The following is a 42,896-nucleotide window of genomic DNA, read 5'->3' as shown; positions in this document are numbered from 1 at the left end:
GCGCGTCCCGGCCTGAGGACAAACGATCGCGCGGGGCGTCTATGCTTCGTCGAAACGGTACTTAGAACTCACACATCCGGGCGAAGCCCGGACGCCCCGCGCCCTCTCCATCCACTCAGCGGCAAGCCGCGTGAGAGCGCGAGCCCGTACCCAAAGATCCTCCCCCCGAAGGGGGAGGTGGCCCGGAGGGCCGGAGGGGGAAGTCCCTGATGAGGTCAGTGCGCCATCAAAGGCAGCAGCTCCTTCCCCCTCAGTCGCTCCGCGACAGCTCCCCCTTCAGGGGGAGCATCACCCACCCAAACACCCCTACGACTTCGGCTTCTTGGCCTTCACGCCGGGCCAGGCGGCCGCATACTCTTCGGGGGTCAGCCGACGCATCGTCGAGACGCGATAGCTGCGCGAAGAGCCGGTGACCTCGGGCACGATCACCATGGCGTCGAGCGGCGAGCAGACCCAGGAGCCGGTGCGCGACTTGATGCCGATGCGGGTGGAGACATCGAGGTCGAAGGGCGTGTTCAGCAGGGTCAGCTGGAAAGCTTCCTTGCGGCCGAGATCGACATTGAGCGTGCGGTCGTCGACGACCTGGTAGCCACGCACCTGGTCGGCGAAGAAGCAGCCGTCGCGGGCGCCGCCCGGCTTGGCCTTCTCGGCCGGCGCGGCGGTCGCGGCCAGGACGGGGGCGGCCAGGGCGGTGGAGACGCCCGCGGCGAGGCCGAGGGCGCAGATGAGTGGGACGGAGCGGCGCATGTGGAAGGCCTCCTGATCGGACAGCCTCCACTATAGCGCGACGGAGTCTCGGCGATATTTCGATCTGCAGGCCGATAGCGGCGAAATCAGGCGGCCTGGCGCGACAGGTCCTCGATCCAGGCGTCGAGATCGGTCACGGCCCGGCGGACGGCCTGGCGCAGGTCGGCGAGGGGAGCGGCCAGGGAGCGCTCTTCTATGCAGGCGGTCTCCAGCGCGGCGGCCTCGCGCGAGAGGCGCATGAAGCCGAGTATGCCGGCCGAACCGGCCAGGCGGTGGGCGTCCTCGCGCAGGGCCTCGGGGCTTTCGTCCTGGAAGCGCTCGGCCAGCTGCTGGCGCAGCATGCCGGCCAGGCGTGCGACCCGGGCCGCGCCCATGGCGGCGGCCAGGGCCTCGCGGGCGGCGGCTTCGTCGTCGTCGCCTTCGGCCGGCGGGACCATGGCCGAGGCGTTGGCCAGATGCAGGGCCAGCGCCTGGTCCAGGTCGCGTTCGCCAAGCGGCTTGAGCAGGTGGCCGACCATGCCGGCGTCGAGACAGGCGGCGATCTGCTGGGGCGCACCGCTGGCGGTCAGGGCCACGATCGGGGCGGCGGTCAGGCCGCGCCGGCGGATCTCGCGCGTGGCGGTCAGGCCGTCGATCACCGGCATGTGGACGTCCATCAGCACCAGGTCGAAGGCCGCGCGCTCCAGCGCCTTCACCGCCTGGGCTCCGTCGTCGGCGGTCTCGACCACGCAGCCGCGCCGGCCCAGAAGCTCGCTGAACAGCTCGCGGTTCAGCTCGACGTCGTCGACCAGCAGGATCCGGCGGCCGGGGAAGGCGGCGCGGCCGACGGTCTCGGCGGGCGCCGTGGCGGTCGGGGCCCTGGCCAGCGGCAGCGCGATCTCGAAGGCGAAGGTCGAGCCTTCGCCAAGGTCGCTCTCGACCCAGATGCGGCCCTCCATCAGCTCGACCAGCTCGCGGGAGATGGCCAGGCCCAGGCCCGTGCCGCCGAAGGTGCGGGTGATCGAGCTGTCGGTCTGGGAGAAGCGCTTGAACAGGCGATCGAGCTTGTCGGGCGCTATGCCCACGCCCTGGTCGACGACGCTGATCCGCAAGGCCGCACGGCCCTCGGCCTGGCCCAGCACCTCGACCTGGGTGGTCACCGAGCCATGGCGAGTGAACTTCACGGCGTTGGACAGCAGGTTCAGCAGGATCTGCCGCAGGCGGTGGCGGTCGCCGACGTACCAGCCGTCCAGGTCGCCGACCATGCGCAGGTCGACCTGGTGCTCGTCGGCCTGCGGCTCGACCATGGCCGTGGTCTCGACCAGCATCTCCTTCAGGGCGAAGGGGGCGCTTTCGAGGGTGACGGCGCGGGCCTCGAGCTTCGAGAAGTCGAGGATGTCGTTGATCAGGGCGTTCAGGGCCTCGCCGGCGCCACGCACGCGCTCGGCCCGCCTGCGGTCCTCGGCGGCCAGGTTGGGGCTTTCGGCCAGCAGGCGCGAGAAGCCGATCACCCCGTTCAGGGGCGTGCGCAGCTCGTGGCTCATATTGGCCAGGAACTCGGCCTTGGCGCGATTGGCGTCCTCGGCGGCGTCGCGGGCGGAGGCCAGCTGTGTGGCCATCGCCGCCAGCTCCAGGGTCTGGCGCTCCAGGGCTTCCTGGGCCTCGACGCGGGCCGTCTGGTCCTGGACCTGGGCGATGAAGTGCTTGGGCGAGCCGTCGGGCGCGCGGACCAGCGACACCGAAAGGTGCACCCAGACGATGCGGCCTTCCTTGTGGATGTAGCGCTTGTCCATGCCGTAGCTTGCGATCTCGCCGTCGAGCAGCTGGCCGAGCAGGGCCAGGTCCTTGTCGAGGTCGGCGGGGAAGGTGATCGTCTGGAAATCGGTCGCCAGCATCTGGACCTCGTCATAGCCGACGATGTCGCAGAAGGCGGCGTTGACCTTGTTGAAGGCGCCGTCGAGCGTGACCAGGGCCATGCCTACCGAGGCGTGGTGGAAGGCGGTCTCGAACTCCTCCATCTGCGCCTTGCGGGCGCTGATGTCGTGCATCAGGGCGGTGAAGCGCCAGCCCTCGCCGCTGCGCGTGCCGCTGATCGCCAGTTCGACGGGAAAGATCTCGCCGTCGCGCCGCCGGGCCGAGATCTCGATCCGCTGGTCGAGCACCGCCGCCTCGCCGGTGGCCAGGAAGCGGGTCAGGCCCTGGTCGTGCGCCTGGCGCAGCTCGTTCGGGATGATCAGGTCGGAGAGGGGGCGGCCCATGGCCTCCGCCGCGGTCCAGCCGAAGGTGCGCTCGGCGAAGCGGTTCCAGTCGGTGACGACGCCGGCCTCGTCCATGGTGACGATGGCCTGGTAGGCGTCGGCGATCACCCGGCGGGCGCGGGCCTCGCTGGCCTCCAGCTTGCGCCGCAGGGCGCGTTCCTCGGTGATGTCGCGCAGCACGCCGAAGACGGCGATCACGCGGCCCTCGTCGCTGAGCTCGCAGGTGGCGCGCGAATGGGCCTGGCGCACGGCGCCGTCGGCCCGCACCACGCGCAGTTCGTGCTCCAGCACCGTGCGCTCGGCGATCACCTGGCGCATGCGGATCTCGGCCAGGGTCCGATCGTCGGGGTGGTACAGCTCCAGCCAGTTCTCGAAGGTGGGCGTGAAGGCGCCCGGGTGCAGGCCGTAGATGCGGTAGACCTCGTCCGACCAGGCGATGGTGCGGTTGACCAGGTCGCAGCGCCAGTGGCCGACGCCGGATATGGCCTCGGTCATGGCCAGGACGCGTCGCTGTTCGGCGGCCTGGCGCTCGGCGCGGCTGCGCTCCATCCGGGCGACCACGGCGTCGGCCAGCATGCGCAGCCGGTCCAGGTCCTCCTCGGCCGGGCGGGGGCGAGGCGCGGTGTCTATGACGCAGAGGGTGCCCAGGTTGTGGCCGTCGCGGTCGCTGAGCACCGCGCCGGCGTAGAAGCGGATGTCCGGCGCGCCGGTGACCAGCGGATTGGCGGAAAAGCGCGGATCGGCCGTGGCGTCCTCGACCACCATCACCGAATGGGCTTCCTGGCGCAGGGCATGGGCGCAGAAGGCCATTTCGCGCGGCGTGGACTCCGCCTCCAGCCCGTAGCGCGACTTGAACCACTGGCGATGCTCGTCGACCAGCGAGATCAGGGCGATGGGCGCGCCGAACAGCCCGGCGGCGAAGTCGGTCAGCCGATCGAACGCCGGCTCGGGGGCCGTGTCGAGGATGCGGTAGGAGGCCAGGGCCGCCAGTCGATCGTTTTCGAGCATGTTCAGGACGCCGCTATCTCAGGTCGAGAGCGTGACCCGAAGCGGCTTCACATCTGCTGAACGCCGGTATCGCTGCGCTGCGGCCTATTGAAGCAGAGGCCCGAGGCGCAAACGAAAACGCGCCTCTCCCGGGGGATGAGGCGCGTGATCGGAAGATCGAAGAAGAGAAGGAAAGGCGGTCTCAGGCCGGCTCGTCGTCGACCATCGCCTTGACGAGGTCGACCACCCGGCGGCGCAGGCGACGGTCGTTGAGGCGCGGGAACAGGTCGGCCAGCTCCAGCCCCTCCGGGGTGGCTACGAACTGGGTCATGCGCTGGGCGACGCCGTCGTCCTCGCCGTTGTCGGTCTCTTCCAGTCCGTCGAAGAAGTAGGACACCGGCGACTGCAGCAGGCGGGCGGCGTCGTAGAGCTTGCTGGCGCTGATGCGGTTTGCGCCGCGCTCGTACTTCTGGATCTGCTGGAAGGTGATGCCCAGGGCGTCGGCGAGCTGTGTCTGGCTCAAGCCGAGGACCTTGCGCCGAATCCGCATGCGGGCGCCGACATAGATGTCGACGGGGTGGGCGACTTCGGCGGTGGGCTTCTGGGTCATGGTGTTCTCGTCCTCGGCTCCGGTCGGACCGTAGCGGTGCACGTGGCGCGGTTGTTTAAGGTGAAGAATAGACCGCTGATCGTATTCCGTCACGTCGCCTCGACGTCGCATGTCGCTAACACGACACAAATGCCGCACCCTTGCGTCGGTTCACCGACAGAAAAGCATTCGGACTTGACCTTTGCGCCGCCGGGCGGTGTCTGCCGCCCATGATTTTGCAGTCAGGCGCGCGCGTCGCGATTGCCGGAGCCGGCGCTTTCGGCTCGGCGACGGCGCTGATTCTCTCGCGACTCGGGTTCGAGGTGACGGTGTTCGACCCCGCGCCGCCGGGCGAAAACGCATCCGGCGTGGCGGCGGGCATGCTGGCGCCGGCGGCCGAGGCGGTGTTCGACAAGATATCGCGTGGCCATCTGCCGGTTTTGCGCCGCGCTCGCGAACGCTGGACGCCCTTCGCCCAAGATCTGGGGATCGCGCTCGATCGCAGCGGCCTCGCCGTCGAAGGCGATGCGGATTTCCTGGCCGAGGTCGAGGCGGCCCTGGTCGAGGCCGGGGCGCGGTTCGAGCGCACCGCCAAGGGCCTCTTCAGCGACGAAGACTGGCGGCTGGACGCCCGCCAGGCGCTGGCCATCCTGCGCGAGGCGGCGATCGCGGCCGGCGCCCGTTTCGACGCGCGCGGCGTGGCTGCCTTCGATCAGGGCCGCGCGCGCCTCGACGACGGCGAGGTCCTGGCCTTTGACGCCCTGGTGGTCGCGACGGGCGGCGGCGGACGGGAGCTGGCGCCGGAACTTGGGGGCCTGACGCCGATCAAGGGCCAGATCCTGCGGCTGGACACCGCCATGGCCGACGGCCCGGTGCTGCGCGGCAAGGGCGTCTACATCGCACCCGGGCCTCGGCCGGCTATCGGGGCGACGATGGAGGCCGGACGCGAAGATCGCCAGGCCGATCCGGCCGTGGCCGAACCCTTGCGCCTCGCCGCCGAGCGTCTGCGGCCCGAACTGGCCAGGGCCGGGGCGGTGATCGAGGTCGGGGTGCGAGCCTCCACGTCCGACGGCCTGCCGCTGGTGGGCCCCAGCCGCGTTCCCGGCGTGATCCTGGCGGCCGGCGCACGCCGCAACGGCTGGCTGCTCGCTCCGCTTGTGGCCGACATGGTCGCGGCGTATCTGACGGACGCCGATCCCGGAGAGGATGCGGCCGCCTTCGATCCACGGCGTTTCGAGGGCTAGATAAAGAACGACCAGACGCAGGGAAGGGACGACATGGCCGGTTTCTGGCTGACCGACGAGCAGGAAGCGATCCGCGAAGGCGTGGCCAAGGTATGCGCCGCCTTCGACGACGAATACTGGCGGCGGACCGACGAGACCGGAAACTTCCCCGAGGAATTCGTGGCCGCCATCGCGCAGGGCGGCTGGCTGGGCGTGGCCATGCCGGAAAGCGTCGGCGGGGCGGGTCTTGGCCTGACCGAGGCGGCGGTGATGATGCAGACCGTGGCCCAGTCGGGCGCGGGCTTCTCGGGCGCCAGCGCCATCCACCTCAACATCTTCGGCCCCATGCCGCTGGTGAAGTTCGGCACGGACGAGCAGCGCGAGCGCCTGCTGCCGCGGATCATCTCAGGCGAGGACAAGATGTGCTTCGCCGTGACCGAGCCCAATTCGGGCCTCGACACTTCCAGCCTGGAGACGAAGGCCGAGAAGGTCGACGGCGGCTATCGCCTGAACGGCCGCAAGATCTGGACGACCGGCGCCCAGCGCGCCAACAAGATCCTGATCATCGCCCGCACCACGTCCAAGGACCAGTGCGCCAAGCCGACGGGCGGGCTGTCGCTGTTCTATACCGACCGCGAGCAGATCGAGGCCAAGCCGATCCCGAAGATGGGTCGCAAGGCCGTCGAGTGTAACATGCTCTTCATCGAAGACCTGTTCGTGCCCCAGGAGGACTTGGTGGGCGAGGAGGGCAAGGGCTTCCAGTACCTGCTGCACGGCCTCAATCCCGAGCGGGTGCTGTTCGCGGTGGAGGCCATCGGTCTTGGCCGCGCGGCCCTGGCCAAGGCCTCGACCTACGCCAAGGAGCGCGTGGTGTTCGGCCGTCCCATCGGTCAGAACCAGGGCGTGGCCCATCCGCTGGCCAGGTCGTGGGCGGAACTGGAGGCGGCCAACCTGATGGCCTTCAAGGCCGCCGCCCTCTACGACGCCGGCAAGGACTGCGGGGCCGAGGCCAACGCCGCCAAGTACCTGGGCGCGGAAGCCGGCTTCACCGCCTGTGAGGCCTCGGTGCTGGCGCACGGCGGCATGGGCTACGCCAAGGAATACGACGTCGAGCGCTATTTCCGCGAGGCGATGATCGCCCGCATCGCGCCGGTCAGCCGCGAGATGATCCTCAACTTCATCGCCGAGCGCGTGCTGGGTCTGCCCAAGAGCTATTGAACCCCGGCGCCCGCTCCGAAAATACGCACGGAGCGGGCGCCGGCGACCAGGCTATTCAGCGGCGTTGAAGCGGATGGGGATCCTCACCTGCGCGCCGTCGACCGCCTGGCCGTTCTCAAGTTGCGGCTTCATCTTGAAGAACCGCGACAATTTCAGAGCCGCATCGCCGAAGCCTTCGCTAGCCGGGCTTTCGGCGACCACCATGCAGTTCTGCACCGTGCCCTTGGCCGTGACGGCGCAGTTCAGCGTCGCCCCGCCCGAGACCCCGCGCCGCTGGGCGCTTTCGGGATAGTAGCGCGACATGTCGTCGGCGCTGGGCATCCTCAGCCAGGTCGCCCGGGTGATGATCCGGGGCGCGATCGTCGGCGGCGCGGGCGGGGCCGGCGGGCCCTCGTCCAGCGTCACCGGCTCGCTAGGCTTGAACGGGCCGGGATCCTTGGGGATCGGGGTGATCAGCGGTTCGGTCTGCGTCTGGACCGTGGGGATCGGCTGGCGGACAGGCAGCGGATTGCTGGCCTTGGGTGGAACCCGTTCGGCCTTTTCCGGCGGGGGAGGAGGCGGGGGCTTGGGCGGCGTGTACGGCGGGCTGATGATGATGTTGCCCGGCTCGATCCGTTCGGGCAGGCCGCCGTACTTCTGGACAGCGACATAGGCCAGGACCGCCACGTGCGCCGCGCCCGACAGCGCCAGTGCAAACACCAGGCCCTTGGAGAACTTGCGCTTCTCGTCGCGGTCCAGGCCGGCGATGCGAGGGTTGAAGTCGGCGGGGTGGGCGATCATGGCGATCTCCGTGAAGCGGCGTCGATCGGTGTCGACGTCTTCACGCTGTCACGAAAAATTACGACAGTAAACAAATAAAATGACGTACGTAAAATCTATGTCGCCGGCCGTGCCTCCGACAGCAGGTCGCCTAGGTCGCTCCAGGCCAGCACAGGGTGGCGGCGGACCGTTCGCATCAGGCCGGCCAGCCACTTCCAGGCGGCTTCGTCGTGGTCGAGGTGATGGGTCAGAAGGCCGATCGGCGCGTCCCAGGCGCCGGCCTTGCGACGGCGCGCCAGCTGGCGGCGTAGTTGTGAGGCTAAGCGTGCCTTGCCCCGGAAGCGCGGCGCCGGGTTCCAGCGAAGCAGGTCGAGGTGGGTGTCGATGCGCGGCGGCGTCGCCTTGGGCGAGACCTCGGCCCAGGCGCTCCAGCCGACATAGCCCTCGTTAGCCAGGGCGCCGATCAGGTCCGGATGGATAGCGTTCCAGGGCGGGGTGAACAGCTTCAGCGCCCCGGGCAGGGGGGCCAGCCGCGTCCAGCCGTCACGCAGGGCTGCGGCGATCTCGCCGGCCTTGCGCTCGGGCGGGAACTCGAAGGCGCCGCCGCCAGGGCTGCGGTTGATGTGATCCGCGCCGTGCTGCACCACCCTGACGCCGCGTACGCTCGACAGGCGCTCGGCCAGTTGGGCGCGGTCGCCGTCGGGAATGACCGCCAGGGTCAGGGGCGCGTCGAAGGCCAGGGCATGGGCCAGCAGGCGCTCCAGCGCGGGGGTGGGCAGGCGCGCGTCGTCGTCGCGCCACCACAGGCGGGCGCGACGGCCGGCGGCGCGCCAGCGCGCCAGCTCCCGGGACAGCAGCAGGGCCTGCAGCATCAGGCCAGCGGCGAGGTCGAGGCCACGGCTTCGGCGCAGGCCGCGGTCGGATCCTGCGCCATCGAGGCCGTGCCCCGCACCTCCAGCTGCATGCGCAGCACCGACAGCAGCGGATAGATCGCCGCCATCAGGGCGATCAGGAAGCCCCAGCCGCCTTCGCGCCAGCCCTGCCGGGAGACATAGCACTTGTAGAACCGGCGCACGCCCCGGAAGGCGTTGCGGCCAAGGCCCGGCCATTCGCCGGTCTCGGCGAGGTCCTTTGCCCGCAGCTCGGTGTAGCGGTCGAGACGGCGCAGCATGTCGGAGATGTTGTCGTCGACCTCGTGACGGATCGGCGTGCACAGCGACGGGCCGGCCTCGCCAACGAACTTCACCGACGGGTGGACGCGCTGGTTGCCCCAGCTCTTGACGCCGCGACGGAAGAGGCGGGCGACCGACGTGGTGCCGAACGAGCCGCCCCAGCCGTACTTCACCAGCCGGGCGCCGATGTAGTTGTCGACCGGGATCTGCCGCCAGTCGCCCTGTCCCGTCGCGACGGCTTCCATGACCTCGCGGGCCAGCTCGGGGCTGACATACTCGTCGGCGTCGATCTCCAGGATCCAGTCGCCGCTGGCGGCGGCTGCGCCAGCGGCGCGTCGCGGGCCTTCCAGCGGAAAGGCGCCTTCGACCAGCACCGCGCCATATTGCCTGGCGATCATCGCCGAGCCGTCGGTGCAGCGGTCGAGCACGACCACCAGTTCGTCGGCAAAGGACAGCCGCGCCAGGCATTCGGCCAGTCGGGCTTCCTCGTTGTGTACGCAGATCAAGGCCGAGAGTCTGGCCATCGTTTCCCCCGAAAGTTGGCGCGCGGTAACATTGTTGCGTTCTGGAAACAATGTTTCTCGCACAAAAGGAGAAAGCTTCAGCGTGGCAGTTTGTCGCGGGGAGGGGAAAGGGCGGGGCGACTTGTCGCGGCCCGGTCTGGCGAACGTGGAAACGTGGTTAAGACGGCGTTAACCACGCTGGTTCAGACATTGAGACCATGGCCGTCCAATCCATCCGCAACGTCGTCGAGTCGGCGATCCAGCGCGCGTCGAACGCGACTGGTGTCGACTTCACGTTCCTGATGGGCACAGCCAAGCGCGAGAGCGGCTACAATCCGGCCGCCAAGGCGCGGACCTCCTCAGCCTCGGGCCTCTTCCAGTTCGTCGACCAGACCTGGCTGGCCACGCTGAAGAAGCATGGCGCCAAGTACGGCTACGCCCGCTATGCCGACCTGATCCAGCAAGGTTCGGACGGCAGGTATCGCGTAGCCGGCGACGAGGCCCGCAAGGCCGTGCTCGGTCTCAAGCTCGACCCGCACGCCGCCTCGCTGATGGCCGGCGAGCTTGCCTCGGACCACGCCTCCTATCTTCGCGGCCGGGTCGGCCGGTCGCCGACCTCGGGCGAGCTTTACGCCGCCCACTTCCTGGGTCCTCAGGGCTCGGCTCGCCTGATCGAGGCGGCCAACCGCAATCCCGGCGCCAGCGCGGCCTCGATGTTCCCCGAAGCCGCCGCCGCCAACCGCTCGATCTTCTATCGCGAAGGCCGCGCCGCCACGGTGGGCGAGGTCTATGCGAACCTGACCAAGACCGGCGGCGCCGCCAGCGGCGCGCCCACGGTGCGCGAGCGCGAGCCGCAGACTGACGAGGGCTTCCTGCAGTACGCCTCGGGCCGGCGCCTTGACCGTATCGAGCAGCAGAAGGCCGTGGTCGATCTGGTGATGCGCGGCTCGCAGGGCTACGGCGGTGCGTTCAGCGGCAATCGCTCGGACGACGGCGGCGGCGTCAGCCGCGTGGCCAACAGCCTGTTCTCGGCCGAGATGCTGAGGATGCTGTCGGACGCCAACGCCGGTTCGGCCGGCGGCAAGGCGCGCTAAGGCTTCAGGGCCTCGATCTCCTCATTCGAATAGCCGAGTTCGGCCAGGACGGCGGCGGTGTCCGCGCCCAGGGCCGGCGCGGGCGTGCTTGGCCGTTCCTCGATGCCCGGAAAGCGGGCCGGGGCGGCGGGAGAACGGCGGCCGTCCAGCGTCTCGACGAAGCAGCCGGCGGCTTGCGCCTGGGGATCCGTGACGAGATCGCGTGGCGTCTGCCATAGCGCCCAGGTGATGTCGCCGCCATCAAGGGCGGCGGCGGCCGTCTCGTAGTTCATCGCGCCGAAGGCCTCGTCGAGGATGTCGACCAGGGCGGCGGTGTTCTCGCGCCGGGCGCGGGCGCCGGCGAAGCGTGGGTCGTCGACCAGTTCCGGCCGGCCCACGGCGGCGGCGATCCTGGGCCAGTCCGTCGCGCCCTGGCGGGCCAGCAGGCAGATCCAGCGGCCGTCCTGCGTCTGGAAGAAGTTGGCCAGCGGCTGCACGGCCTCGCGGCGGGGGCGGGTGGAGGCCAGCTTGCCGAAGTGGAGCTGGATGGCCAGGTCCGAACCGATGGCGTAGGCGCCGGTGCGCAGCAGCGAGGTCTCGACCAGCCGCCCGACGCCCGTCCGATGGCGTTCGTGAACGGCCGCCAGGATCGCCGAGACGGTGGCCAGCGAGGTGACGTGGTCGCCCATGCCTGTGCGGATGGGGAAGGGCTCTGCGCCCTTGGGCGCGGTCAGGGCGCCGACACCGGCGCGCGACCAGAAGGCCGCGACGTCCATGCCCGGCTTGTCGGCGTCGGGGCCGGTCAGGCCGTATCCCGTGAGGCTGCAGTAGATGAGCGAGGGGAACGCCGCGCGCAGCGTCTCGTGGTCGAGGCCGGCGCGGCGCAGGGCGGCCGGGCGGACGTTGGTCAGGAAGATGTCGGCGGTGGCCACGAGGCGCTTGAGCGCTTCGGCGCCCGCCGGCGCGCGAATGTCGAGAACGATCGATCGCTTGCCGCGGTTGTCGAGTTCGAAGACCGGATTGCCGGCGTGGTCCGAGCCGATGGTCTCGAAGAAGCGACGCATCGGGTCGCCCTCGGGCGACTCGACCTTGACCACGTCGGCGCCCCAGTCGGCCAGGATGCCTGCCGCGCCCGGGGCGGCGATGTAGGTGGCCAGTTCGACGACCTTGAGGTCTCGCAGCATCGGCTTCCTCCCGTTTTATCGTTGGGAGGAAGATGGGCGTTCAAACGAGCGTTGGAAAGTCCGATCAGGCCGCGCCGCGCGAGGCCTCGGTGCGGGGCGCGCGGGTGAGGGCGGCGGCGTCGGCGACGGCGCGGGCGACGCCCGCCACGCTGACCGGCTTGCGCAACACGGTGTCGGCGCCGGCCTCGGTGCACTCGCGGGCCTCGTCGGCGTCGCCGCCGATGACGGCGATGATCGGCATCTGGCCGCCCGCGCCGGGCAGGGCGCGCAGCTCGGCGGCGGTCTGCGGGCCGTCCAGCACCGGCATGCGGCCGTCGAGCATGACGAGGTCGAACTCGCAGACCTTGGCCAGGTCGACCGCGCGGCGGCCGTTTTGGGCGTGCACCACCTGGTGGCCGAGCTGCTCGAGGATAGCGCGCAGCATGGCCGCGTTGAGGGCGTCGTCCTCGGCGATCAGCACGCGCAGGCTGCGCTGGACGTCGGGGGCGGTGTCGGCGGCGGCCAGGGTCTCCTCGACCGGCTCCTGCGGGCAGGGGCAGGCGGCGTCGTAGGGCAGCAGCAGGGTGAAGCAGCTGCCCACGCCCAGGGCGCTGCTGGTCTCCAGCGCGCCGCCCATCAGCTTGGCCAGCTGGCGCGACAGCGACAGGCCAAGGCCCGCGCCGTTGACGCCGGCGCCGGTGCGCTCGACGCGGCGGAAGGGCTCGAACGCCTGCTCCAGCTCATCGGCCGACAGGCCAGGGCCGGTGTCGGCGACCTCGATGGCGATGCGATCGTCGCCGCGCGGCTCGATCCGCACCTCGACGCGCCCGCGGACGGTGTACTTCACCGCGTTGCCCACGAGGTTGGCGATGATTTGCCGGGTGCGCATCGGGTCGGCCATGGTCGCGCCCAGCGCCCGGTTCTCAAGCGAGGCGTCGACGTGGACGGCCAGCTCCAGGCCCTTGGCCAGGGCGTGGGGGCGCTCCAGCAGGGCCAGGTCGCGCACGAGGCGAACCGGCTCGAAGGCCTGGGTCTCGACCGCCAGGCGGCCGGACTCGGCGGTCTCGGCGTCGAGCGTGGCGTTCAGAACCGAGATCAGGTCCTGGGCCGCGTCGAGGGCGGCGTTCAGCTGCTCGCGCGAAGGGGCTGCGCGACCGCCCTTGCCGGCGGCGGCGGCCAGCACGTGGGTGACGCCAGTCAGGCCGTTGCGGATCTCGTGGCTGAGGGTGGCGACGATGTCGGACTTGGAGCGGGCGGTGCGCTCGGCGCTCTCCAGCACCAGCATGCGCTCCTCGATCAGGGCCTCATGGGCCACCGCCAGGGCGTGCTGACGGCGCAGCATGCGGTTGAAGATCATGGCCATCGCTAGGGCCAGGGCCAGGCCGCCGGCGGCCAGCAGGCCGGTGTGGCGGCTCTCGGGACGGCTGAACAGCGCCCACAGCGGGCCGATCGCGGCCACGGGCGCGACGACGACCAGACTGTGCAGCACCGGTGAGGCGAAGAAGATGCAGACCATGCCGGCCGCAGCGGCCAGCAGCAGCAGGGTCTCGCGGATCGGTCCGGCGCCGTCGGCGAAGGCCGACATCTGGATCACGCCCAGCGCCCACAGCAGGCCGCCCGCGACCTGAAGCCGCAGCCGCTTGGTAAGGTCCTCGGCCTGCGGGGTCTTCAGCCAGTTGGTGATCCCGTAGAACACGCCCCAGTTGATGGCGAAGATCGCGAAGCTCAGCGACATCCACACCGCGTTGTCCGCGAACGAGCCCGCCCAGACGAAGAAAGGCAGGCTGACGGCGAAGATGGCCAAGGCGTAGGGCAGCAGCGCCACCTGCACGCCCAGGGCGAGCGCGGTGTCGGCCCCGGGCCTTTTCACGTCGTGGGGTCGTCGCTCTGCGAACAAGAATCAAATCCTCGGGCGGTTAAGCCAGGACGCTAGGCGAGCACGGTTTGCGGCGGGTTACGCGGTATCGTTAATGCGGGGGCTTTGCGGGCAAACAATCGTTAAGCCTAACCGCACATTGTTTGATTCGACCGTCCATTCGCAGAAGGCCAGGCCCATGGCCACGACCCGCGCCGCGCTGACCAACGACGATATCCGCATGCTCGTGAAGGGCGCGACGCCTGACGAGCGCGCCCTGGCCGCGCACCGGCTGTGCCGCAAGATCGACCGCGCCGAACTGAGCGAGGAAGAGCGCCTGCAGGCCCAGGAGATCCTGCGGGTGATGGCCGCCGACGCCGCCGAGCTGGTGCGCCGCGCGCTGGCCGTGACGCTGAAGACCTCGCCGCTGCTGCCGCCCGATGTCGCCAACCGCCTGGCCCGCGACGTGGAGAGCGTGTCGCTGCCGGTGATCAGCTTCTCGCCGGTGTTCACCGACCAGGACCTGGCCGAGATCATCCGCCTGGGCGGCCCCGTGCGCCAGATGGCCGTGGCCCGCCGCCCCAAGCTGTCGAGCAAGGTCACCGGCCTGCTGGTCGACCAGGCGCCGGAAGACGTCGTGGCCGCAGTCTGCGCCAACGACAACGCGCGCTTCTCTGATCTGGCCCTGCAGAAGGCGCTGGACCGGTTCGCCAAGTCCGAGACCGTGCTGCAGGCGGTCGCCTACCGCGCCGTGCTGCCGCTGGCGGTGACCGAGCGCCTGATCGACATGGTCGGCGACCAGCTGCGCGAGCACATTCTCGACAATCACGCCCTGTCGGCCGAGCGGGCGCTGGAGATCATCGTCGGGGCCAAGGAGCGGGCCACGATCGACCTGGTCGACCAGGCCGGCCGGACCGCCGATCCCAAGGCCTTCGTCGCCCACCTTCACCGCGCCCAGCGCCTGACGCCGTCCCTGCTGCTGCGCGCCCTGGCGCACGGCCACATGACCTTCGTCGAATGGGGCCTGTCGGAGCTGGCCGGCGTGCCGCATCACCGCACCTGGCTGATGGTCCACGACGCCGGCGCCCTGGGCCTCAAGGCCGTCTATGAGCGGGCGGGACTGCCGTCGCGCCTCTATCCGGCCTTCCGTGCCGGGGTCGACGCCTATCACGGCATGGAATTCGACGGCCGCCCCGGCGAGCGCGAACGGTTCCAGGAGCACATGCTGCAGCGTTTCCTGACCTCTTCCCAGGCGGTGTCGCGCGACGAGAGCGACTACCTGCTGGACAAGCTGGACCGCCTGGCGGGCTTCAAGGCCCGCGCGGCGGGGTAGGGGCGCTTCTTCTGCATCGCGGCAGCTGAGAACGTCCCCCCACCGGGCAGGCGCCTCATGGGCGCTTCCAGGGCCTTGAAGCGGCGCTACTCGCTTGCCGGCAAGCCGGCGCCCGCCGCGTTGATCCAGGCCACCAGGTCGCCGATGACCTTGGCGTTGGCTTCATCGAAGGCGGCGACGATGGGACCGACGCGGTTGTCAGCGGCCTTCACCTTGGCTTCGAAGATCTGGTCGCCGACCAGGGCGCGGTCGCCCGTGCGGCTGAGGACGCCGCGGACCTGGACGATCACCTCCGGCGCAGCCTTGGGGCCGTTGACATAGGCGGCCTCGAAGGTGCGGACCTCCAGGCGCAGCACCATCTGGGCCTTGGCCACCTCGCCGCGGCCGATCAGGCGGGCGCGGCCCGGATCGGCGTCGAAGGCGCGCGAGAGGGCTTCGTCGAACTGCACGCTGGCCGGGGCGATCCAGCGGGCGCCGGCGACATAGGCCGCCTCGCCGCCGGGGGCGGTGGTCAGGATGCGGTCGCCGGCCGAGGGGCGGGTGAAGACGGTCGGCGCCTTGAGCACGCCGAACATCGCGCCGGGCGGACCCTTGGATGCAGCCGGCGGCGTGGTTCCGAAACGGTACATGCCCGAGGGCTTGGCCTTGGGGAACACGCTGATGCAGGCCGACAGGCTGAGCGCCAGGCCGACGGTTGCGACGCCGGCGATCAGGGTCTTGATCCGGATTGCGCTCACGGCTTGATCTCCACTTCCTTGGCCGGGGCCTTGCCCACCAGGCCGCGCGGGTTCTGCTCCACCTCGCCGACCAGGCGGTCGAGCGACTCGGCGGCCGACTGCAGGGTGACGATGGCCGACGACAGCTGCGGCAGGCCGGTGGAGGCGAAGTCGCTGGTCGGGCCTTCCAGGCGGCTGACCATGGTGCGCACGTCCTTGGCGGCCAGCTTGATCTCGTCTGCGGCCGCGCCGAGGTCCTTGATCGCCTTGCGGCCGTCGCCGTCGACCACGCCCTGCGTCGAGCGCGACAGGTTGGCGATCTCCTGGGCGGTGGCGTCGATGCTCTGCAGCGCCTTCTGGGCGTCGGCGATGATCTCCTTGCGCTCTCGCAGTTCGGCGGTGACCGACTGGACGTCGGACAGGCTGGCGCTGAAGGTCTTGATGTTGCGATCGGAGAGCACGCGGTTGACGCGGTCCAGGGCCTCGATCGTGCGGCTGAGCACCGTGCCGCCGCCTTCCAGCAGGTCAGACAGGGCGCTGCGCTGGCTGCGGATGATCGGGACCTCGCCGTTCTTGACGGTGTCCTTCAGCAGCGGCTTGGTCGAGGTGCCGGCGGTCAGCTGGATGTAGTTGACGCCGGTGATGCCCTGCGGCTCCAGCGTGGCGTAGCTGTCGACGCGGATCGGCACGTCCGAGGTCAGGCGGGTGCGGGCGATGACGCGGTTGGGGTCGCTCTTGTCGAGCTCGATCTTGGTGACCTCGCCGACCTTGATGCCGTTGAAGTGGACCTCGCCGCCTTCCGACAGGCCCCGCACGGCGCCGACGAACAGCACGTCGTAAAGGTCGTAGTCCTTGTTGAACTGCAGCTTGGCCAGCCAGACCACGAACACCACCAGACCCATGAACAGGATCAGGCAGGCCGCGCCGACGAGGGCGTAGTTGGCGTTTCTTTCCATCAGCGGCTCCTCGCCGTAGCACCTTTCCCGGCCGCGCGTCCGCGCGGGCCCAGGAAGTATTCCTTGATCCAGGGATGGTCGGAGTGTTCGAGCTCCGTGACCGGGGCCTGGGCGATCACCTTCTTGTCGGCCAGCACCGCGACGCGGTCGGTGATGGCGTAGAGGCTGTCCAGGTCGTGGGTGATCATGAACACCGTCAGGTCGAGGCTGTCGGACAGGTCCTTGATCAGCTCGTCGAAGGCCGCCGCGCCGATCGGGTCGAGGCCGGCGGTGGGTTCGTCGAGAAACAGAAGTTCGGGGTCCAGCGCCAGGGCGCGGGCCAGGCCCGCACGCTTGCGCATGCCGCCCGACAGCTCCGCCGGCTTGAGGGCCCCCGCGCGCGGTGGCAGGCCGGTGAGGGCGATCTTCAGGTCGGCCAGCTCCATGACCTCGCTCTTGGGCAGGCGGGTGTGCTCGAACAGCGGCGCGGCGACGTTCTCGCGCACGGTCAGGTTCGAGAACAGCGCGCCCTGCTGGAACAACACGCCCCAGCGGCGCTCCAGCGCTGTCCACTTGCGGCGCGAGGCCTCCTGCATGTCCTCGCCGAACAGGCGGATGACGCCGCCGTCGGGGTTCTTCAGGCCGATGATGCTGTTGAGCAGCACCGACTTGCCGGTGCCTGAGCCGCCGACGACGCCCAGCACCTCGCCGCGCTCGACGGTGAGGTCGAGGTGGTCATGCACGACGTTGTCGCCGAAGCGTGAGACCAGGCCGTCGACCTGGATGGGCGGGGCGGCTTCGGCCGCAGCGGGCGCAGCGGCGTGGGAAGCGGCGGCCGTCATACTTCGAGCTCCATGTAGAGCAGGGCGAAGACCGCATCGATGAAGATGATGGCGAAGATCGCGTGGACGACGGCGGCGGTGACGCGGCGGCCCAGCGACTCGACGTCGTTGCCGACCTCCATGCCCTGGCGGCAGCCGATGGCGGCGATGACCATGGCCATCACCGGGGCCTTGGACATGCCGATCCAGAAGTGGGTGACGCCGACATAGTCGCTCATCCGCTGCAGGAAGAAGCCGGGCGACAGGTCCAGCGCGACCCATACCACGACCATGCCGCCGGCCAGGCCCGCCAGGGTGGCCACGAAGGTCAGCAGCGGGATGGTCAGCAGCAGGGCGGCGAAGCGGGGCAGGATCAGCGCCTCGTAGGGATCGACGCCGATCACCTGCATGGCGTCGATCTCCTGGTTCATCTTCATCGAGCCGATCTCGGCCGCGAAGCTGGAGGCCGAGCGGCCGGCCAGCAGGATGGCGGTGATCAGGATGTTGAACTCGCGCAGCACCGACACGCCGACCAGTTCGACGCTGAACACCTGGGCGCCGAAGTCGGTCAGCAGGTTGGCGCCCAAGAGGGCCACGACCGCGCCGATGAAGAAGGTGGTGGTGGCCACGATCGGCATGGCGTCCAGGCCCGCGCGCTCGGCCAGCGAGACGATCGGGGCCCAGCGGATCTTGCGCGGGTTGATGGCGCAGCGGGCCAGGGCGGTCAGCAGGTGGCCCAGGAAGATCAGCGTGCCGTAGCCGTCGCGCAGCAGGTCGAACAGGCCCCGGCCGATGCGGTCGAGCAAGGCCACGAAGCCGTGCAGTCGATGGTCGGGCGGGCATTCGGCCTGGGTGGCCTCGCCGACCAGCTCCAGCAGGCGGATGGTCTGGGGACGGGCCTTGATGTTGCCGGCGGTCAGCCGGCCGTCGGCGGCGCGGATGATGGCGTAGGCCCCGGCCGTGTCGCAGCGGTTCATGCCGGTGAGGTCGAGGTCGAACGACTCAGAGCCCTTCATGGCCTCGGCCAGGCGCAGACCCGCGTCGGCCATGCCGCGCGCCGTCCAGTCCCCGGAAAGCACGACGGACTTGCCGCCGTCCTTGTCGTCCAGGGTGAATTCAGCCGGCACGCCCATCTACTGCGCTTACCCCTCGTTACAACGAACGCCCAGCCTAGCAGGGACAGTGTCGCCGGCTCAAACGCTTCAAGGCGCAGCTTGTTGCGTCATGATCGTGGCGGAACACGGACAACTCGGCTTGCAGCATTATGCGGCGCCGCCGCAAAGACGCCGTCAACTGGCGATAATCCAACGCGTGGTTTGTAGCGTCGCCCGTGCGCGCGGCATAGAAGGGCCGCATGGAATTTGCTTCTGTCAGCCGGCGCGGCGCGCTGGGCACGCTGTCTCTCGGAGCGCTGATGGCCATGCTGCCTCGGCTTGTTGCGGCGCAACCCGCGCCCGTGAAAACATCAGGAGACGGCGAGGCGTTTTCGCCCGAAATCCTGCGCGACCTGGCCCAGAGCCTGGCCCGCAAGCCGTATCGCGCCCCGGCCACCGGCGGCGACAAGGGCCTCGCCGGGCTCACCTACGACGACTATTTCCGAATCCGATTCCGCGGCGAGCACGCCCTGTGGGCCGACCGTCCCGCGCCGTTCCGCGCCGAGTTCTTCCCGCCGGCCTACCTCTATCCGCGCGTGTTCCCGATCTACGAGGTCGAGGGCGGCGTGGCGCGGCCGGTGCCGTTCGACCCGGCGATGTTCGACGTGCCGGGCGAGCACGGCGACGCGGCCAAGGCCATCGGCGGCTTCTCGGGCCTGCGCCTGCTGTGGCCGCTGAACCGGGCCGACAAGCTGGACGAGATCGCCGTGTTTCAGGGCGCCAGCTACTTCCGCAGCCTGGGTCGCGACCAGTTCTACGGCCTGTCCTCGCGCGGCCTGGCCATCGGCGCGGGCGAGCCCAACGAGGAGTTCCCCAGCTTCGAGCGCTTCTGGCTGGAACGCCCGGCCGACGGCGCCGAGACGGTGGTGGTCCACGCCCTGATGGACAGCCCCAGCTGCACGGGGGCCTACAGCTTCACGATCCGCCCAGGCCAGACGGTGACCTTCGACGTCGCCGCCACGATCTTCCCGCGCGTGAAGATGACGAAGATGGGCGTGGCCGCGCAGAGCAGCATGTTCCTGTTCAACGTCTCCGACGGGCCGCGCGGCGACGACTTCCGCACCGCTGTGCACGACAGCGACGGCCTGGCCATGCTGACCGGGACCGGAGAGCAGATCTGGCGGCCGCTGACCAACCCGACCGCCCACCGGCTGTCGTACTTCCAGGACGAGAACCCGCGAGGCTTCGGTCTCGTGCAGCGGGCCCGGCGGCTGGAGGACTACGGCGACCTGGAAGCGCGCTACGACCTGCGCCCCAGCCTGTGGGTCGAGCCGCAGGGCGACTGGGGCAAGGGCGCGGTGGTGCTGGCCGAACTGGCCACCCGCAAGGAGAGCGACGACAACATCGCCGTCTTCTGGCGTCCTGAGAAGGCCTGGGAGGCCGGCTCGCGCGTGGACCTGTCCTACCGCCTGCACTGGGGCGTCGAGCGCCTGGGCGACGGCGAGGCCAGGGTGGTGCGCACCCGCACCGGCGCCGACACGCAGGACGGCCTGCGGATGTTCACCATCGACCTGTCGGGTCCGATGTTGGCCGATGGCCTGGACGGGGTGAAGCTCGATATCGAGGCCAGGGGCGGCGAGACCACCTGGAGCAACATCACCCCCTATCCCCGCGCGGCCACTGCGCGGGCGGCCTTCGGCCTCAAGCCGACCGGCAAGCAGGCCGAGCTCAGCCTGCGCCTGACCCGCGACGGCAAGCCGATCTCGGAAACCTGGCGCTATCTCTGGACGGCCTGACCCGGCCGGAGAGGGGGAAATCCGTGGGCGGACGATCACTTAAGTGGTCGCCTGATGGCTTGTCGCACCCTGGTTTCAAGCTTGGTTAACGAATTCCCGTCACGGCTCTTGTCGTTGGATTTCCAGTGACCAGGGGTGGCGGCATGAGCGCGCAGAACCAGCTCGACCAGCGCATGAGCTTCATGCGCTTCGACCACAAGGATCGCGCCGCTCTGCGGGCCGCCAAGCCGATCATCGACGCCGAGATCAACGGGGCGCTGGATTCGTTCTACGCCCAGGTGCGCGCCTATCCCGAGACGCGCAGGATGTTCTCCAGCGACGCCCACATCAGCAACGCCCAGGGGCGGCAGTCCTCGCACTGGCGCCGCCTGGCCAACGCCGACTACGGTCCCGAGTACCAGACCGATGTCGCCCGCATCGGCAAGGCCCACGCCGTCATCGGCCTGGAGCCGCGCTGGTACATCGGCGGCTATGCCCTGGTGGCCGAGAAGCTGATCCGCGCCATGGTCGAAAAGCGCGCCAAGGGCCTGTTCAACAGCGCCAAGAGCGACGGCGATCTGGCCGACGGCCTGGTGGCGCTGAACAAGGCCGTCATGCTCGACATGGACCTGGCCATCTCGACCTATCTCGAACTGCTGCAGGAAGAGCGCGACCAGCTGGAGGCCGAGCGCGCCAGCGCCGAACAGCGCCAGGCCGACGCCGTGCGCGCTGTCGGTGAAGCCCTGTCGCGCCTGGCGGCCGGCGACCTGTCGGCCCGCGTCGACGGCGCCCTGTCGCCCGAGTTCGTCAGCCTGAAGTCCGACTTCGACCAGGCCGCCGCCGCCCTGGCCGAAGCCATGGGCGCGGTCGACCGCGCCACTCGCGGCATCCGCTCGGGCGCCGACGAGATCGCCTCGGCCGCCGACGACCTGGCCATGCGCAGCGAGCAGCAGGCCGCCACCCTGGAGCAGACCGCCGCCGCCGTCGAACAACTGACCTCGACCGTCGCCAAGACCGCCCAGAGCGCCCGCGAGGTGTCCTCGCGCGTCGGCGAGGCCGCCACCGAGGCCCAGCGCTCGGGCGCGGTCGTCACCCGCGCCGCCGAGGCCATGAGCCAGATCGAGAGCTCGTCCAACCAGGTCAACCACATCCTGGGCGTGATCGACGAGATCGCCTTCCAGACCAACCTGCTGGCCCTGAACGCCGGTGTCGAAGCCGCTCGCGCCGGCGACGCCGGCAAGGGCTTCGCGGTCGTCGCGCAAGAAGTGCGGGCGCTCGCCCAGCGCTCGGCCGAGGCCGCCAAGGAGATCAAGAGCCTCATCTCCGACTCCAGCCGCCAGGTTGGCGAGGGCGTCGAGCTGGTGCGCCAGACCGGCGACGCCCTGCGCGGCATCGTCGACAAGGTCGGCGCCATCGACACCCTGGTCAACGAGATCGCCGCCTCGGCCAACGAGCAGGCCAGCGCCCTGACCGAGGTCAACAGCGCCGTCGGCCAGCTGGACCAGGTCACCCAGCGCAACACCGCCATGGCCCAGCGCTCCACCGACGCCACGCGGGCGCTGCGGGCCGAAGCGGCGGACCTCGCCAACCACGTCGGCGGCTTCAGGATCGGCGGGGCGGCTCAGGCCGCGCCGGCCCAGCGCTACGCCGAGCCGGAGCACCCGGTACACGCGGCCCGCGCCAAGGTCGCCGCGTTCGCGCGGCCGGGGCGGTAAGGGCGGTTCTAGATCGCTGAGGTTTTAAGAGGGGCGCGGCTGTCGAGGCTGCGCCCTTTTGCTGTCCGATAGTGGCGCGCCGCCGAACCTCCTCCCCGCCCTCACCCCACCGGCGGCGGGGCCGTGGACGCGCGGTGGATCAGCTCGAACGGCAGCAGCTCGTCGATCGGCTCGGCCATGGCGCCGGCTGCGCCGCCCTTGACCTGACCCTTGATCAGCATGCGCGTGGCCAGTTCGGCCATCTCGACGACGGGCTGGCGCACCGTGGTCAGCTGCGGGCGGGAGAAGCGGGCGCTGGGGCTGTCGTCGAAGCCGGCGACCGAGACCTCGCCGGGCACGAGGACGCCGGCCTCGGCGGCGGCGGCCAGGACGCCCAGCGCCATGTCGTCGTTGGAGGCGAAGATCGCGGTGGGGCGATCGGGCAGGGCCAGCAAGGCCTTGGCCGCGTCGTGGCCCGACTGGAAGGTGAAGTCGCCCTGGCGGATCCAGGCCTCTTCGACGGAGAGGCCACGCGCCTCCATGGCGGCGAGGTAGCCGGCGCGGCGGGCCTGGCTGGCGCCGTGGCGCGGCTCGCCGACCACGAAGCCGATGCGCTTGTGGCCAAGGGCGGCCAGGTGCTCGGTAACGTCGCGGGCGGCGGCGAAATTGTCCATGTGGACGCGCGGGCCGGGGCCGTCGGGCTCCTCGGGACCCAGGCGCACATAGGGCGTGCCGGCCTTGTTCAGCAACTCCAGCACGATGGCATTGTCGGAGCTGGGCGGGGTCAGGATCACGCCGTCGGGCTTGAGGGCGGCCAGCAGGGCGCCGACCTCCTGGCGGATCTGCGGGGCCTCGTGGTCGATCAGTTCGACCAGCAGATGGTAGCCGGCGTCGCGGCACTGGAGCGTGGCGCCCAGCTGGATGCGCGACAGGTAGTCGGCGCCGCGCTCGCTGCGCCAATGGTCGATGGTCAGGGCCGCGTCGACGAAGACGGCGATGACGAAGCTCTTGGAGCCGGCCAGGCTGCGCGCCGACAGGTTGGGGCTGTAGCCCAGGGCCTGGGCGGCCTCGAGCACCTTTTCGCGCATCATCGGACGCACGTTCGGCTCGTTGTTCATGACCCGCGAGACGGTCTTGATCGAAACCTCGGCGCGCGCCGCCACGTCGTAGATGGTCACCGACGCCATCGGTTTGCCGCTTCCCCCGCCTTCGAACTCAATCGTCGCATCGAGCCCGCGAACGCGGACTCAACCGTTTGTCCGAGCCTAGAGCATTTGACATGCGGAACGCGACCCCGGCGGCGACGAAAAAACTCGGGGGCGGGCGCCGATGGCCCCTTGCCCGGCGTGGACGGCGCGGCGAAGGTCGCCGGGCAGGCGAACGCGGCGGCTTTAAATGACCGCGTCGGTTACAGGGAGCAGCCATGTCGCGGAGCGGCGCCAGCCGGCCGGTGCAACCGGTTCGGCCGAGTTTCATCGCCGCCTTCACCTTCGCCCAGATCGGCGCGTTCGTCAGCTTCATGCCGCTGATCCAGGTTCTGCTGCCGCTTAAGGCCGCTGCCCTCGATCCCGCCCAGAAGGCCCTGGTGCTGAGCCAGACGGCGTTCTGGGGCGCGCTGACGGCCAGCATCGCCAACCTGCTGGCCGGCGCGATCAGCGACCGGACGACCTCGCGCTTTGGCCGCCGGCGGCCCTGGCTGCTGATCGGCCTCGTCGGCACGGTGCTGGCCTATGGCGCGATCATGCTGGCCGACAGCCGGCTGGAGCTGATCCTCGGCGTCATCGTCTTCCAGTTGGCCTTCAACATGCTGTTCGCAGCCCTGCTGGCCCTGCTGCCCGACCGCGTGCCCGACGCCCAGAAGGGACGGGTGGCGGCGTTCCTCAGCCTTGGCCATCCGATCGGGGCGGTGGCGGGCGCTGTGCTGGTCGGCGGCCTCCTGGCCTCGGAGGCCTCGCGCTACGCGGCGATCAGCGTGGTGCTGGTGCTGGCCATCGCGCCCTTCGCCCTGCGCCTGAAGGACCCGCCGATCGCCGCCGACGCCGCCGAGCGCTTCAGCCTCGTCGGATTCCTGAAGGGACTGTGGGTCGACCCGCGCAAGCACCCCGACTTCGCCCTGGCCTGGGTCAGCCGGTTCATGGTGCTGGTCGCGATCACCCTGACCCAGTGCTACATGCTCTACTACCTGCAGGACGCGCTGAACTATCCGGCGCTGTTTCCCGGCCAGCGGGCCGAGCAGGGGCTGGTCTTGCTGACCACGGTGGCCACTGTCGCCAATGTGGGCTGCGCCATGGTGTTCGGCATGCTCAGCGACCGGCTGGGGCGGCGAAAGCTGTTCGCGGCCGGAGCGGCGATGATCCTGGCGGCGGCCATGGTGACCTTCTCGCTGACGCCGGGCTGGGCGGTGGTGCTGGCCGGCTTCGTGGTCTTCGGCTGCGGAGCGGGCTGCTACTACGCCGTCGACATCGCCCTGGTCAGCCAGGTGCTGCCCTCGCAGGACGACGCCGGCAAGGACCTGGGGGTCATCAACCTAGCCAACACGCTGCCTCAGGCCCTGGCCCCGGTGCTGGCGGTGTGGTTCCTGGGGCCCAGCCGCACGGACTATCATTCGCTGTTCCTGGTGGCGGCGGGGCTGGCCATGGCTGGCGGTCTGGCGATCCTTCCGATACGGGGCGTGCGTTAGAGTTTCAGCGGAGCCCCCGTGCCGCAGTTCATCACCATCACCGATCCCGCCGACCCGCGCGTGGCCGCCTATCGCGACATCAAGGAGCGCGACCTGGTGGGCCGGGAAGGGCGGTTCATCGCCGAGGGCGAGACGGTGCTGCGGGCCTTCGTGCGCGATGCGCCCCTGCGGGTGGAGTCGCTGCTGATCGACCCCAAGCGCAGCGACAAGCTGTCGGAGGTGTTCGACGGCCTGCCCGAGGCGACGCCGGTCTATCTGGTCAAGCAGGCGGTGCTGGACGCCGTGGCCGGCTTCCACCTGCATCGCGGGGTGCTGGCGGTGGGGCGCAAGCCGCGGGCGATCCCGGCGGCCGACCTGCTGGCGACCTTGCCCGAGCGGGCGGTGGTGCTGGCCCTGTTCGGCATCGCCAACCATGACAATCTGGGCGGCATCTTCCGCAACGCCGCCGCCTTCGGGGCCGACGCGGTGCTGCTGGACGCCGACTGCTGCGATCCGTTCTACCGCAAGGCCATCCGCGTCTCGGTGGGTGCGACCCTGAGCGTGCCGACCGGATACATCGGCCGGGGCGAGGACGCGGTCGGCCTGCTGGCCGCCGCGGGCTTTACGCCTCTGGCCCTGACGCCGTCGGCGGGGCGGACGCTGGCGGAACTGCAGCCGCCGGCGCGGGCCGCAGCTCTGCTAGGGGCGGAGGGACCGGGGTTGTCGGCCGAGGTCATCGCGCGGGCGCAGGGGATCGGCATTCCGATGGCCAATGGCTTCGACTCGCTGAACGTGGCGACCACCAGCGGGATCGTGCTGCATCACCTGAAGTTCGGCGGCCGCTGAGCTTGTCCACCGGTTACCGAGGGCCTTAAGGTCCAGCCCAACAGTAGAGTTCGGGAGAAACGTCATGCCGCAACTGAACCGCCGGGGCGCCTTCGCCCTGCTGGCAGGGATCACCGCCCTGTCGACCGCGAGCATGGCCAGCGCCGCGCGCAAGCCGGCCGTGCCCGAGCCAAGCGAAGTGCGCCCGCTGTGGCCGAACGATCCTCCGGGTTCGGCGGGCGTGACGGCTCAGGAGACGGTGCTGGAGCGCAGCGACGGCAAGGGGCCGCGCGACCGCGCCGTGACCCACACCCGCAAGCCGACGCTGAGCCTGTTCCGCCCGCGCAAGCCCAACGGCGCGGCGGTGATCCTGATCCCCGGCGGCGGCTACGAGCGGGTGGTCATGGACAAGGAAGGCTTCGAGACCGCCCAGTGGCTGGCCGACCGCGGCTACACCTGTTTCGTGCTGCTCTACCGACTGCCGGGCGACGGCTGGAGCGCGGGGCCCGACGCGCCGCTGCAGGACGCCCAGCGGGCCCTGCGCCTGGTGCGCTCGTGGGCGCCTGGCATGAAGTTCGATCAGCAGCGGATCGCCATCATGGGCTTCTCGGCCGGCGGCCATCTGGCGGCCAGCCTGACCACCCGCTTCGAGGCCCAGGTCTATGACCGTGTCGACGCCGCCGATGACCTGTCGGCTCGCCCGGACCTGTCGGCCCTGATCTATCCGGTGATCACCATGGTGGCCGGGACCACCCACGCCGGCTCGCGCAAGCAGTTGCTGGGCGCGTCTCCGTCTTTCGAGGCGGTGCAGGCCTATTCGGCCGAGACGGGCGTTGGCGGCCGCACGCCGCCGGTGTTCCTGGTCCACGCCGCCGACGACAAGGCCGTGCCGGTGGAAAACAGCCTGATGATGTTCGCGGCCCTGAAGGCCAAGGCGATCCCGGCCGAACTGCACGTCTTCGAGGAAGGCGGCCACGGCTTTGGCCTGCGCTCGATCGCCGGCAAGCCGGTCGCGGCCTGGCCGACGCTGTTCGAGACCTATGCGAAGAAGAAGGGGATCTAAGGGGAGGCGAAAATGACAAAGGGCCGGTTTCCCGGCCCCATTCGCGGAAGCGGCGAGACTTGTCATCGTCTTTCGCCGCACCGGCTACCTTTTGACGGGTAGGCTCACAAGTCCCTTACGGGAACACCCTTAATTTAGGGGACGCCCAAAGCGATTGCAACTCCAGCGCGGATCGAGGCCAGATCCGGCGTGGGCAGCATGGGCGCCACATACTTCCCTCGCCCAGCCTTGCAGCGATCGAGGCGGGCGAGGGAGACCGTGGCCACCATGTCGCATTTGGCCCAGCAGGCGATCCCCTGCGCGTTGGGCAGCGGACTTTGAGCCAACTGATGATGATAGGCCTCCAGCGGGTTGGGCGCTGTTGTGGATAGCGGCACCACCGTAACCAGCTGGCGATTGCGCCGGTTACGGGCAAGCACGACCACGGGCCGACGCTTGATCATCTCCGGCGCGACATATCCCTGGAAATCGCACATGACGACCTCGCCGGGCCGCGGCTGGTAAAGCAGAGCCATAAGGCTCAGTACACGCGATCGAGGTGGCTGAAATCAACCTTTACTTGAGTTGAGTCCTTCGCCTACCTCCCCCCGATCGGCGCCATTGTCCCAGACGCCGGGGCGTAGCTGTAGCCGCCGCGCTTGAGGTCGGCCGAGAGGGTGAGGGGGGCGACGCCGCCGTTGAGGCGGGCGCGGTAGACCATGGTCGTCTCCAGCGTGCGCATCACGTAGTTGCGGGTCTCGCTGAACGGGATGCACTCGATGAAATCGAGCGGGTCGGTGCTGGCGCCGCGCGGGTCGCCGCACAGGGCCGTCCATTGCGGCGGGCGGCCCGGGCCGGCGTTATAGGCCGCCGCGGCCATGATGTAGGAGCCGCTGAAGCGGTTGATCATGTCGCCCAGGTACACCGAGCCCAGGCGCATGTTGTAGTCGGGCTCGAACAGGCGATCGACGCTGTGGCTTTCGCCAAGCTTGCGGGCGACGCCAGCGGCGGTGGGCGGCATCAGCTGCATCATGCCGCGTGCGCCGACGCCCGAGCGGGCGCGCGGGTCGAAATTGCTCTCCTGGCGCGAGATCGAATAGACGAAGGCGGTCTCGGCCGCGCCCGGAATGGGAGTGAAGTGGTGGTCGAGCAGGGGATAGCCGCGCTCGGGCAGGATGAAGCCGCGCTGGGCGGCGGTGCGGACTGCGCGCATGGCCAGGTCCTGGTCGCCGGTGTTGCGGGCGAAGTCGACCAGCAGGGCCTGCTCCTGGGCCGTGGGCAGCTGGTCGTCGATATAGAGCACCAGCGAGCGGAAGGCGTCGTTGGCGCCGACATCGCGCAGCAGCTTGGCGGCGCGGATCAGTTCGCGGCTCTCGAAGCGGGCGCGGTCGGCCGCGGTGATCACCGGATCCTTGTCGAGCCGGATTTCCTTGACCCCGGCCTTCTCGGCGGCCAGCTGGCCGTAGAAGGTGGTGATGTGGCGCGCGCCCTCGGCGTAGAAGGCCTGGGCGGCAATCACGTCGCCTTGGGCCTCGGCCGCGCGGCCCTGCCAGTAGAGGGCGCGGCCGCGGGTGATCGGCGAGGCGCCGATCTCGTTGATGCGGCCGAAGTGGGCGGCCGCGGCGTTGGCGTCCTTCAGGCGGGAAAGCGCGATCCAGCCGGCGAAGAACTCGGCCTCGGCCGCATCGGCGCCGCCGGGCAGGCCGGCGTTGGCGGCGGCGTAGGCCCCGCGGCTGTCGCCGTTCTTGATGGCCGACATGACCAGCTGCTTGCGCTCGCGCCAGATGGGACCGGCGGTGTCGTCGGACGGCGGACGGGCGGGGAAGTAACGCACCAGATCGAGCGCCATCACGTCCATGCCCTTGCGGCGCAGATAGGCCGCGCGCTCGAAGGCGACGCCGGGCGAGACCTGCTGGGCAGGCGACAGGGCGGCCACAAGGTCGTTGGCGTTGGAGGCGTTGGAGCGCAGGGCGATGCGGGCCTGGGCTACGGACTGCTGGTCGTAGGGCAGCAGGGCGACCATGTCGCGGGCGGCGGGGCCTTGCGGTCCGTACAGCAGCATGTCGGCGCGCTGGGCGTAGTCGTCGGCGGTGAGCATGGCGCCGAAGCGGGCCTGCATGGCGCGCTGGGCGTCGGCCTCGAAGGTCTTGCCGCGCCAGAAGCGGCGGATGAGGTTGGTCGCGTCCTGGGCGCGGCCGCTAGCCTGGTACGCCGAAGCCAGGGCCATGGCGCCTTCGGCGGTCAGGGGCTCGGAGCCGCCGAACCAGGCGATGGTCTGGGCGGGCGTCAGGCCCGAGGTCGACAGCGCCTTCTCGGCCGGCAGGTCGCGGCGCGAGCTGCGGGGCCAGCCGTTGAGGTCGCGGCGGGCCTGGTCCAGCTCGAAGAAGCTCATGCTCTCGGCGCCGACGTCGGCCAGGGCCCACAGGGCGATCTTGCGGGCCAGGGGATCGGAGATGCTGGCCATGGCCGCGCGAACGGTCGAGGCCGAGCGCTGGCCCATGACGGCGGCGCGCAGATTGGCTGCGTCGGTTTCGCCGAGCGTGCCGGCGTAGGCGGTGGGCGGAGTATTGACCAGGCCGGGACGGGCGCTGCCGGTATAGGGCTGGGGCGCGCTCGGCAGGCCTTCTTCGTCCAGCTGCTCGGTCTGGGCGTCGGCGACGCTCGCGACCAGGGTCAGGCTGATGCAACCGAGAAGAAGCCGACGAATCCCAAAAGCCAAAACGCGGTCTCCTTTAGTGCCGAGGCGGTGGTTCGCGCCCTTGATGAGGGCGTCCGGCGGCCGATTTTTGACCGCATGAGCCGTATAGCCCGGTTCGCCGGTTGATCGACCCGCCTTTCAACGCCGCAGAGCGACGAAAAGGTCGGAACGACCAGTTGCGGTCGAGGGGGGCGGAGACATATTGTCCGCCCCCACGTTTCAGCCGCAACTCTCGCGGCGTCTGCTCACGGCAAATTGCAAGTCATGGTCCATTCCCCTTTCAAGGGCGTCATCCCGGCCCTGGTCACCCCGTTCCTGAACGGCGAGGTCGACGAGAAAGGGTTCGTCGCCCTGGTCGAGCGCCAGATCGCCGGCGGCGTGCACGGCCTGGTGCCGGTGGGCACGACGGGCGAGACCTCGACCCTTTCGCATGACGAGCACAAGCGCGTGGTCGAACTGTGCGTGCAGACCGCCCGCGGCCGCGTGCCGGTGATCGCCGGCGCGGGTTCGAACTCGACCGACGAGGCCATCGACCTGGTGCGCCACGCCAAGACCGTGGGCGCGGACGCCGCCCTGGTGGTCACGCCGTACTACAATCGCCCCAGCCAGGAGGGCATGTACCAGCACTACAAGGCGATCAACGACGCCGTGGAGCTGCCGGTGTTCGTCTACAACGTGCCGGGCCGCAGCGGCGTCGACATCTCCAACGACACCCTGGTGCGCCTGTCGAAGCTGCCCAACATCGTCGGCATCAAGGACGCCACCGGCGACCTGACCCGCATCAGCATGCAGCGGATCACCTGCGGCCCAGATTGGGTGATGCTGTCGGGCGATGACCCGACCGCGCTCGGCTACATGGCCCACGGCGGTCACGGCGTGATCTCGGTCACCTCGAACGTCGCGCCGGACGCCTGCGCCACCTTCATGAACGCCTGCGTCGGCAACGACTGGGAGACGGCCCGCTACTGGCAGGACCGCCTGATCAAGCTGCACAAGGCCCTGTTCCTCGACAGCTCGCCTGGTCCGACCAAGTTCGCCCTGGCTCAGCTGGGCCTGTCGACCGAAGACGTGCGCCTGCCGATCACCCCGTGCAGCGAGGCCGTGCGCCCGGCGATCGTCGAGGCCATGCGCGAGGCGGGTCTGGTCTGATGACCAAGCCGATCGCGGAAAACCGGCGCGCCCGGTACGATTACTTCATCGAGGAGACCTTCGAGGCCGGCATCATGCTGACCGGCACCGAGGTGAAGTCGCTGCGCGTCGGCCGGGCCAACATCGCCGAATCCTATGCGTCGGTCGAAGGGCGCGAGATCAAGCTGATCAACGCCGACATTCCTCCGTATGGCCACGCCAACCGCTTCAACCACGAGCCGCGCCGGCACCGGAAGCTGCTGCTGCACCGCAAGCAGATCGACAAGCTGATCGGCGCGGTGCAGCGCGACGGTCGCACCCTGATCCCGCTCAAGCTCTATTGGAACGAGAAGGGCCTGGCCAAGCTGGAGATCGGCTTGGCCAAGGGCAAGAAGAACCACGACAAGCGCGAGACCGAAGCCGCCCGCGACTGGGCCCGCGACAAGGCGCGGCTTATGAAGGGCGACCGAGGGGATTGATCTCCTTCGGTTGGCAGCCTCCCCGGGGGGAGGTTCCTGACTTTCAAATGCTCCCCCTGAAGGGGGAGCTGTCGCGGAGCGACTGAGGGGGAAGTAACTGCCGCCTTTGGGGCGCGCCGACCTTATCAGATACTTCCCCCTCCGGCCCTTCGGGCCACCTCCCCCTTCAGGGGGAGGATCTTGAGTGGCGAAGCCTTCAAGGCCTTCCCCTGGCCCGGGTTTTGCTCCTTCCTGGCCGAAGGAGTCCGCCATGTCCGATACTGGTGCAAACACGGCCAAGGCCGCTCGTCCGCTGTCCCGCGGCGGGCCGCTGGACGCGCTGCGGTTCTTCGCGGCCTTCTTCATCGTGGTCTATCACTACGCCGAGCAGGCGCCGGTCTCGCTGTTCGCCATCCATCCGGCGTTCGGACGCGGCTATCTGGCTACCGACTTCTTCCTGCTGCTGTCGGGCTACGTGCTCGGCAGGGCCTATGGTTCGCGCGTGTCGGCCGGGCAGATCCACGACGGCGCCTTCCTGATCAAGCGCATAGGCCGGGTGTGGCCGGCGCATCTGGTGATGATCGCCGCCTTCGTAGTCTTGGTGCTGGGCACCACGGCGCTGGGCATGCAGCCGCGCAATCCGCAGTGGTACCAGTGGGACCAGTTGCCCCAGCAGGTCTTCCTGATTCAGACCTGGGGTTTCCAGGGGCCGTCGGGCTGGAACATGCCGACCTGGACGCTGTCGGCGCTGCTGGTCTGCTACGCCCTGTTCCCGACTATCTGGCGGATGTTCGGCAAGATCCGTTCGCCCTGGATGGCGCTGCTGGTCGGCGCCGCGGTGTTCGTGGCGGTGGACGTATTTTCGCGCCAGGTGTTCGGCATGCCGTCGTTCCACCTGCATCTGAAGAACGGCCTCTACCGCGCCATTCCGCTTTTCCTGATGGGCGTGCTGATCGCCCGCATGGCCCGCGAGGTAGTGATCGGCCCCAGGCTGGCCGACGCCCTGGCGATCTTCGCGGTGGTCGGCTTCGTGGTGCTGAACGTGGTCGGCGAGTACGCCTATCCGAGCCTGGTCCTGCTGGGCCTGCTGATCTTCGCCGCCAGCGGTTCGGCCCAGAACGGCTGGGCCTGGGCCAAGACCGGCGGGCGGCTGTCGTTCTCGCTCTATCTGACCAACCAGTTCGTCGGCGCGGTGTGGTTCGCCCTGCAGCGCCAGCTGGGCCAGAAGATCGAGCTGCACGAGGCCGCCCACTGGGCGATCTGGGCGATGGCCTTCCCGGCCGCCCTGGTGTTCGCCTGGCTGTTCGAGCGCCTGGTCGACGCGCCGCTGCAGGACTGGATCAAGCCGCGCCTGGAGAAGGCGACCGCCGGCTGGGGCGGCAAGCGCGAGCGGAACCAGGCGGCGCAAGCGATGGTTACGACCCTGCGCTGAGAGGCGCCCTGAAATCGCCTTGCCGATCGCGGCGAGATAGGCGACGAGGGATAAAACGCGCGTTCCAAACGCGTTGCTTCTAGGGAGTCGCATTCATAATGCTCAGGACCGCCATCCTTGCCGCCGTCGCCAGCGCCGCCTTCGTCGCGCCGGCCATGGCCGCCGACATCACCGGCCTCTGGCAGACCGAGACCAACGGCGGCCAGGTCGAGATCAGCCGCTGCGGCAACAGCCTGTGCGGCAAGCTGCTGACCTCGGACAACATCAAGAAGAACCCGGCCCTCAAGGACGAGAAGAACAAGGACCCGTCCCTGCGCACCCGTCCCCTGAAGGGCCTGCAACTGCTGTGGGGCTTCAGCGGCGGTCCGACCGAATGGACCGGCGGCAAGGTCTACAAGGCCGACGACGGCAAGACCTATTCGGGCACCATCACCATGACCGACGCCAATACGCTGAAGCTCAAGGGCTGCGTGGTCGCGCCGCTGTGCAAGACCCAGACCTGGACGCGGGTGAAGTAGGGATCGAGATCCTCCCCCTGAAGGGGGAGGTGGCGCGAAGCGCCGGAGGGGGAAGTGGTCGCAGCGGCGTCGTCGTAGCTTCCCTCTCCGTCGTCCCTTCGGGCCGACACCTCTCCCTTCAGGGAGAGGGTCTTTTCGCTAAAGCGGCGCGCAGACCTCTTCCAGCCAGGCGCGGATTTCCGGTTCCACACGGGGGCCGATCTCCCTCACCACGCGGGCATGGTAGGCGTCGAACTGTGCGACCTCTTCCGCGGTCAGCAGTGCCTTGTCGACCAGGCGGCGGTCAATGGGGGCCAGGGTCAGGGCTTCAAAGCGGTGCATCGGGCGGTCCCCGCCGCCGACAGCCTCCGCCGGCATGACCACTTCCAGGTTCTCGATGCGGATGCCGTACTCGCCGTCCTTGTAGTAGCCGGGCTCGTTGGAGACGATCATGCCGGGCTGCAGGGCGATGGTGTTGGGCGCCTTGCTGATCCGCTGCGGGCCTTCGTGGACGCCCAGATAGACGCCGACGCCGTGGCCCGTGCCATGGTCATAGTCCAGCCCATGAGCCCAAAGCGCCATCCGGGCCAGGGCGTCGATGGCCGAGCCGGTGGTGCCGGCCGGGAAGCGCAGGCGGGCGATTGCCAGGTGGCCTTTCAGGACGAGCGTGTTGCGCTGGACCATCTCGGGCGTCGGCTCGCCGATGGCCACGGTGCGGGTGACGTCGGTGGTGCCGTCCAGGTACTGGCCGCCGCTGTCGACCAGCAGCAGCGAGCCCAGGGCTGCGCGCTCGTTGCTGCGCTCGGTCGGACGGTAGTGGGGCAGGGCGCCGTGGCCGTTGGCCGCGCCGATGGTGTCAAAGCTGAGGTCTTTCAGCACGCCGGTGGCCTCGCGGAAGCTTTCCAGCTTGGCGACGGCTGCCTTCTCGTCCGGCGGGCTGACCTGGCCCTCGGTGGCCAGCCAGTGCAGGAAGCGGGTCAAAGCGGCGCCGTCGCGGCGATGGGCCTCGCGCGTGCCGTCCAGCTCGACGCTGTTCTTGCAGGCGCGGGGCATCGTGCAGGGGTCCATGCCGCGCACGACCTTGGCGCCGGCGGCGACCAGGGTGTCGAAGTACCAGGCCGAGGACTGGGCCGGGTCGACCAGCACCGACTTGCCCGACAGTTCGGCCAGGGCGCCTTCCAGGGCCTCGGGGGCTTCCAGCGAGACTTCGTTGCCGAGCCAAGCCGGCAGGTCTTCGGTCACCTTGGCCGGGTCGAGGAACAGGCGGGCGCTGCCGTCGGCGCGCAGGACAGCCTGGGCCAGCGGCAGGGGCGTGCGGATGACGTCGCCGCCGCGGATGTTGAACAGCCAGGCGATCGAGGACGGGGCGGTGATCACCGCTGCATCGGCGCCGAGGCTCGCGCCGACGCGGGCGCGCTTGGCCGAGCTTTCCTCGCCGGCGTATTGCACCGGGTGGGGAACGACCGGCGCCTGCGGCTGGGCCGGGCGCTGCGCGCCCCAGGCCTCGTCCAGCGGGTTGGCGGCAACGGGCTTCAGCGTGGCGCCCGCGCGGGCGGCGGCGGCCTTCAGCACGTCCAGCGCGGCGGGGCTATGCAGGCGGGCGTCATAGCCGATCACCGCGCCCCTGTGGGCGGTCTCCAGATAGGCCGGCACGCCGCCCTCCACGAGGTCGCGGATCTCGAACACGCCCTGGTCGACCTGCTCGCGGACCTGCAGGGTGTAGCGGCCATCGACGAAGACGGCGGCGCGGTCGATCATGATCACGCCGGCGCCGGCCGAGCCGGTGAAGCCGCTGGCCCAGGCCAGGCGGTCGTTGGCGGCGGGCAGGTATTCGTTCTGGTGCTCGTCCTCGTGCGGCACGAGGAAGCCGTCGAGGCCCTGGCGGGCCATGGCCTCGCGGATCAACGGAACATGGCGCGGGCCAAAGCCCGGGTCGGTGGATTCATCGAAGGTCTGGCGCATGACGACCGATTTAGGCCTCACGCGCCCGACTTGGAAGGGGCGTTATTGCGGCTGATCGGGCTGGGCCGCGGGCGCCGTGCCGTCGGTCGCAGCCGGAGCCGTGGCGGCCGCGTCCTGCGCCGCGTCGGCGGCGGTCTGGGCCTGAAGCTCGGTCTGGCGACGGACAGCGTCGGCGGCGGCCGCGGCGTCACGGGCCGAGGATTCCGCGGCCTGGCGAGCTTGGTCGGCGCCGGTCTGCAGGCCGACCTGCGCGCCTTCGACCAAGCCGGCGACGCGGCCCTGTTCCTGGGCCTGGGCGATCTGGTCGGAACTGGCGTCCATCGGACGGGCGGTCAGCATGAAGGCCACGGCGATCACCGCCACGATGGCCACCACCCCGGCCACCAGCCAGCCCAGCGGGCTCGACTCGCGACGGACCTCGACCACGCGCTCGGGCTGTCGCGGGGTCTCGGGGTGCAGGGAGGGATCGGTATAGGTCATGGTCGTTTCCTCGAACGGCGTTGTTCGAGAAAACGTGGAGCCAAGCGCAGGCGTTCCGCCCCTCCTGTCGGAGAGGCGGAGCAAGGCTTACGGGCGCTGCAGGACCAGGGTCGCCCAGGCGTCGCGGTGGATGCGGCTGACCACCTTGAAGCCACGCGACAGGTAGGCGGCCTTGACCATCCGTTCCTGGGTGCGCAGCAGGCCCGACAGGATGACCGTGCCGCCGGGAACCAGGGCGCGCTTGATATCCTGGGCCAGGCTGATCAGGGGGCGGGCCAGGATGTTGGCGAACACCAGGTCGTAGGGAGCGTTCTGCGCAACCAGCTTGTTGGACAGGCCCGAAGCGTGGACGAAGCGGGCGTTGGCCATGTTGACCTTGGCGTTCTCCTTGGAGATCCGCACGCTGGGCTTGTCGATGTCGGTGCCGACGGCAAGCTTGCTGCCCGTGCGGGCGGCGGCGATCGCCAGCAGGCCCGTGCCGGCGCCGACGTCGAGCACCTTGTTGAACGTCTTGGCCTTGATCAGGCGGTCATAGGCCTGGAGGCAGCCGACCGTGGTGCCGTGGTGACCGGTGCCGAAGGCCGCGCCGGCCTCGATGCGCAGGTTGACCGTGCTGGCCGGCAGGCGGCCGCGGTCGTGCATGCCGTAGACGAAGAAGCGGCCGGCGCGCACCGGCGGCAAGCCCGACAGCGCCATGGCCAGCCAGTCGGCGTCGGCCAGGGCCTCGCGCTCGACCTTCAGCGGATAGCCGCCCAGCAACTCCAGCAGGGCCGCGTCTTCTTCCTCGGTGGTCGGGAAGGCGTCGATGCGCCAGACGCCCTTGTCCTCGTCCTCCTCCAGGATCGAGTAGGTGGCGCCTTCGAGGCCGGGCATGTTGTCGATGGCGTCGGCGGCGGCTTCGGCGTCGGCGCGCGCGCCGCGGGCGACGATCTGCTGGTGGGTGTAGTCGGTCATGCCGCTCCAATAGTCGTACGCGCGGCCAAAGGCGAGACCGTCCGGCGTCCGAAAGCGGGGGCGGGGCTCCAAATTTCCGGCGCGGGGTCGGGCGGCGCCAGGCGCCAGGTCAGCGGCGGCTCCTCGCGCGGGCGCGGTTCGCGCGGCGGGCGGGCGTTTCTGGCCACGCCGAGAGCCGGCCCGAGGAGGCGCGTCGCCGCCGCGCAAGCCAGCGCCCAGGCGATGCCGTTACGCTCCAGGATGAAGCTCTCCGAGAAGGTGGTGATCAGGAAGATCACCAGGAACAGGGTGGCCCAATAGCCGTCGCGCACCTTGTCGAACCGGAATAGGGCGACCAGCAGCGGCAGGCCGAGCACCAGGGCCGACAGGCCCACGCCGATCCAGCCCAGTTGGGCCAGCACGTCCAGCCAGCCGTTGTGGGCGGTGGGCACGTTCCAGCCGGTCTCCTTGCGGATGAACAGGGCCGGCACGGAGTCGTCGCGCCAGAACACCGCGTAGCCGTACCCTGTCAGCGGCGCCTTGGCCGACTGGCGCATCAGGGCGTCCCAGATCTCGGTGCGGCCGGTGAGGGTGGGGTCCTTGCCCAGGGCCTTGAACAGCAGTTCGGGCGCCAGCCACATGACGATGGCCGCGCCGCCGATGACGGTGACGCCCAGCCAGACCATGGTGATCGCGGTGGCCGGACCGCGCCGCATCGTGCCCAGCAGGCCCGACCCGGTAAGGCCGATCAGCAGCACCATCAGCGAGGTCTTGGACCGGCTCATCACGATCATGAAGGCGCACAGCACGATGGCGCCGATGAAGAGCTTGCGATGCTTCGTGCCGGCCAGGATGGCGGCCATGGCGCCCAGCGCGCCGTAGACCATCATCGCGCCCATCTGGTTCTTCTCGAACCAAAGGCCGCGCCAGTCGCCGGCGTTGATGTCGTGCTGCACGCCCATCTTCGGATAGGCGATCGCGGCCAGGAGGCCGCCGGCGCCAAGCGCCAGGAAGGTGGTCGCCAGGATCTCGGCCATGCGGCGGCCGTCGAAGCTGGCGGCGAAATAGAAGCCGAACAGGGTGGTGAAGCCCGCCGCCAGGGCCCGGCGGTTGGTGGTGCCCGGGTCGAACGACCACGAGGCCGAGGCGAACACCCAGAAGACCAGGAGGCTGAGCAGGCCGGCCGGCAGCCAGAACTTCGCCAGGCGGGGCGCGCGCCACAGCACGAGCGCCAGGATCAGCGCATAGACCGGCAGCCACATCAGGCGAAGGATCGGCATGTCCTCGCCGCCGGCCTGTTCCGGATCGAGAAACGGCCCTATCAGGGCGTTGGACAGCATGAACAGCACGAAGCCGCAGGCCCAGGCCTCCAGCGTGCGCAGAAGGCCGCCTTCCTCCTCGATCCTGTCCGGCGCGGCCGCGTCCATGCCCGTTCCCGTGTGGCGCGAAACGGCACAGTTACCGGTCGCATGGGCGGGAGGTTGCAAGGGGAAGGCCGGTGCGCGGGAGGCGGAGCGGCAAAAAGGCATCGCCTTCCTGGGCCTTGTGCCCAGGATCCATCGTTGCGCCAGCTCAGACCTTTCGAGAAGGGCGCTGTTTGAGCAGCGACTGCCATGGACCCTCGCCACAAGGGCGAGGGAAGCAGTTCAGTTGACCGGCTATCGGAGGAGGGCCGTAGAAAACGGCGACGCCTAGTACCGCAGCGCCACTTCCGTGGGGACCGGGGCTTGGGCCGGCGGGCCGGCGACCACCTCCTCGGGCAGGCGCTTGTCGAGAATGTCGCCGCTGGTCGAGGCGAAGCTGCGCGGCGGGGCGTCGGCGGGTTCGGTGGGGGCGGCGGGCTGGTCGTCGAGCGCGGCGCTTGTGGCGCCCGAGGCCGAGACGATATCGGCGTCGGTCGCTTCCGGCTCGTAGCTGGCGGGCTCGATCAGGCCCATTTCCGCCAGGTCGGCCGAGGTCAGCACCACCGGAGTCTCGTCCATGGGCGGGCGCAGGAAATCCTGGCCAATGACGTAGTCGGGAACCTTGCCGGCGGGCCAGGCCATGGGCGCGGCCTCGGCGTACTGGCTGCCGTGGACCTCGGCGAAGGGCTGGGGCTGCGGCTCCTGCGGGCCGATCTGCATGACCGCGCCGGCGATCGCGCCGAGGGTCAGGGCGACGGGGAGGCCGACGATGGCGGCCCGGGTCTTCAAGAGGTCGAGCGGCTTCATGTGCACATAGCGTTCGAGCCGGAGATTCGTTCTAGGCTGAGGTTCGATTCCGGGCGGAAGGGCGCGAGCACTATGAGCAAGACCAGGGCCGGCGGCCTGCTGCGAATCCGCGAGGGCGGCCACGCGCGGGTGACCTACATCGAGCTCTTCTTCGACCTGGTGTTCGTGTTCGCGATCACTCAACTGTCGCATGGGCTGATCGGCCATCCCAGCCTGCTGGGCGTGGTCGAAACCGGCCTCCTGCTGATGGCCGTCTGGTGGGCCTGGATCTACACCGCCTGGGTCACCAACTGGCTGGATCCCGAGCGGCCGCCGGTCCAGATCATGCTGTTCCTGGTGATGGCCGCCGGCATGGTGATGACCATGTCGATCCCCACAGCCTTCGAGGGACGGGGACTGCTGTTCGCCCTGGCCTATGTGGGCATTCAGGTGGGGCGTAGCCTGTTCACCGCCTGGAGCGTGCGTCACGATCGGGGGCTGAAGCTCAATTTCCTGCGCATCACCGCCTGGCTTTCGGTGTCGGGCCTGCTGTGGATCGCAGGCGGCCTGCTGCGGGACGAGGCGCGCCTGGCCTGCTGGGCGGCGGCGATCGCCATCGAGTACGCGTCGCCGGCCGCCGGCTTCTGGACCCCGGGCCTTGGCCGCAGCAAGACCGCCGACTGGACGGTGGAGGGGGCGCACCTGGCGGAGCGCTGCGCCCTGTTCACGATCATCGCCCTGGGCGAGTCGATCCTGGTGATGGGCGCCACCGCCGCAGGGCTGGAGTGGACGCCGGTGGTGGCGGTTTCGTTCGCTTCGTCCTTCGTCGCCAGCATCGCCATGTGGTGGATCTACTTCTCGTTCACCGCCGAGGCGGCGAGCGAGGCGATCAGCCATTCGGACGATCCTGGCCGGGTGGCGCGCATCGCCTACACCTATAGTCACCTCCTGCCAGTGGCGGGGATCATCGTGGCCGCAGTCGGCGATGAGTGGGTGATCCACCATCCGGTAGGCCACGCCGACCCCAAGATTTCGGCCGCGCTGATCGGCGGGCCGCTGCTGTTCCTGCTGGGCGGGGTGCTGTTCAAGCGGGCCGTGTTCCGCATCTGGTCGCCGTCGCGCGGCGCGGGCATGGCGGCGCTGCTGCTGCTGATCCCGGTGTCGCCGCTGGTCTCGCCGCTCGCGCTGTCGCTGCTGACCACCGGCGTGCTGGTGCTGGTGGGCGGCTGGGAGAGCCTGGCGATCCGTCGGCGGGGGCATCAACTGCGCGGGTGAGACGGTCGCCGCAACGGCGCCGCAAGACTCGTCTATAGGCGGGGCCGCCGCACCTCCCTGCACGGCGCCAAACCGGGATATCCAGTGATCAAAGAGCGTTTCCCCGACACCAAGGCCCTGATCTTCGATTGCGACGGCACGCTGGTGGACAGCCTGGGCCTCTATGCGCTGGCCTGGCCGGCGGGCCTGAGGTCGACCGGCCATGCGATGGAGCCGTCATGGTACCTGGAGCGCGGCGGCTTCTCCGGCGACATGCTGATGGACGCCTTCGAGCAGGAGGTTGGCCAGACCCTCGATCGGGCGCAGGTGATGAAGGCGGTCTGGTCGACCTACAGCGAAGGGATCGACGAGCTGGCCGAGATCGCGGCCGTCACCGCCATCGCCCGCGAGTTCCACGGCCGCCTGCCCATGGCGGTGGCCTCCAGCGGGCCTTCGGACTTCGTGCGGCTCAGCCTGAGGTCGCTCGGACTGGACGTGCTGTTCGACGCCATCGTGACGATCGAGGACGTGGCGGCGGCCAAGCCGGCCCCGGACCTCTTCCTCGAAGCCGCCCGCCGCCTGGGCATGGCGCCCGGCGACTGCCTGGTGTTCGAGGACAGCGTCCAGGGCGTGCAGGCGGCCAAGGCGGCCGGCTGCAACGTGATCGACGTGCGCGAGCTGCTGGAAGAGGCGGCGGAAGCCTAGCGTCCGTAGGCGGCCTCGGTCGCACGGATAAGGCCGTCTATGACGCCGGGCTCGGTCGAGGCGTGGCCGGCGTCCCAGACGATCTCGAAATGGGCCGAGGGCCAGGCGCGGTGCAGGGCCCAGGCGCTGGCCAGGGGCGTGACCACGTCGAAGCGGCCCTGGACGATCCAGGCCGGGATGTGGCGGATCCTATCGACATTGTTGAGAATCCAGCCGTCCTCGGGGAAGAAGCCGCGATTGACGAAGAAGTGGCTCTCGATACGCGCGAAGGCGATCGCGAAGTCCTCCTCGTTGAACTTCGGCGGCCGGGCTTCTGGACCGCGCAGCGAGATGGTGTCGCCCTCCCACTGGCTCCAGGCGCCAGCGGCCTCGGCCTGGACGCGGCGGTCGGGATGGACGAGGCGCTTGTGATAGGCGGCCATCAGGTCGCCACGCTCTTCGGGCGGGATCGGGGCCAGGAACCGCTCCCACGCGTCGGGGAACAGCATCGAGGCGCCGTCCTGGTAGAACCAGGCCAGTTCCTTGCCGGTCAGCAGGAAGACGCCGCGCAGCACCAGCCCCTCGACGCGGTCGGGGTGCTTGATAGCGTAGGCCAGGGCAAGGGTGGAGCCCCAGGAGCCGCCGAACACGGTCCACTTCTCGATCCCCAGATGCTCGCGCAGCCGCTCGATGTCGGCGATCAGGCTCCAGGTGGTGTTGTCGTCAAGGCTGGCGTTTGGGCGCGAGCGGCCGCAGCCGCGCTGGTCGAACAGGGTCATGCGCCAGCGGGATGGATCGAAGAACCGCCGCATGGTGGGATTGACCGCCCCGCCGGGGCCGCCGTGCAGGATCACCGCCGGCTTGCCGCGTGGCGCGCCGCATTCCTCGTAATAGATTTCGTGGGCGCTTCCGGTGGGCAGCCAGCCGAAGGAGAACGGCTCGACCTCGCGATAGAGGCCGCGACGGCCGACGGAGGACATGGCTGCGAGTGAAGCGTGACGGTCCATGGCGCGAGCCTAGGCTCTTTGCTCGGCCGTGTGAACGGCGCTTCGTTCGTCGACGGGTCGCCTAGCCGCCACGATTCCCGTTATGGTGAGCGAGCATGAGCACCACGCCCGAAGACCTGACCGACGACGACCTGCTGAACCTGCTGACCGACGATCAGCTGGCCGAGCTCGACAACTCCATCGCCGAGATGTTCGGCGCCGAGGGGCTGGACCGCGCCGAGGCGCTGCTGGTGTTGGCCCGGGTCTATTCGATGCGGGCAGCCGAACGCGACGAGGCCTCGGCCCTGGCCCTGCTGCAACTGGCCGCCGCCATGCGTCGCCGCGCGGAACGGCTGATGCAGCGGCCGCAGTAGCGAAAACCCCCTCTCAAAGAGAGGGTTCTCTTACTCACCCAACCCGCAGCGTTCCCGCGTCGATCGCCTGGGTGATGCGAACCTGGCCCTTCTCGTCACGGATCTCGACGGTGACCTTGGGCGCGGGCGGGGACCAGTCGATGGTGATCAGGCCGAAATTGCGCTCGCGCAGCACCCCAGAGGTCCGCAGGGCGTTGGGCGGCGTCACCGGCCACACCTCGGTCAGGCCCGACGAGGTGATATCCCACATCGGGTAGGGGACGTTGAGGTCGAGCTTGGACACCTCCGCATAGTGGGTGTCGCCGCTGACGAAGAAGAGGCGCTCGGCCCGCTGGCGGCGGATGGCCTCGAACAATCGCTGGTGGTCGCGGGCATAGTTGATCCAGCTTTCCCAGCCGGCGAAGTCGGCCAGCACCTGCAGGCTGGAGCCGAAGATCCGCAGGTCGGCAGGCTGGGCCAGCTGAGCCTCCAGCCAGGCCCATTGGGTCTGGCCTATCATGGTGGCGTCGTAGTCGGGGATGCGGTCGTAGGGGCCGGGCGTTTCCTTGCCCTGCAGGCCCCGCGCCACGGCCCAGGCCTTGTAGCCGCCCTTGAAGGTCTTTTCGGAAAGGGGCGTGCGATTCCAGCGCAGGTCCGGCAGGATGATCTGCACCCTCTGTCCCGTCGGGCCGAAGACATAGGCCGCATAGACGCCGTCACGGGTGCGGCGGGGAGAGTTTTCCGGCTCGCCCCAGAAGTCGCAGAACTGGCGGCGGCTCTCGGCCTTCATCGGATAGTCGCCGCCGGCGTCGTTCTCGCCGAAATCATGATCGTCCCAGATGGCGACGACCGGGATCTCGTCGCGCAGCCGCCGAAAGTGCGGCTTGGCGGCCAGCATGGCGTACTTGGCGGCCATGACCTTGGGATCGCGGGTGTCGGCGTAGATGTTGTCGCCCAGGAACACGAAGAGGTCGGGCCTGGCCGCGAAGATCGCCTCCCAGATCGGCTGGTCCTTGTCCTGCTTGGCGCAGGAGCCGAAGGCGATGCGGGTCAGCGGTTTGTAGAGGGCCGGGTGGGGCGCATCGATGACAGTCTGGGCCGCGGCGGGCGCGACGGCCAGGGCGGCGGCCGACAGGCCGAGCGCCGAACGGCGGGAGAGGTCGGTCACGGGCGTGAACCTCCACGAAAAAGCCCTTCCCCCTCGATGGGGGAAGGGTTGGGATGGGGGTGTCTACGAGAGGAAAGGGGAAGGCGGCGCTTGTTGTCCAGCGCGGCCTCACCCCCAACCCCGGCCCTTCCCCCATCAAGGGCGTGTTGCGAAATTAGCCGATTGTGATTCCCTGGGTTTAGTACGGGGAGGCCAGGCATGGCGGTGAAGCAGACGGGTCAGTTCAGTTTCGCCGAGGCGCTGATGCCGGTGGG

Annotated in this window: 38 protein-coding genes; 16 read left to right on the top strand and 22 right to left on the bottom strand. The window is 69.6% G+C overall.

The genetic code is table 11. The features are described from left to right. Window positions 1-306: 306 nt before the first annotated feature. The 3 genes from DDF67_RS19955 to DDF67_RS19945 form a co-directional block, all read right to left on the bottom strand. On the bottom strand, window positions 307-747 hold the full coding sequence (locus tag DDF67_RS19955) for a DUF6491 family protein (RefSeq protein ID WP_109102581.1): 441 nt from the start codon (window positions 745-747) through the stop codon (window positions 307-309). An 86-nt stretch (window positions 748-833) separates the two neighbouring features. After that, window positions 834-3,992 carry a GAF domain-containing hybrid sensor histidine kinase/response regulator gene (locus DDF67_RS19950; protein ID WP_109102580.1) on the bottom strand — a complete coding sequence of 1,053 codons (3,159 nt, stop codon included), beginning with the start codon at window positions 3,990-3,992 and terminating at the stop codon, window positions 834-836. Window positions 3,993-4,173: 181 nt separating this feature from the next. Next, the gene (locus DDF67_RS19945) at window positions 4,174-4,581 is read right to left on the bottom strand and encodes a helix-turn-helix domain-containing protein (protein ID WP_058350643.1); all 408 of its coding nucleotides are present in this window, start codon (window positions 4,579-4,581) and stop codon (window positions 4,174-4,176) included. 140 nt (window positions 4,582-4,721) lie between these two features. Between DDF67_RS19945 and DDF67_RS19940 the strand changes: the two genes are divergently transcribed. Next, window positions 4,722-5,804, top strand: coding sequence for an NAD(P)/FAD-dependent oxidoreductase (locus tag DDF67_RS19940; RefSeq protein WP_332888336.1), 1,083 nt, complete (start codon window positions 4,722-4,724; stop codon window positions 5,802-5,804). Window positions 5,805-5,837: 33 nt separating this feature from the next. Then, a complete protein-coding gene (locus tag DDF67_RS19935; protein ID WP_109102578.1) occupies window positions 5,838-7,001 on the top strand; it encodes an acyl-CoA dehydrogenase family protein in 1,164 nt (387 codons plus the stop codon). A 51-nt stretch (window positions 7,002-7,052) separates the two neighbouring features. Here the strand turns inward: DDF67_RS19935 and DDF67_RS19930 are convergent, their stop codons facing one another. The 3 genes from DDF67_RS19930 to DDF67_RS19920 form a co-directional block, all read right to left on the bottom strand. Further along, complete coding sequence (locus DDF67_RS19930; RefSeq protein WP_109102577.1) at window positions 7,053-7,781, bottom strand: energy transducer TonB; 729 nt, start codon at window positions 7,779-7,781, stop codon at window positions 7,053-7,055. A gap of 95 nt (window positions 7,782-7,876) precedes the next feature. Further along, window positions 7,877-8,632 carry a polysaccharide deacetylase family protein gene (locus DDF67_RS19925; RefSeq protein WP_109102576.1) on the bottom strand — a complete coding sequence of 252 codons (756 nt, stop codon included), beginning with the start codon at window positions 8,630-8,632 and terminating at the stop codon, window positions 7,877-7,879. Beyond that, a complete protein-coding gene (locus DDF67_RS19920) occupies window positions 8,632-9,456 on the bottom strand; it encodes a glycosyltransferase family 2 protein (RefSeq protein WP_109102575.1) in 825 nt (274 codons plus the stop codon). Before DDF67_RS19920 ends, DDF67_RS19925 begins: the two co-directional genes overlap by 1 nt. A gap of 197 nt (window positions 9,457-9,653) precedes the next feature. Here DDF67_RS19920 and DDF67_RS19915 point away from each other — a divergent pair, with 197 nt between their 5' ends. Further along, the gene (locus DDF67_RS19915) at window positions 9,654-10,529 is read left to right on the top strand and encodes a lytic transglycosylase domain-containing protein (protein WP_109102574.1); all 876 of its coding nucleotides are present in this window, start codon (window positions 9,654-9,656) and stop codon (window positions 10,527-10,529) included. On the opposite strand, the gene DDF67_RS19910 is transcribed toward DDF67_RS19915, so the two are convergent. Together DDF67_RS19910 and DDF67_RS19905 are read right to left on the bottom strand one after the other, a co-directional pair. Further along, the gene (locus DDF67_RS19910; protein WP_109102573.1) at window positions 10,526-11,692 is read right to left on the bottom strand and encodes a CaiB/BaiF CoA transferase family protein; all 1,167 of its coding nucleotides are present in this window, start codon (window positions 11,690-11,692) and stop codon (window positions 10,526-10,528) included. The two genes, DDF67_RS19915 and DDF67_RS19910, sit on opposite strands and share 4 nt — an antisense overlap. Window positions 11,693-11,756: 64 nt before the next feature. Continuing rightward, complete coding sequence (locus DDF67_RS19905) at window positions 11,757-13,568, bottom strand: ATP-binding protein (protein WP_109102572.1); 1,812 nt, start codon at window positions 13,566-13,568, stop codon at window positions 11,757-11,759. A 157-nt stretch (window positions 13,569-13,725) separates the two neighbouring features. On the opposite strand from DDF67_RS19905, the gene spbR reads away from it, so the two are divergent. Then, entirely contained in the window at window positions 13,726-14,859 is a 1,134-nt protein-coding gene (gene spbR, locus DDF67_RS19900; RefSeq protein WP_109102571.1) for a pole-localized protein SpbR, read from the top strand. An 86-nt stretch (window positions 14,860-14,945) separates the two neighbouring features. Here spbR and DDF67_RS19895 read toward each other — a convergent pair whose 3' ends face one another. From DDF67_RS19895 to DDF67_RS19880, 4 genes are read right to left on the bottom strand one after another with little or no spacing between them, the layout of a single operon-like run. After that, the gene (locus DDF67_RS19895; protein ID WP_233247706.1) at window positions 14,946-15,596 is read right to left on the bottom strand and encodes an ABC-type transport auxiliary lipoprotein family protein; all 651 of its coding nucleotides are present in this window, start codon (window positions 15,594-15,596) and stop codon (window positions 14,946-14,948) included. Next, the gene (locus DDF67_RS19890; RefSeq protein WP_058349766.1) at window positions 15,593-16,531 is read right to left on the bottom strand and encodes an MlaD family protein; all 939 of its coding nucleotides are present in this window, start codon (window positions 16,529-16,531) and stop codon (window positions 15,593-15,595) included. The genes DDF67_RS19895 and DDF67_RS19890 overlap by 4 nt, the downstream gene beginning before the upstream one ends. Then, window positions 16,531-17,352: an ABC transporter ATP-binding protein gene (locus DDF67_RS19885; RefSeq protein WP_109102570.1), complete on the bottom strand. Its 822-nt coding sequence runs from the start codon at window positions 17,350-17,352 to the stop codon at window positions 16,531-16,533. Before DDF67_RS19885 ends, DDF67_RS19890 begins: the two co-directional genes overlap by 1 nt. Beyond that, complete coding sequence (locus DDF67_RS19880; protein ID WP_109102569.1) at window positions 17,349-18,464, bottom strand: MlaE family ABC transporter permease; 1,116 nt, start codon at window positions 18,462-18,464, stop codon at window positions 17,349-17,351. Before DDF67_RS19880 ends, DDF67_RS19885 begins: the two co-directional genes overlap by 4 nt. 221 nt (window positions 18,465-18,685) lie before the next feature. Between DDF67_RS19880 and DDF67_RS19875 the strand changes: the two genes are divergently transcribed. Both DDF67_RS19875 and DDF67_RS19870 read left to right on the top strand, forming a co-directional pair. Then, window positions 18,686-20,221, top strand: coding sequence for a glucan biosynthesis protein G (locus tag DDF67_RS19875; RefSeq protein ID WP_109102568.1), 1,536 nt, complete (start codon window positions 18,686-18,688; stop codon window positions 20,219-20,221). Window positions 20,222-20,364: 143 nt separating this feature from the next. After that, window positions 20,365-21,915, top strand: coding sequence for a globin-coupled sensor protein (locus DDF67_RS19870; protein ID WP_109102567.1), 1,551 nt, complete (start codon window positions 20,365-20,367; stop codon window positions 21,913-21,915). A 101-nt stretch (window positions 21,916-22,016) separates the two neighbouring features. On the opposite strand, the gene DDF67_RS19865 is transcribed toward DDF67_RS19870, so the two are convergent. Then, window positions 22,017-23,081 (bottom strand): LacI family DNA-binding transcriptional regulator, encoded by a 1,065-nt coding sequence (locus tag DDF67_RS19865; RefSeq protein WP_109102566.1) that lies wholly within the window; start codon window positions 23,079-23,081, stop codon window positions 22,017-22,019. 236 nt (window positions 23,082-23,317) lie between these two features. Here DDF67_RS19865 and DDF67_RS19860 point away from each other — a divergent pair, with 236 nt between their 5' ends. The 3 genes from DDF67_RS19860 (at window position 23,318) to DDF67_RS19850 (ending at window position 26,441) form a co-directional block, all read left to right on the top strand. Continuing rightward, window positions 23,318-24,574 carry an MFS transporter gene (locus DDF67_RS19860; protein ID WP_109102565.1) on the top strand — a complete coding sequence of 419 codons (1,257 nt, stop codon included), beginning with the start codon at window positions 23,318-23,320 and terminating at the stop codon, window positions 24,572-24,574. 18 nt (window positions 24,575-24,592) lie between these two features. Beyond that, a complete protein-coding gene (locus tag DDF67_RS19855; RefSeq protein WP_109102564.1) occupies window positions 24,593-25,399 on the top strand; it encodes a TrmH family RNA methyltransferase in 807 nt (268 codons plus the stop codon). 64 nt (window positions 25,400-25,463) lie between these two features. Beyond that, window positions 25,464-26,441 (top strand): alpha/beta hydrolase, encoded by a 978-nt coding sequence (locus tag DDF67_RS19850; RefSeq protein ID WP_109102563.1) that lies wholly within the window; start codon window positions 25,464-25,466, stop codon window positions 26,439-26,441. 134 nt (window positions 26,442-26,575) lie between these two features. Here DDF67_RS19850 and DDF67_RS19845 read toward each other — a convergent pair whose 3' ends face one another. Then, window positions 26,576-26,956: a type II toxin-antitoxin system PemK/MazF family toxin gene (locus DDF67_RS19845; RefSeq protein WP_109102562.1), complete on the bottom strand. Its 381-nt coding sequence runs from the start codon at window positions 26,954-26,956 to the stop codon at window positions 26,576-26,578. 62 nt (window positions 26,957-27,018) lie between these two features. Further along, window positions 27,019-29,139: a lytic transglycosylase domain-containing protein gene (locus tag DDF67_RS19840; RefSeq protein WP_199229288.1), complete on the bottom strand. Its 2,121-nt coding sequence runs from the start codon at window positions 29,137-29,139 to the stop codon at window positions 27,019-27,021. A 243-nt stretch (window positions 29,140-29,382) separates the two neighbouring features. On the opposite strand from DDF67_RS19840, the gene dapA reads away from it, so the two are divergent. The 4 genes from dapA to DDF67_RS19820 all read left to right on the top strand — a co-directional run bounded on the left by dapA (window position 29,383) and on the right by DDF67_RS19820 (window position 32,654). Continuing rightward, on the top strand, window positions 29,383-30,267 hold the full coding sequence (gene dapA, locus DDF67_RS19835) for a 4-hydroxy-tetrahydrodipicolinate synthase (RefSeq protein WP_109102561.1): 885 nt from the start codon (window positions 29,383-29,385) through the stop codon (window positions 30,265-30,267). Beyond that, window positions 30,267-30,725, top strand: coding sequence for an SsrA-binding protein SmpB (gene smpB / locus DDF67_RS19830; RefSeq protein WP_109102560.1), 459 nt, complete (start codon window positions 30,267-30,269; stop codon window positions 30,723-30,725). The genes dapA and smpB overlap by 1 nt, the downstream gene beginning before the upstream one ends. A gap of 250 nt (window positions 30,726-30,975) precedes the next feature. Further along, window positions 30,976-32,136 (top strand): acyltransferase family protein, encoded by a 1,161-nt coding sequence (locus DDF67_RS19825; RefSeq protein WP_109102559.1) that lies wholly within the window; start codon window positions 30,976-30,978, stop codon window positions 32,134-32,136. A 98-nt stretch (window positions 32,137-32,234) separates the two neighbouring features. Further along, a complete protein-coding gene (locus tag DDF67_RS19820; protein ID WP_109102558.1) occupies window positions 32,235-32,654 on the top strand; it encodes a DUF2147 domain-containing protein in 420 nt (139 codons plus the stop codon). A 138-nt stretch (window positions 32,655-32,792) separates the two neighbouring features. Here the strand turns inward: DDF67_RS19820 and DDF67_RS19815 are convergent, their stop codons facing one another. From DDF67_RS19815 to DDF67_RS19795, 5 genes are all read right to left on the bottom strand, one after another. Then, on the bottom strand, window positions 32,793-34,595 hold the full coding sequence (locus tag DDF67_RS19815; RefSeq protein WP_109102557.1) for an aminopeptidase P family protein: 1,803 nt from the start codon (window positions 34,593-34,595) through the stop codon (window positions 32,793-32,795). Between the two features lie 42 nt (window positions 34,596-34,637). After that, window positions 34,638-35,075 (bottom strand): hypothetical protein, encoded by a 438-nt coding sequence (locus DDF67_RS19810; protein ID WP_109102556.1) that lies wholly within the window; start codon window positions 35,073-35,075, stop codon window positions 34,638-34,640. An 87-nt stretch (window positions 35,076-35,162) separates the two neighbouring features. Beyond that, window positions 35,163-36,029 (bottom strand): 50S ribosomal protein L11 methyltransferase, encoded by an 867-nt coding sequence (locus DDF67_RS19805; RefSeq protein WP_109102555.1) that lies wholly within the window; start codon window positions 36,027-36,029, stop codon window positions 35,163-35,165. Next, window positions 36,026-37,435, bottom strand: coding sequence for an O-antigen ligase family protein (locus DDF67_RS19800; RefSeq protein ID WP_109102554.1), 1,410 nt, complete (start codon window positions 37,433-37,435; stop codon window positions 36,026-36,028). Before DDF67_RS19800 ends, DDF67_RS19805 begins: the two co-directional genes overlap by 4 nt. Before the next feature lie 264 nt (window positions 37,436-37,699). Next, window positions 37,700-38,218 (bottom strand): hypothetical protein, encoded by a 519-nt coding sequence (locus tag DDF67_RS19795; RefSeq protein ID WP_109102553.1) that lies wholly within the window; start codon window positions 38,216-38,218, stop codon window positions 37,700-37,702. Between the two features lie 72 nt (window positions 38,219-38,290). Between DDF67_RS19795 and DDF67_RS19790 the strand changes: the two genes are divergently transcribed. Together DDF67_RS19790 and DDF67_RS19785 are read left to right on the top strand one after the other, a co-directional pair. Next, window positions 38,291-39,472, top strand: coding sequence for a low temperature requirement protein A (locus DDF67_RS19790; protein ID WP_109102552.1), 1,182 nt, complete (start codon window positions 38,291-38,293; stop codon window positions 39,470-39,472). A gap of 84 nt (window positions 39,473-39,556) precedes the next feature. After that, window positions 39,557-40,156, top strand: a complete 600-nt coding sequence (locus tag DDF67_RS19785; RefSeq protein WP_199229287.1) for an HAD family hydrolase — start codon at window positions 39,557-39,559, stop codon at window positions 40,154-40,156. On the opposite strand, the gene pip is transcribed toward DDF67_RS19785, so the two are convergent. Continuing rightward, window positions 40,153-41,142, bottom strand: a complete 990-nt coding sequence (gene pip / locus DDF67_RS19780) for a prolyl aminopeptidase (protein WP_109102551.1) — start codon at window positions 41,140-41,142, stop codon at window positions 40,153-40,155. The two genes, DDF67_RS19785 and pip, sit on opposite strands and share 4 nt — an antisense overlap. Before the next feature lie 95 nt (window positions 41,143-41,237). Between pip and DDF67_RS19775 the strand changes: the two genes are divergently transcribed. Continuing rightward, window positions 41,238-41,495 carry a low temperature requirement protein A gene (locus tag DDF67_RS19775; protein WP_101716585.1) on the top strand — a complete coding sequence of 86 codons (258 nt, stop codon included), beginning with the start codon at window positions 41,238-41,240 and terminating at the stop codon, window positions 41,493-41,495. A gap of 34 nt (window positions 41,496-41,529) precedes the next feature. On the opposite strand, the gene DDF67_RS19770 is transcribed toward DDF67_RS19775, so the two are convergent. Further along, complete coding sequence (locus DDF67_RS19770) at window positions 41,530-42,642, bottom strand: alkaline phosphatase D family protein (RefSeq protein ID WP_109102550.1); 1,113 nt, start codon at window positions 42,640-42,642, stop codon at window positions 41,530-41,532. Window positions 42,643-42,896: the final 254 nt, after the last annotated feature.

Source organism: Caulobacter endophyticus (assembly GCF_003116815.1).
Classification (GTDB): domain Bacteria; phylum Pseudomonadota; class Alphaproteobacteria; order Caulobacterales; family Caulobacteraceae; genus Caulobacter; species Caulobacter endophyticus.
This window is presented reverse-complemented; position numbering and strand designations above follow the sequence as displayed.

Excerpts from the sequence above, each read along its gene's own strand:
- DDF67_RS19920 (WP_109102575.1), bottom strand. The coding sequence starts at position 9,456 with ATGGCCAGACTCTCGGCCTTGATCTGCGTACACAACGAGGAAGCCCGA.
- DDF67_RS19810 (WP_109102556.1), bottom strand. The coding sequence starts at position 35,075 with ATGACCTATACCGATCCCTCCCTGCACCCCGAGACCCCGCGACAGCCC.
- pip (WP_109102551.1), bottom strand. The coding sequence starts at position 41,142 with ATGGACCGTCACGCTTCACTCGCAGCCATGTCCTCCGTCGGCCGTCGC.
- DDF67_RS19875 (WP_109102568.1), top strand. The coding sequence starts at position 18,686 with ATGGAATTTGCTTCTGTCAGCCGGCGCGGCGCGCTGGGCACGCTGTCT.
- DDF67_RS19955 (WP_109102581.1), bottom strand. The coding sequence starts at position 747 with ATGCGCCGCTCCGTCCCACTCATCTGCGCCCTCGGCCTCGCCGCGGGC.
- DDF67_RS19850 (WP_109102563.1), top strand. The coding sequence starts at position 25,464 with ATGCCGCAACTGAACCGCCGGGGCGCCTTCGCCCTGCTGGCAGGGATC.
- DDF67_RS19865 (WP_109102566.1), bottom strand. The coding sequence starts at position 23,081 with ATGGCGTCGGTGACCATCTACGACGTGGCGGCGCGCGCCGAGGTTTCG.
- DDF67_RS19925 (WP_109102576.1), bottom strand. The coding sequence starts at position 8,632 with ATGCTGCAGGCCCTGCTGCTGTCCCGGGAGCTGGCGCGCTGGCGCGCC.
- spbR (WP_109102571.1), top strand. The coding sequence starts at position 13,726 with ATGGCCACGACCCGCGCCGCGCTGACCAACGACGATATCCGCATGCTC.
- DDF67_RS19930 (WP_109102577.1), bottom strand. The coding sequence starts at position 7,781 with ATGATCGCCCACCCCGCCGACTTCAACCCTCGCATCGCCGGCCTGGAC.
- DDF67_RS19825 (WP_109102559.1), top strand. The coding sequence starts at position 30,976 with ATGTCCGATACTGGTGCAAACACGGCCAAGGCCGCTCGTCCGCTGTCC.
- DDF67_RS19885 (WP_109102570.1), bottom strand. The coding sequence starts at position 17,352 with ATGACGGCCGCCGCTTCCCACGCCGCTGCGCCCGCTGCGGCCGAAGCC.
- DDF67_RS19790 (WP_109102552.1), top strand. The coding sequence starts at position 38,291 with ATGAGCAAGACCAGGGCCGGCGGCCTGCTGCGAATCCGCGAGGGCGGC.
- DDF67_RS19800 (WP_109102554.1), bottom strand. The coding sequence starts at position 37,435 with ATGGACGCGGCCGCGCCGGACAGGATCGAGGAGGAAGGCGGCCTTCTG.
- DDF67_RS19880 (WP_109102569.1), bottom strand. The coding sequence starts at position 18,464 with ATGGGCGTGCCGGCTGAATTCACCCTGGACGACAAGGACGGCGGCAAG.
- DDF67_RS19815 (WP_109102557.1), bottom strand. The coding sequence starts at position 34,595 with ATGCGCCAGACCTTCGATGAATCCACCGACCCGGGCTTTGGCCCGCGC.
- DDF67_RS19945 (WP_058350643.1), bottom strand. The coding sequence starts at position 4,581 with ATGACCCAGAAGCCCACCGCCGAAGTCGCCCACCCCGTCGACATCTAT.
- DDF67_RS19935 (WP_109102578.1), top strand. The coding sequence starts at position 5,838 with ATGGCCGGTTTCTGGCTGACCGACGAGCAGGAAGCGATCCGCGAAGGC.
- DDF67_RS19820 (WP_109102558.1), top strand. The coding sequence starts at position 32,235 with ATGCTCAGGACCGCCATCCTTGCCGCCGTCGCCAGCGCCGCCTTCGTC.
- DDF67_RS19795 (WP_109102553.1), bottom strand. The coding sequence starts at position 38,218 with ATGAAGCCGCTCGACCTCTTGAAGACCCGGGCCGCCATCGTCGGCCTC.
- DDF67_RS19870 (WP_109102567.1), top strand. The coding sequence starts at position 20,365 with ATGAGCGCGCAGAACCAGCTCGACCAGCGCATGAGCTTCATGCGCTTC.
- DDF67_RS19890 (WP_058349766.1), bottom strand. The coding sequence starts at position 16,531 with ATGGAAAGAAACGCCAACTACGCCCTCGTCGGCGCGGCCTGCCTGATC.
- dapA (WP_109102561.1), top strand. The coding sequence starts at position 29,383 with ATGGTCCATTCCCCTTTCAAGGGCGTCATCCCGGCCCTGGTCACCCCG.
- DDF67_RS19915 (WP_109102574.1), top strand. The coding sequence starts at position 9,654 with ATGGCCGTCCAATCCATCCGCAACGTCGTCGAGTCGGCGATCCAGCGC.
- smpB (WP_109102560.1), top strand. The coding sequence starts at position 30,267 with ATGACCAAGCCGATCGCGGAAAACCGGCGCGCCCGGTACGATTACTTC.
- DDF67_RS19950 (WP_109102580.1), bottom strand. The coding sequence starts at position 3,992 with ATGCTCGAAAACGATCGACTGGCGGCCCTGGCCTCCTACCGCATCCTC.
- DDF67_RS19845 (WP_109102562.1), bottom strand. The coding sequence starts at position 26,956 with ATGGCTCTGCTTTACCAGCCGCGGCCCGGCGAGGTCGTCATGTGCGAT.
- DDF67_RS19805 (WP_109102555.1), bottom strand. The coding sequence starts at position 36,029 with ATGACCGACTACACCCACCAGCAGATCGTCGCCCGCGGCGCGCGCGCC.
- DDF67_RS19910 (WP_109102573.1), bottom strand. The coding sequence starts at position 11,692 with ATGCTGCGAGACCTCAAGGTCGTCGAACTGGCCACCTACATCGCCGCC.
- DDF67_RS19775 (WP_101716585.1), top strand. The coding sequence starts at position 41,238 with ATGAGCACCACGCCCGAAGACCTGACCGACGACGACCTGCTGAACCTG.
- DDF67_RS19860 (WP_109102565.1), top strand. The coding sequence starts at position 23,318 with ATGTCGCGGAGCGGCGCCAGCCGGCCGGTGCAACCGGTTCGGCCGAGT.